We start from the raw sequence: 57671 nt of genomic DNA on the forward strand, positions 1-57671 counted from the left end.
GCCCGTAGCTGTGCCGCAGACCATTTGCGTGCGTCGCTCATTCGGCATCCTCCTGTCCTTTCAATTCCATGCTGTCCATCAATTCTGCATCCTCGTGGCTTTGCAGACGCCGATAGGAAAAGCCCGGCACGAGCGGGTCGAAGCCGCAGACGGCGATGTACGGGCAGAAGCGGCATGCCGTCCTGTCCTTGAGGCGGTACGGCAGGGCGCGCACCTCGCCCGAGAGGATCTGCCTTCCCGTATCCTTGAGAATGTAGGCGATGTAGTCGAGCAGGATGGCGAACTCCTCTTCCGTCTTGACGTAATCGAGCTTCCGTTTGTCGATCTCGCCCTTCTTCGTCAAGGCGACCTTCGTGAAGCTGAAGGTGCTGTCGAGTGCGCGTATGACGTCGGCGTCCGCGAGCACCCAGCCGGGCATCTTGAGCTGCCCCTGCAGAAGCTTCTTCGCCTCTGCCTCATCGATGCGATGGGGCGCTGTGACGAGCGGATTCTTCAAGAAGCAGTAGAGCATCGCTGCGGGCAGAAGTTCCTTTTCCTCGGTGTGCGCGAGGAGGTTTCTGGCGACGAGCAGATAGGTCAGAAGCTGCAGCCTCAGACCGTAGTACACCTCGACGAGGTTGATGTATGCCGCGCCCGTCTTGTAGTCGAGGATGAGGAAGTAGCGCCCCGCCTCGTCCATGTCAATGCGGTCGATCTGTCCGGTGATTTCGAGCGAAGAGCCGTCAGCGAGCGCATACGTCAGCGGCGGCAGGCTGCCCGCACCGCGTCCGAAGGAACGCTCGAAGGCGACGGGGCGGAACTCGCTGGCCGCATCGAGTTCGATGAGGCGCACGAGCGCCTTTTTCGCCGTCTCCTCGATGCGCACGAGGAGATTCTCGTACTGCTTCGAGCTCAAGAGGATTTCATTCTGCAGCCGCGGCGCAAGCAGGCCAAGGATCTCATGCAGGATCTCGCCGCACTCCTCTTCACCTACGTCGCGCCAGCGTCTGCCGTCCTTTTTCAGCCGCTCGCCAAATTCGCGCAGGGCCGCATGAAGCAGCACGCCGAGGTCGAGCGTGCGAAAGCCATGCTCGGGGCGCTCCGCCAGATGCAGGCCATAGCGTGCGAAGTGCTGGAAAGGACAGGCGCGAAATGACTCAAAGCGCGTGACGCTGCCGCGCAGACGGCGATTCTTCGTGTAGAGCGCCGCCGCCAGCTCCTTGGGCAGAAGCTCCGCCGCAGCATGCGAAAATATGCCCTGCAGCACTTTCTGCAGGACAATGCTCATCTTTTTCTCCCCCAACGCCCAGTTGTAGACGTCGCACCAAAAAGGCTCAAGCGTCCCCTTCTCGCGGTAGCTGCGCAGCGCCGCCGCCAGAGCCGTCACCGCCTGACGACCGCCCGCAAAGAGGCGGCGCTCCGCCCCCTCCAACGGAACGGTCTGCAAAGAGACGGCAGGCAGGACGGTGCGGATCTGCCCGAGCAGAGAGGCGGGCAGGAGAGCCTTTCCCTCCGTATCGGCGAGAGCATAGGAAACCCACAGATAGTCACGCGCTTCCGTGAATCCTTTGTAGAGCAGGAATCTCTCGTTGAAACTTCCCTCGACGGAGCCTTGCGGAAGCTCCAGCCCGGCCTCCTTCAAATGCAGCCGATCAGCATCGGAGAGCAACCCCTTCTCCTGGCTGCGGCGCGGCATGACGCCTTCGTTCGCGCCGAGAATGTAGATGGCACGTACATTTTCTACACTGTTCCGGTCGAAGTCGGCGACGGTAACATAGTCGAGTCCCGGCGGAATCAAGGAAATCTGCAGGGCGTCAAGCCCGTCGCCCAAGACGTCCTCAAATTCGCGCACCTTGATCGTCTCGTCGCCGCTCGTCTCTGCCATCTGTTCCAACAGGGAGATGACGTCGTCCCAGATTTGACGATGCTCGCGCGACTCAGCGAGGCGACCCGCCTTCTCAGCCTCGTCCGCCCACCGCTCCAACGTCTGCGGCACGTCGAGCGCGAGCAGCAGACGATAGAGCGCCTCAGCGTAGCCGCGCACCGTCGATGCCGCCTTCACCTGAGCCGCAAACTCTTGCAGGGGCTCTGCCACGGCGCGGCGGCAGGAATTGATCTGACGGAGGCGCTCCGCTTCCTTCTGCGTCGCGTCCTCTTCTTCCTCGTCCAGACTGCGGCGGCTATGCCAATGCCAATCCTCTTCCATCGTCCAGCGCGAGCCGCGAATGCCGAATTCCAGCACATAATTTTCAAGCAGGTCGATCTGACCGCGCGTCTTTTGGAAAAAGCCCGTCTTCAGTGCGCGGAACATGGCATCGTAGCGCCAGCCGCGCAGCACCTCGAAAGCCGAGCGCACGAGCTCGGCGAGCGGATGATGGACGCCCTCACGCTTGTTGTCGCGAAAGTACGGGATGCCGCAGTCCTCAAGCGTCAGAGCGAGCATGTCGCCGTAGGCAGCCTCGTCGCGCGTCAGGATGGCGATGTCGCGCCAGCGCAGCCCCTTCTCGCGGCACAGGCGCACGATGTCGGCAGCCGCCGCCTCCATTTCCAGCCGCCTCGTCGCCGCCTCGACGAGCGCGACGCCCGCCGCCCCTGCCTGCGGTACGAGAGGGAAGGAAAACGCCGTGCGCTCGATGGCGGCGAGCGCATCGCTTTGAAAGCGCCGCCTCTCCTCCAAGCTGCGCACGCGCACGGGAATCTGCATCTCCTGCGCCAACCGCCGCAGCTGCTGCAAGGTCTGCGCCTGCCGATAGAAGAGACTGCCCTCGCGCTGCATGGCCGCCTCGTCCGTCGGATCGAACGTCAGAGTGATATGCACATTCTTCGCCTTTTGGAAGAGCGCCGCCAGGATCTTTCTTTCCTGCGGATTGAAGAAAGAGAAGCCGTCAACCCATACCTCTGCCCCCTCCAAAAGGCGCGAGGAAGGAATCTTCTCGGCAAGCGCGTCGAGCATGTCGCCCGTATCGTTGTAGCGTCCCGCCATCTTCTCCCGATAACGGCTGTAGATGAGCGCGAGATCCGCGAGCTTTCGGCACAGATCATCGTCAGCGAGCGCAGATTTCGCCTGCAGCAGGGCGTCGCCGTCGATGCCGTAACTGCGCATCTCCTCCATGGCTCTTTCCAGCGTCTCTGTAAAGCCGCGCTGCTTCGCCGCACGCGCGAATGCCTGCAGGCTCTCTCCTTCTTCGGCGAGGATGCGTTTCAGCAGCAGCCGTCTGCCCACACTCGTGATGCGTGCGGCTGCCGCGCCACCCGTCTCCTGCAGCACATGACGCGCAAAGCGCTTGAAGCCGAACACGAGACCGCGCACGAATCCCTCGCCCGCACCCGCCATCATGGCGGCGAGGCGGCGCTCTGCGCGATACGTCGCATGTTCGGGCAGGAGAAGCACGAGGGCGCTGCCCATAGGCTCTGCCTTCATGCGCTCCGCCATGCTGGAGAGGCAGTCGTGCGTCTTTCCCGTTCCCGCACGCCCCAGGATGAACTCGATCATATCTTCTCCCTCGTTTCCCATTCGTGCCAAAGAAAAATGCCGCGCGGCATAAAAGATGCCTGCGGCATTTTTGTCATACAAACGGCTCAGCGCGTCAAGCCGAACGGCGTCGCGAGGCGCACGAACGCACGGCCGCAGCTGCACGGCTCGTCGAGCCGCATGACCGCCTGCCCCGTGCGATAGCGTATGAGCGGCATCGCCTCTGCGGCGAGCATCGTGACGACAAGCTCGCCCATGCGTCCGGACTCGTGAATGACTTTCGCGCCGCTGAACTCAATGAGCTCCGTGTAGCAGTAATCCTCCTGCACATGATGCCCCTGCCCCTTGCCGCACGGATAGAAAAGACCCGCCGTGCCCAACTCCGTCGAAGCGAAGAGGTCATGCACCTGCGTCTGCAGCCTGTCCGAGATATGGCGTCTCATCGGATTCGAAATCGCCTCGTTCAGACAGACGACCGTCTTTATGGGCAAGGTCGACGGCTCGATGTTTTTCATCTGCGCGTGCACGATGAGCTGCATGACGAGCGGCTGGCTCGCCAAGAGCGTATCCATACCCGTCAGGCGCACGAGTTCGACCGCCGACTGCATGTCCTCGCCGAGCAGCACGGTCGTCGCGCCGATCACCTCCGCCGCCATCTGCAAATCGAGCAGCTGTCCGTCCGACATGTCGCCGAGAATGCCGACGACAGAAGCGCGATGGACGCCCGTCGCTGCGAGAGCACGCGTCAACATGTCGACGTTTCTCGCGATGTCGCCGTTCGTATACATCTTGACGACAGCGCCCGTATGATTGCGGCAGCTGATGCGCAGGACACCGCTCAAAGGAAGCGTGAGGAAATCGAACGGCGATGTCGCGAGGATGTCGGGCAGAGAAGTGAACGGCAATTTCTCGATGTCTTCCAGCTTCTCAATCTGCGACGCGCAGCCGTTTGCAAACTTCGTGCGGTAAAAGGCGCTCTTCTCACTCGCCCAAGAAACCGCCTTCTTCAGGCGCACAAGCTGCAAATCCCGCAAATCATCACGGCTCATGCACTCGATCTTCTCGTTTGCAAACACCTGCCCCGCCCCCTTTCCTCAAAGATGTCGCCTCGCTCACGCCAGCGGTCTCTGATAAAAGAAAGGCTGGTAACTTGTGTAGCCGATCTTGCGGAAATTCAAAATTGCCTCCGTCGCGCCGACGAAGAGGATGCCTCCGGGCTTCAGTGCGCGGAAGAAGTTCGTGTAGAGGTCGAACTTCGCTTCCTCCGTGAAATAGATGACAACGTTGCGGCAGAGAATCAGATCGAAGCCCGTCTCAAAGGGATCCTTCAAAAGGTTGTGACGCTTGAACTCGATGAGCTTCTTGATGTCCTCATGCACGGCAAACGTACCGTCGCTTCCCTTCGTGAAATATTTGTTGAGGCGCGGACTCTCGACGCACTTGAGCTCGTTGTCCGTGTAGACGCCCCTCTTCGCCTTGGCAATGATCTCGACGTCGAGATCCGTCGCGAGGATGCGATGCTGCTTGCCCGGCGTCATCTCTTTCAAGATCATCGCCAGAGAATACGGCTCAGCGCCAATGGAGCAGCCCGCGCTCCAGATATTGAGCTTGGGCGAGCGCGTCAACAAATCGGGAATGACGTCCGTCTCAAGCTTCGAGAACTTCTCCGGCGTGCGGAAGAACTCCGAGACGTTGATCGTCAGATATTCGATGAAGGCGTCAAACTCCGTCTTGTCCTGCGTCGCCATATCGAAATACTTCGTATACGAATCGTAGCCCTTGCGCGTCACAAGACTGCCGATACGCCGCTTCATCTGCGGCTCCTTGTAGAGATCAAGGTCGATCTCCGTCTTCGCCTTGAGCTTCCGCTTAAATGCGCCCCAATCCTGATCGTCCAACATATTCCTTTTACCTCCTGCCGGCGGGGACATCGCGTACGCCGCCGCCTCTCATTTCGTTCTACGAAAAGTGCCAAGCCGCTTTTCAAAGCGAGATGACACACCTTACTCTTTTTAATTCTACACAAAGGGAAAGAATCCTGTTTTTCTCATGAACGCGCTAAAAGGCTGCTGCACTGAGCAGCAGCCCATGATGACCCTCAGCCTACTTGATCTCTATGCTGTTCTTTTTGATGTCCTCAACGCCGAGCTTCGGCAGGACAACCTTGAGGATGCCATTCTCCATCGAAGCCGCACTTTCCTCCCACTTGATGCCGTCGACGGCGAAGGAACGCTCGAAGCGACCCGTGCGGCGCTCGCGCATCAGATACTTCAAGTGGTTCTCGCGCTCAGGAACTTCCACGGCAATCGTCAGATACTTGTCGTCCTCGTAGGTCAGAGAGACGTCTTCCTTGAGGACGCCGGGCAGTTCCGCTTCAATCTCATAGTAATTTTCTTCATCGAGGATGTCGCAGCGAAAAGAAGCGAGCGCCCCCGTCACCTTGCCAATGGGATTGAGCGGCTGCTCCATGATGAAGTCCACCACGCGCTCCACCGTATCGCGCGTCTTCTCCGCATTGTTTCGGAAATTGAAAGGTATGCTGCGAATCATGACGTTTTCCTCCGATCAACACTCACGTCCTATTCTCATTTCTTATATTATACGGTGTTTTGCTAAAAAATTCAAGCGACGGACAAGGTGGTCGAGGAAAAATCAAGAGGTCAGCTTCATGTGGCGGCGCAGCAGATAGAGAAAGTACGGCGTACCGATAAATGCCGTCATGATGCCCACGCGGATCTCCATGCCTTGAAGCAGGATGCGCCCCAAGGAGTCGCAGACGACGAGGAATATGCCGCCGGCCAGGAGGCTTGCAGGCAGCAGCTTCCGATGGTCAGGGCCGATCAGGAGGCGCATCATGTGCGGCACGACGAGTCCGACGAAGCCGATGTTGCCGCTGATGCAGACGCCCGCCGCCGTCGTCAGCGACGCGAGCGCCAGAAACAGCAGGCGGAAGAAGGTCACGGGCATGCCTGCGGCACGCGCCTCGACCTCGCCGAATGCGAGGAGGTTCAGATGGCGTGAGAGGAGCAGCATGAGGAAGACGCCGCCGCTGATCGGCGCGATTCCCAGAAGGACATGATCCCAGCGGCGATAGTCGAGGCCGCCGATCGTCCAGAAAAGGTACTGCTGCATCTTCTGCTCGTTCATGACCGTGAGAATCGCTGCCGTGCACGCGCCGAGGAACATGCCGACGACGACGCCCGAGAGCAGGAGCGTCATGACAGGAATGCGCCCGTGGCGCATGGAAAGCGACACGGTAAGCCCCACGGCGAGCATGGAGCCCGTGAAGGCGAAAGCAGGCAGCGAAAAGACGCTGACAGCGGAGACGCCGAGCGCGATGGCGAGCACAGCTCCGACGGAAGCACCGCTCGATACGCCGATGATGCCGGGATCGGCGAGCGGGTTGCTGAAGATGCCCTGCAGCACTGCACCGGAGATGCCCAGCCCCGCCCCCACCATGAGGCCGACGAGCGTGCGCGGCAGACGGATGTGCCAGAGCACCGCCTGCTGCTCGGGCGTAACCGTGACATCGGAAAAGAATGGCAGACCCGCCGCATGGGAGAAAGCTGCGAGCACGCACTCCATTGAGATGTCGTACTGCCCTGAGCTCATCGACAGGACGACGGCGAAGATGACGAGACACGGCAGAAGAAGCCAAAGAAAGAAGTTTTTCTTCTCGCAGAATCTTTTCACGACGCTGCCTCCTCCCTTCCCAAGATGACCTGCAGGAGATGTGATTTCTTTCCTGCACCCTTCTCCGCCTCCGTGAAGACCTCCGCATGATTCGTCAGCGGATTCTCCACGACCTTGACAGGCGCACCGTAGGCGCGTGTCAGAAGCTCTGCCGTCAGCACCTCGCGCGGCAGGCCGTCGGCGAGGAGCGCACCGCGCCCGATGAGCAGGAGGCGCGAGCAGAAGCGTGCGGCGAGGGAAAGCTCATGCGCGACGAGCACGACGGTCTTGCCCGCTGCACAAAGCTCGCGGCAAAAACGGAAGATTTCCTCCTGATAGATGATGTCCAGTCCCGTTGCCGGCTCATCGAGAAAGAGCACGGGCGTCTGCTGCGCGAGTACCTTGGCGAGCAGCACGCGCTGGCGCTGTCCGCCCGACATGGCCTGAAGCGGCTTCTCCGCCAGTTCCGCGACGCCCGTGTACGCCATGCACGCCTCAGCGATGGCGATATCGTGCGCCTGCTCCTGCCGCCACCACGAGAGATACGGATAGCGTCCCGAGAGCACGACCTCGCGCGCCGAATAATCGAACGTCATCTCCAGATGCTGCTGCAGATAAGCGGCGCTTTTCGCAAACTCCTTCGCCGGCAAATCGCCGATTCTCTGTCCCATGACAGAGATCTCGCCCGCGAGCGGCGCCAAGATGCCGCGCATCGTCTTCAAAAGCGTGCTCTTGCCCGCGCCGTTCGGCCCGATGAGACCGACCATCTCGCCCGCTGCAATGCCGAACGAGACGTTCTCCAAGATCACCTGCCGCTCATAGCCCGCATAAAGGCCCTCAACCCGTATCATTTCCTGCAAATTCCACCGCTCCTTTGCTCGGAAAGCACGGATAAATCCACTTACCCTTCTTCACACATTCGGGCGGCTTTATTTATCCGTGCTTCCTTTATGACATCTATAACATCCATTGTCGTCGCAGAATGTGACCGTTCCAGAGCTGCTCCTCGATGAAGCGCGAGCCGCGCAGTCCCATGAACGGCGCATCCGTCAGCTGAATGCGGTCGAGCACAGGACTGGCGACAGGCAGGAACTGCGCTTGCTGCGGCGCGACCTGCGCCGCTTCGTTGCTGCTCGCGAACAGCAGCCCGTTCTTCATGGATGTGAGGAACTGCGCCAGCTCCGCCGTACACGTTTCAGAAAAAACCTCGTCGGCGATCCCAGTGGCATCTGCCGCTTCCGCTGCCTCCGCCGCCACAGCGAGGCAGCGCACGTCCGCCCACTCCGTGCGCAAGGCTCTTGCCAACCCCCAGGCCATGGAGGATGGCGCACGCACGAGCGCCTCGTCGAACCAAAGCTCGCCCCACATGCTCTTTATTTCGTTCAGGCGCAGAAAATCTTCCTTTTCCACACGCGAAAGTTCTTCCTGTACCTCCTTTTCGCGCGGCGCGGGCAAAGCGCCTGCGATCTCTTCGAGCCAATGCCGCGTGCCCGCCCTGCCGTAAGGCGGCAGCGGTGCGACAAAGGGCGTGCCGCTGCGCTCCGCGAGCATCTCTGCCGGAGCGAGTCCCAACTCCCTGTGCACGACGATGTTGAGCGCGGCGGCGGGCAGATGCTGCAGCTCCTCCGCCGTCTCGCCGCAGCCGAGGACGGCGTTCACCTCATAGCCCGCCAAATGCAAAAGGCGCACGAGTTCTCGCGCGTCGTTCGCCCCGTTGCAGTAGCTCGCCGTCATGCCGAGAAGGTTCACGCCATGCGGCTTCTCCTCCTTCTTCTCGGGCAGAAGCGCTTCGATTGCCGCACATGCAGCCTTGCTCCAGCCTGCGGCGAAGCTGCCCGCAAGGCCGCTGCTGTCGACGGCGACGACGGGCGCTGCAATGCCCGCCGACCGCGCGATGGCGGCTACATCGTCGCCGATCAGTCCTGCGGCGCAGCTGCTGACGATGGCCAAAAGGCGCGGCGGCTCAGCGATATAGGGCTGCAGGGCTTCCAGCAGATAGTCCTCCGCGCCGAAGACGATGGCATCGTTGTCGAGCTGCGTGCAGCCTGTGCGTCGCACGGCATCGCTCACGCCATGCTCGACGTGGCGCAGCGCGAAGTAATGACACCACATGGGGCCGTTGACGATGACGGCGGCGTCTTGCCAGGCGGCAAAAAATGCCATCGCGCCCGCGAGCGCACAGCTGTCCGTCCAAGCGCAGACATCATCGAAACGCCTTTCCTGCTCAGCCATAGATCAGACCTCCCCGGCTTTCGTGACGACAGACGATATGAACCATATCGCGCAGGAGCTTCTTTTCCATCGACCAGCCGACGGATGGCATGAGCGCGAGGAAGATCTGCCGCAGCCTTGCGTCGGTAAGCTCGTGCGTCGTCAGGACGAAATCCGCCGCTTTGAAAAGCGCCTCCGCCTCGCGGCTTCCCTCATGGGCGATCGGCGCATCCGTCAGACGCGCGACCTCTTCTTCCATGACCTCGCGCCGCCCGGGCAGGAACGAATCAAGGAGGACGACGCCCGCCAGTTCTACGCCCGCCTTCTTCAGAAGGCGCATGATGATCTTCGGCTGAAACCAGTCGAGGTCGCGCCCGATGGCGAATGTCACGCGCCTTTCTGCGAGAGTCGGCCGCACCTCGTCCACGGCGCGTTGAAACGCCGCTTCTTCCGCGCGAATCGCTTCTTCCGCTTCCCTTTCCCTGCCGCAAAGCCTGCCGACCGCACGCAGCCACTCCTTCGTTTCCTCCGAGCCGACCGCATAGACATCGGCAAGGTACGGCGTGCCGAAACGCTCATGAATGTGCCGCGCCAAGTCGACGAGAAGCGCCTGCTTCTCGTCGCTTCGCCGCCCGAGCACGATGAGAAGCTCCGCTGCCGGCACGACATCCATCTCAGACAGGGCGAGATACGACGGAAACTGCCCCTCGACGCGCAGGGAAAGAAACCCGAGCAAGCGGCACAATTCCTTCACGTACTCGCCGTGGACGCCGCCGCAGTCGCCGAGCAGCACGACGCTTCCCGCACGGCGCTCTGCCGGCTTCATGAAGCGATCGACGAGCACGCGTGCAGCGTCAAGGTAGCCTGCATAATACTCGCCGTCAAGAAAGCCGTGCGCCGAGACGGCGCTGACGGGCAGGCCAAGCTCTTGCTCCATCTCCTCAGCCACGGCGCACGTATCGTCGCCGATGACGCCGCTCACACAGGAATTGGCGATAAATATCGCTTGCGGCTGATATTTTTCTGCGGCGAAGCGTATGCACTCGCGCAGACGACCCTCGCCGCCAAAAATCGCCTCTGCGTCCGACAACGAGCTTGTCAGAAGCGGCACAGGCGAGAGGCGCACCTTCGTTCCCGCCGCACGAAGGCGATGGAAACTTCCCACATCCATGCCATGGGCGATGTGAGCGCACGGACGCGGGCTGTGGAAGATGACGAGAGCGCCGCGCACGAAGGAAAGCGCACGCCAGACGCCCGGCATGCTGCAGCTGCAATTCGTGCGGCGCATCACCACACGTTTCGCTTCAGTTCCCATAGCTTTCCACCAGATCTTCCAACTCTTCAAACGCCATCGGCTTGGGGATGACTAGGTTTTTATTTCCCTCAATCGCCGCCGCAAGTTCTTCGTAAACCTTCGCCTGTGCGGAATCCGGCGCGTAGGCGATGAGCGTCTGCCGATGGATCTCCGCCTCGTGTACGGCGGCAGAGCGCGGGATGTAGGCGATGAGCTTTGTGCCGAGGCGTGCGGCAAAGGCTTCCAAAAGCTCCTTCTCGCGTGCGACATCGCGCCCGTTGCCGATGATGCCGCCGAGCTTCACGACGCCTCGCGCAGCGAAGCGGCGCACGCCCTTGGCGATGTTGTTCGCCGCGTAGAGCGACATGAGCTCCCCCGAGGAAACGATGTAGATTTCCTCGGCATAGCCCTCTCGTATCGGCACGGCGAAACCACCGCAGACGACGTCGCCGAGTACATCGTAGATGGCGACATCGACATCGTCAAACGCATGGAGCACCTTGAGCCTTTCGAGCGCCACGATGATGCCGCGCCCCGCGCATCCGACGCCCGGCTCGGGGCCGCCCGCCTCAATGCAGCGCACACCGCCGTATCCCTCATGCGCGATTTCTGCAAGAGAGAGCGCCGCGCCCTTCTTGCTGCGCTCTGCATCGAGCACGGTGAGCGGCGCAATGCGCCCCAGGAGAAGCCGCGTCGAATCGTTCTTCGGGTCGCAGCCGATCTGACAGACCTTCTTTCCCCCGCGCGAAAACGCCGCCGATACATTGGCGGCAGTCGTCGATTTGCCGATGCCGCCCTTGCCGTAAAACGCAATCTTTTTCAATCTCAAAGCCGCCTTTCTTTACATCTTTACTCCACCGCCGAGAGAAATTCCTGCCGCGATTGGCGAAAAGCGTCACCGTAAAGAATCCATGCCGTTTCCTGCACGCCGAAGACGATGTTCTGTGAAAGATTGTAGACGTAACGCGCCCACGGATGGCCGATCTGCTTTTCCCGCACGGCTGTCATCTGCTGAAGAGACGGATCTTCCATGTACTGCCTGCCGTAATTCTCTTCACGCGTTTCTGCGTCTTCGTAACTCGGAAGGAAGATGTAGTCGGGATTCGCCGCGACGAGCTGCTCCTTCGTCATCTCCTGTCCCATGCGGTTTCCTGCGGCGGCCTTTGCGTTGATCGACGCCGTATGGCTGCAAAGCTCGTCGAAGGTACAGCCGGCGCCGCCGTAGTTGGGCATGATGGAGATAAGCGCGATGCTCTTGTGCTTCTTTTCCTCGGGAACATCCTTCATCTTCTCTTCGATCTCCGCGAGTTTTTCCTCCATCTTCGCGATCAGTCGTTCGCCGCGCTCCTTCTCATCGACGGCTGCTGCAAAGAGGCGGATGTTGGCATGGATGTCCTCCATCGTCGCCGCCGCACGGCAGACGACGACCGGCACGCCAAGCTCGCGCATGGCATCAGCGTTCTCGCGGGGAAGCCACGGCGTGACGATGATGAGGTCGGGCGAGAGCGCGGCGACCTGCTCGACAGACGGACTGCGCGTGATGACCGTGGGAATTTTCCCGCGCACCCACGGCACATTCGTATGCTTCTCGTCCGCGAGCGAGTCGTTGACTGCCGCCATGCGCTCCGGCTCGACAAGACCGAGCATCATTTCATCCGTGCCCGCGCTGATCGTCAAGATGCGCCGGGGCTTATGCGGAATCTCGACGACAGTTCCCTCCGCATCGGTCACACGGTACGCGCTCGACGCCTCCTCCTTTTCGCCCATGCAGCCCGTCAGAAAGAGCGCAAAAAGGAGCGTGGCGCATGTGACGACTGCGGCAAATCGCGGATACTTCTTTGCCTTATACAATTTGTTCCGCCCTCTCTTCCAAATCGCCCTCGATGGAGAGGAACAGCTCACGCAATTCCTCTTTCGTCTCCTCACGCGCTTTCCACAAGCCGCGCTGCTCTGCTTCTAAGAGCGTTTCCGCCATGCGGTGCAGCGCCCAGGGGTTGACCTCCTGCAGCCACTCCTGCATCGACGCATCGAGCACATACTTGCGCGCATATCCTTCGTACATCCAATCCTCCATGACGGCGCTCGTCGCATCCCATTGATAGCTGTGCGCGAGATAATTCGCAAGGTCGGACGCTCCCTTGTAGCCATGCTCTTTCATGCCCTCGATGAATTTCGGATTCATCGCCTCGCCGCGGAACAGCCGCTCGGCTTCTGCGGCGACGGTGCGCACGACGATGCGCTGACGGTCGCTTGTATCGCCGCTGTAGGAACGCGGCGCCTTGCCCGTGAGCGCACGCACGGTGGCGATCATGCCGCCGTGGTAGGCGTTATAATCGTCCGAGCTGAACATGTGCGTCTCGCGCGTGTCCTCGTTCTTGACCGTGACATCAAGCTCCTTCATGCGCCGCTGGAAAAGCTCGGGATCGTAGCCGCGCGCCATGCCGTCCGCACCGTAAGCCGTGCCCGAAAAGCGCGTGTAGACAGCCGCAAGATCGTCGAGCGTCTGCCATGCCTTCGACTCCAAAAGGTCGCCGACGCCCGCGCCGTAAGCGCCCGGCGGGTCGCCGAAGATACGGCACGAGGCGCGTTCCCAAGCGAGAGTATGCTCTTCGCCCTGCTCTTCGAGCCATGCCGTGTCCGCGAGGATGTGCTTGCGCACGAAATTTTCATCTTCGTTCTCATCCTGCGCTGCTGCAAGCTTCACAGCCTCGTCGACCCAGCGGATGGCGTTCGGCACGGCATCGCGGAAGAGACCGCTGATGCGCGCCGTCACGTCGATGCGCGGCCGCTTGAGCTTGGTGAGCGGGATGACCTCAAGCCCGACGACGCGCTGCGACGGCCTCTGCCAGACAGGGCGCACGCCCATGAGGTAGAACAGCTCGGCTATGCACTGTCCATGACTGCGCATGTTTGAGCCTGCCCAGAAGACGATGCCGACCGCCTCCGGGTAGCGTCCCTCCTCGCCGATATACTGCTCGACGAGCGCATCGCCCAGTTCCTTGCCGTACTCCCACGCCGCGGGCGTCGGCAGACAGCGCGGATCGAGTCCGTAGAAGTTGCGTCCCGTCGGCAGGACGTCTGCGCCGTTCGTCGTCGGCGCTCCCGCCGGCCCCGGCTCGATATAGCCGCCCGAAAGGGCGCGGAGCGTGCCCGTCAACTCCTCCTCCGTGCGCAGGAGGCGCGGCACGATCTTCTCCGTAACTTCGCCGAGCGCCGCCAGAAGTCCTTCCCTGCCCGCTGCACTGTACGAGGCGAATGGTTCCAAAGCCAACGCTTCTCTCGCCGCCTGCGGCATGTAGGCGCGCGCGGCGAGGCGCACGAGAAGCAGGCGCATGAGGTCTTCCACCGCATCGAGCTTTCTGCCGTACGTCATGCCGTCCTCCGTCATGCGTTCGCTGTGCTCCAAAAGCTCTTCGTAATCGTAGCCCTCTTCCTTGGCGATGAGACGCAGAAGCGACGGCTCGCCGCCATGCTCGACGCGCACGAGCGCGAGCACAAGATCCAAGAGTTTTTCAGCTTCCGGAACTTGCCCGAGGATATGAAGTCCCGTGCGGATCTGCATGTTCTTGATGTCCGTCACATAATTGTGCAAAGCAGCGACATAGGCGTCGAAGTCCTCGCCTTCCTCGATGGAATCCTCGAAATGGCAGAGCGCCGCCTTCTCGCGCACGATTTCTTGTACCACTGCCAGATTGTCAGGCTGAGCCGCACGGAAATGAACGTACTCGTCGAGCGCCTGCTCAAGCTCCTGCAGCTCGTCGAAAGCGCCCGCGAGCTGCATCGGCGGCGAAAGATGGCTGATGAGGCACGCTGCGCCGCGCCTTTTTGCCTGTATGCCCTCGCCGACAATCGTGATCCAGTAGGGATATACGTCGGGCAGATCACCGAGCGAGACGTCGGGATAGCATTCGTTCGAGAGCGCCGTGCTCTTGCCCGGCAGCCACTCCAACGAGCCGTGCGTGCCGACGTGGACGACGGCGTCCGCCTGCCACAGATCGCGCAGCCAGTGATAAAAGCCGATGTAGTGATGCGTGGGCGCGGCGTCGGGCGAATGCAGCAGCTTGCCCGGATCCTCGCCGAAGCCGCGCGGCGGCTGCACCGTGAGAAAGATATTGCCGTTGAGCGTGCCGGGCACGAGCAGCGTGCCGTCGTAGTTGAACACCTCGCCCGGCGCTTCGCCCCAATCCTTCCTCAGATGTTCCTTGACCTTTTGCGGCAGCGCCTTGAAGAATCTTTCATACTGCGCCGCCGTAAGCTGTCCGTCGGCATTCTTTACCCGCTCTTCACTCATGAAGCGGCGGTCATTCGTCGCGTGATTCGTAAGAATATCCATGAGCTCTTGGCTGCTCTCCGGCACGAAATCGACGCGATAGCACGCCTCACGCATCCTCGCGAGGAGGCGGCGCACGCTCTCTGGCGAGTCAAGCCCCGCCGCACTGCCGATATTCGCATTCGTCGGCGGATAGTTGTGAAAGACGATGGCTATCTTCTTCTCCTCGTTCGCCTTATGGCGCAGATTCGCCCACTTCTTCGCCTTTCGCGCCAGACGCTCCATACGCTCCTCAAGCGGCGCATAGCGAGGCGTTCCCGTCTCATCGAGCACCTTCGCCGCAATCGGCACGGCATGAAGGACGCCGTCGAACTCCGGCATACAGACGCTGAAGGACACCTCCATCGGGTCGAGACCCGCAGGCGACCTTTCCCATTCTTCCTTGGGCGCAAGCACCGTATACGCCTCAAGAAGCGGCACGCCGAGCGCATAGAGGTCTTCTATGCGCGTACCGCCCGCCTTGATGGAAAACTTCATCGTCGTGATGATGGCGTCGACGACGGTCTCCCCTTCGCAGCAAAAGTATCGCTTCATGGCGTCGAAGAGCGTCGGCGACTCCACGCGCTCGTCGCGATACGAATTGGAAAAGACTGCGACGGCATTGAGCCCCTGCGCCTCTATCGCACGAATCAATGCCGTGTGATAGGTGAAGTCCCCTGCAATCCACTCCGAACGATAGAAGATGACGCCGATCGTCCTCCGGTCGTCACGACAATGCGCGGCACGATATCCCTCAATGTCCTGACAATCGCCGTGCCAATCGGGGTGGTATATGCCGTGCCAAGGCAGTATGCGCGGCGGTTCCGGCGCACAGGAAAACCCCATTTTCCGCGCAAGATACAGCAGGAAGTTTTTCATATTCTCCTCGCCGTCGCAGCGGAAATACTGCCAGGCGAGAGCGATTTCCTCTGCCGAGAAGCCATAGCTGACCTTGTCATGCTCGGCATTGTCCACAAGAATCAAATGCGGCGCACGACTCTTCTGCAAACTGCGCGACGCCTGCTGCAGGAAGGGATTGTCCAGCCCGGTGCCCATCCACAAGAACAGTGTGACATCGGCCTTCTCCTGCGCCTCGCGCCACGAATCCATGCCATCCGCCAGGCGGACAGCCATCGCCAGCGAGGGAACTGCCGACACGCACGCTTCCTGCACGCGATGGACGAGCGCAAAGACGCGCTGAATATTCGTATAGACTGCGATCTTCATTTTGCTGCACCTCTCGTGTTCACTGCTTCATGCATCATCTGCATCCGTTTCCTCCGAAACTGCCCGAGCCGCACGCTCGACGACGGCACGCACGAGAAGCATCGCAAGGGACTCCATATAGCCTTCCTGCATGAGCATGCCCTCCTGCGTCTTCAGACGAAGCGCTGTTGCCATCTCTTTCAGCAGCTTTTCGGCTGCTTCCCAAGTCTCCCCTTTTTCCAGCAGTCCCCAGAGATGCTCATCATAAAGATGGATGAAGAGCACGCCCAAGGGGAAGAGCGCCGGCACAGCAATCATTTTTTCCAAAGCTGCGATGAATTGCGCCTTAATTAAGGCATCGTCGCCCACCTCTTCCTTATATCGCTGCCACAGCGCTTCTTCCGTGACGCCGAAGCGGCGCAGGCGGCGCAGCAAGTCGTGCTGCTGCGCGGGCGTAAGACCCGACTGCTTCTTGAGCGCTTCCTTGACCGCCGCCATGACGGCAAGTCCGATGAGCTCGCCGAGCTTGGAATGTTTGCCCGCGCCCTCGAAGAAGAGCGGCGACTCGCTGTTGGCGACGACGATGGTCTGATCCGTGCCCGAACCCGTGGCGAGTCCTGTGGAATAGCGGCTCGGCGCCATGAGTTCCTGCAGCGCCGCCGTCTTCGCCTCCGTGCAGGTCACGAGAGCACGCGCAAGGATGCCGGGCGGCAGATCGGCGTCGATGACGAGCATGATGTTGATCGTGCCGCATTTCTTCTCCGCCGTCTTGTAGTAGGATGCAGGATCGCCGACACGCCCGCCGTTCGTTTCCACGCCGCCCGTTACGATCGCCGTCACGGTCAGTTCCTTGTAGCTTCGCGACACGATGGAAGCGTTTTCCATGTGCGCCGCCGTACCCATGCCCGAGGTCAATTCCGGTGCAAGACCGAGCCGCTCCGCAACGATCTTCATGCTCTCGACGTACGTCGGTGCAAAGGACTCGCAGGGCATTCCCGATCCCTGCGTCATATCGCGGTTGAACACCGCCTCGAAATCCTCATGGTAGCCGCCATTGTAAAGCGAAGTGCTCAGCACCTTGCGTGGCCCGCTGAAAACCAAAACGATGCTCTTGTCATAGCGATAAGCGATGTCGCCCGTCGTCAGTCTTGCCAATTCCATCTGCTCTTGCCCCTCCATCACGCACCATCACTCTTGCATATCGCGAAAACGCCGCACGACCTCCAATACGCCTTCGGCACAAAGGCGCTCCAGCGTGGCGTAGCCGGCATTCATGCGCTGCGCGATCTCAGGCGCCAGCCCCACCTTCGGAAAGCTCTTCTCCGTATCGAGCACGATGCAGTGCGCGTCTCTTCGCGCGATCTCCTCCGCTGCGCGCAGCGCCTCCTCCTTCGCCTTCCCCGCCGCAGAAACATTCGTCCTGCCGTCTGTCACGAGCACGAGCACCGTTTCCGCGCCTTCCTTGCGACTGAGCTCATCCATCATCTTGAGCGCGGCGGCAAGTCCTTCTGCGAGCGGCGTTTTGCCGCCCGTCGGCAAAGAGCGCAGTTCCTTTTCCGCCAGCTCCACGCTCCGTGTCATCGGCAAGAGCGTCTCGGCGCTCGTGCGGCGAAAGGCGATCAGTCCCACGCGATCACGCTTTTGGTATGCTTCACGCAGGAGGGCGAGCACCGCGCCCTTCACCATCTTCATGCGCTCCTTCGCGCCCATAGAGCCGCTCGCATCGACGAGGAAGAGGATGTTCGCGGCGGCACGACGCGCCCGAATCCAGACGCGCAAATCCTCGGCGCGTATGACGACGGCCTGCTCGCCATGCCGCTGGCGCTGATAGGGCGCCGCCGCGCGAAGCGTAGCGGCAAAGGCGAGGTCGATGCACCGTCCGCGGCGCGGCAGCGATGTGCGCCAAGGACGTCCCGCCGGCACGTCAAGCTGCACGATTGCTCGTCTGCCACTCTTTCCCTTCCTCCCGCACACCGTCTCGCGCAGGAGAGAAAGCCGCGCCATAACCGCTTCTATGGAGTGCGTCTCATCTCTATCTTCGCCGCCCGAATCGCCATCCGCAGACGACGTTTGCTCCTCGCCGGTCTGCGCCGCTTCTTCCTGCGCTTCTCCTGTATCGGCTTGCTGCTCTTTCGATTCTCCGCCCATCGCATCTCTCGTCAAAGCATCGTCCGGACGCTCCTCCTGCAGCGCATCATCCGCCTCATCTTCCGACTCTTCCTGCGGCTCAGCTTGCTGTTCCTGTGGTTGTTCCTGTTTCTGCGGTTCTTTCTGCTGTCCGCTTCTCTCTTCGCGCTGTTCCTTGTTTCGGCTCATGCGATGCGCGAGCACGAAGAGAGCCGCCTCCTCGATGTCCTGCGGCATCACATAGATGCGCCCGGCGAGCGCCGCCAAAGCGCGTGCCGCTTCCACGAGATAGATTTCGGCGCGATTTCCCACGCAAAGGGCGCGTGCGGCGTACTGTGCAGCGAGATGCAGGATGGCATGGGAAACTTCCACAGCAGGAAGCATCTCCCGCGCTCGTGCCGCCTTCTGCTGCAGCTCGGCTTCCTGCTGCGCATACGCGCGGCAGAAAGCTTTTGGCGCACGCTCAAAAGCGAGCACGCGCCGCGCGATCTCAGTACGCTGCTCCGTCTCTTCCACATCATCCATCGCCGCGAACATGCCGAAGCTGTCGAGCAGCACGGGCGAGAGCACGCCTTCTGCGGGATCCATCGTCCCGACAGGCAGACAGCTTATCTCCTCGACCGCCGATACGCCGTCGCGCTCCAAGGAAAACATCCCCGCCGACGCGCTCTCTAAGACAGACTTCAAGACCTCCTCGCGCAGGAGATTCACCTCGTCCATGTAAATGAGCGTATGCGCCGCGCGATGCAGAAGACCATGGCGCAGACGACGCTCGCCGTCCCGCAGTGCCGCATCCACATCGAGACTGCCGAAGACCATGTCGTCCGTCGCGCCGAGCGGCAGTTCGACGAGACTCCCTGTCGGCGTGAACGGCGCTGCCGCACGCACGAGGACAGATTTCGCCGTGCCGCGGTTGCCTGAAATGAGCAAGCCGCCCGTGCGCGGATTCACGAGCGCGAGAAGAAGCGCCCTCTTCGCCTGCTCCTGACCGACGACAGCGGTAAACGGATAGCGCGGATATTCCATGCCCATCTCCTCAAGCCAGTACATCATCCACGGCAGACCAGTCGACCTCGCCCTCCTCGAAGGGGCGGCGGCGCAGGCGATGCGCGAGCACGAGGCGGCTGACGGCCTTCATATCTTCCTTTGCGACCTCCGTGCGCCCCGAGAAGGCGGCATTCGCCATCGCCGCCTTGATGAGCGTGATGTCGGCGCGATGCCCGTCAACGCCGAGCGCGAGCGAGATGTGCGCCGCCTTTTCCAGCATTCTATCTGCCACGGCGACGCTTTTGAGGAGAGCACGCGCCCTTTCGATCCTCTCGCGCAATGCTTCCTGCTGCTCCCTGTAGGAAGCGGCAAAACCCTCCGCATCCTGCTCATAAGCGATGCGCCTCTTCACCACCTTGATGCGATCCTTCGCCTCGCGCTCACCCGTCACCGTCACCGAAAGGGCGAAGCGGTCGAGCAGCTGCGGGCGTATGTCGCCCTCCTCAGGATTCATCGTGCCCACGAGCACGAAGCGTGCAGGATGCGCATAGGAAATGCCCTCGCGCTCCACCGTATTGACGCCCATCGCCGCTGAGTCGAGCAGGATATCAACGATGTGATCGTCAAGCAAATTGATTTCATCGACATAGAGAATGCTGCGGTTCGCCTCCGCGAGGATGCCCGCCTCAAACTCTTTCCTGCCATGCCGGATCGCCGCCTCTATATCGAGCGTGCCCACGACGCGATCCTCCGTCGCACTGACGGGAAGCTCCACAACGCGCATGGGGACGCTCTCCTCCTTCATTTGTGCGCCCGCGGCAGCCTTCCTGCGGCAATCGTCGCAGAAAAACTCCGGCGCCGCAGGGTCACAGCGGCATGCACAGCCCGCCACCGCCCGCATGGCGGGCAGCAGTCCGGCAGCGGCGCGGACGGCGGTCGACTTCGCCGTCCCCTTCTCGCCCTTAATCAGCACGCCGCCCAAGGACGGCATGACGATATTGAGCAAAAGCGCCTTCTTCATCTCTTCCTGCCCCACGATGGCAGAAAAGGGATACGTCTTTTTCATCATGCAGGTTTTCCCTTTCTCCGAATTTTGGAATCTATCTGGAAGACCTTACTCCGCACGGTATCCTCCTTTTCCAAAAACTGCCGATACTGCAGCCCTCTTCAACGCACATTCCGCCGCGCACGGCTCTTCTTGTTCCATTCCCAGCCAGCGTGCGAAGCAGCCGCCTCCGCAGGCGGCAAAATCGGGGCATCGCCGGCAAAAATCCATGCTCCGCTGCATCTTGGCAGATACTTCCTGCTGACGACGCAAATTCACGCCCTGTATAACAGCGCCTAGGAAGAAGCGCTCATCGCCGACGAAAGAGGAGCAAGCGTAGATGCCGCCATCGGCGTCGACGTGGACGCCTTCGCCGTTCATCGCATAGCAGTGGGAAAAGTCGCTCCCGCCGCGCCCTGCGATGTCTCTCGCCTGCTCCTCCTGCGATATGGCGAGGCGGCGTCCTGTCAAGCGATAAAGCGCATCGCGCCGAGCGAAAACTTCGCGCATCGCCGCCGCCATATCGCTTTCTCGCGGCAAAGCAGCGTTCATGCCGCGTCCCTGCGCACGCAGGAGGTCGAAACCGACGCGATGCACGTTGCCGAAGTAATACGCCATATCGACGACATCGGTCAGGCTGCGGACATTCTCCGCCGTCACGACGCACGTCAATCCGATGCCGATGCCGCGCCGCGCAAGGCGCTCGATGCCCGCCGCCACATCAGCGGCGGAACCTCTACCGTCCAAATATTGCCTTTGGCGATCATGCAGCGCAGGTCTGCCGTCGAGGCTCACACCGACACCAATGTTAAAGACGCACAGAACTTCCGCCGCCTCTTCCGTCAGCAGCGTGCCATTCGTCTGAACAGCCATGCGCGCCTCGATGCGATGATCGCGCACATAGGCGGCGATACGCGCAAGGAGCGGCAATGCGAGCAATGGCTCGCCGCCCGAAAACTGCAGGAGGAACGGCGCGCCGCCAGAGGCAGCCAGATCGACAGCCCGCCGCGCCGTTTCCCATGCCATCGTGCGTCTCGCCTGACCGCTTGCATAGCAATAGCGACAGGCGAGGTTGCAGTCTCCCGTCAGGCTCAGCACCAGCATCTTCAGCCCCATCGCCCGCCCCTTTCCGGCACGCTTGCACATCAAGCATCAATTTCCTGCACTCGCGCCGCCTTCATCGGCAAAACGCTCGGGATAGACGGTCTTTGCCAGCACATAGACGGCTTCGACGGCATTTTGCGAGGCGCTGTAGCGGTATGTATCGGGCACGCAGTAGAGACGGTTCTCGCGCACCGCCTTTACATGCTTGAACAACGGGTCATTGCGCAGCTTCTCACGGAATTCTTCCGTCTTTTCCCCCTCGGCGCTCCATGACGGCAGTAGGAACACGTCGGGGTCGAGCGCGACGACCTGCTCCATGGAGATGCTGTTGTCCTTCGTGAGACCCGCCATCGCTGCGCCGTTTCTGAGCGCGGCATGGCGGCACATATCGTCGAAGAGGTCGTCGCGCCGCCCGAAGACGCCGCTGAAAGCGAAAGCGACGACAATCGGCCTCTCGTCTTCGGGAATGTCCGCCGTGCGCCGCGTCACATCCGCCAAGCGCTCATGCAGCCTTCCAGTCAAGGCCGCCGCTTCCTCTTCCCTGCCGATCACCTTGCCGATGGACTCGATGCGTGGAAAAACCGCCTCGATGCTCTTGGGCGTTTTGGAAACAAAGACCGTCAGGCCCAGATCGCGCATACTCGCCACGAGTTCCTTCGGCACGCTGTCCGTCGTGAGCACAAGGTCGGGATGCTGTGCGAGCACGCGCTCGGGACTCTTGTCGTGCAGCTTGACAGGTACGGCTTTCGCCGCCTCTGCCATGCACGAAAGCCCCGCATCGTCCACATAAGAGGAAAGCGCCGCAATCTGTTCAGGCGGCGCGAGCGCGAGCAAAATTTCATCCGTACCGAGATTGAGCGACACGATGCGCTGCGGCTTCTCGTGCAGCACGATCTCCGTCCCCATATCATCGACGCCGCGGAAAAACTCTTCCTCTTCCTCTTCTGTCGCCGTTCCTCCTCGCGCACAGGCGCAGAGGAGGAAACTCGCGGCAAAAAGAAGCAGCAGAGCACCGCCGCGTCGCACGATGTCAGAACGTATGCGCATAGGTCAAGCGGAAGTTCAGCGGCAGATCGAGATTGCCGTAGCGATTCGAGTAGTTTTCCCTATCCAAAAGGTTGTAGACGCCGAGCGTCACGGTATCGTTCTTTCCCGCCGTATAGATGAGATTCATATTGAGCTGCAGCTTGTCGGGCACATCCTGCGCTGTTCCAGACGACGGCTTGTAATACTCACGATCGCCGAGGTACTTGAGATTCAGATTACCTTGCCATTTATCCTTCTTGTAGTCGACACGAACAAGACCTTCGATGCGTCCCGCATCCTGCACCCATTCCCGTTTCTTACTGGCGGGATCCTGCACTTGGGGATTGGAATAACCTGCGCCAACAGTGACGCTCCACGTATCGTTAAAGCGCTTCATATATTCAGCTTCAAATCCCGTATTGCGGAAATTTCCTTTATTGGTTGCGTAGTATTCGTGCGTTACTGCATTCTGTGCCCAACCGAGTTTGTTTTTCATATCCATATGATAGACAGCCGCTTTCCATGTATCGTTGCCATGGCGATGTTTGATACCCGTTTCATACGTCCAACCATTCTCCGGCTTAAGACCTTGCGGATTCATATTCTTGTAACGAAACATGTCATCCACCGTCGGCATCTGAAACGCCTTACCGACATTGATGTACCAAGCCGTATCCTTGTCAAGCTTGTAGTCTGTCTGGAACTGCGGCATAAAAACGCTTTGATCCTTTTCGGGATCGTTGATCCACTCGCCGCGCAGACCGAGAGTGAAGTTGAAGCGCGGCGTGAACTGTTTGCTGTAGGAAGCGTAAAGCGCATTGCCCGTGCGCGTTGCATTCTTCTTTTTCTCGGTAAGATCCACAGCCTCGCGCTTATAGGAATATCCCAAGATCAAGGAATCGGCTCCCATCTGCCAAGTCTTCTGCACATCGAAAATTTCGCCGTCCAGCACAGCATTGGAGTCGACCTTTGCATGCTTGACATAATCATAGCCGTCAACCTTGCGATAGTTATAGCCAAGGACTGCATGGATGCCGTTTTCCTTGCCCTGATAAACGAGATTCGCCGTATGCCGATAATCTTCGAAGCGATAGTCATATTTTGTCGCCGTCTTCACAAGATGATTTCCGGCCTTTTTGTACTTGATGCCGCCGCGCGTAATATTGCCTTCCGTATAGTTGTAGTTCAAGGACAGCTCATCCGTGAGCGCAACGCTTGCCCCCAAGCGATTCTTCTGTCCCTTGCCAACCCACCAATCGATCCAGGAAACCTTATCCAGTCCGAACGCATTGGAATGGGGGATGTCCTTCGACCACTCCCTGCTCACATCGAGCATGAAGCGGTCACCTTGGAAAAATACTTCTGCCTTCTTGAAGTAGTTCCCCGCCGTCACACTCGCCTTGACAGCTTCCTCACCCGCCTTTGGTTTCTTCAAGATGATGTTGATGACGCCTCCCATAGCCTCGCTACCATAGAGCGTCGATGCTGCACCCTTGACGATCTCGATGCGCTCGACCATGGCGGCGGGTATATTTTCCGTACTCGGATAATTCTTGAGATTCATCGGCACGCCGTTGACCATGACGAGCGTGCCCCTGTCATAGCCACGCAGTGTAATGCGTCCGGCACTGAAGCCGAAATCCTGTCCTGTCTCGCCGTAGGACGTGCTCGTCGAGCCGATCTGCTGGTCGATCGCCTCAAATACGTTGCGATAGCCTGCCTTTTCGATGTCCTTCGCCGTGATGATTGTCGTCGTCGCGGGCGTATCAAGATCGCTCTTCCGCCTGCGCTGCGCCGTCACGAGCGTATCGGGCAAATCATGACCGCCGCTTTCTGCAGTTTCCGCACTTTGTTCCTGCACCTGCGTCGTTTTCGCTGCCGCCTTTCCTGCCGCCGCATTTTCCGCCGCATACGCCTCGCCCGCAAAGCTCATGCCCGCAACTGCCGCGAACACCGCCCATGTCAGATGTTTCTTGCCTTTCATCTACATCACCCTTTCCCAAAATAAAGCGCCCCTCCTGCAAAGCAGAAAAGGCGCATAAGGGCGGTGCAAAAAATTCCCGGCAGTTTCGCCGGGAGGATTATGTTCGTGCAGCCGAAGAAACGCCAAACGGCGCTTCCTTAATCCCCTTCCCATCACTCGCAGGTCAAATGGCGATTGTCCATCAGGCAGTTCTCCTGGCTCCAGCTCATCACTCCCCTGCGCCTTCCCAAGGCATTCGCCTCAGTGACATTCCTTGCAAGGTTGCTCGCTGCTACAGTGGCGGGACCGCTCCGGCTTCTACCGAATTCCCTATTAAGTCTTGCGACACCTGATCCAACGATATGAAATTCCTATAAAAGAATAGCATTGATTTATTCCTATGTCAAGCATAGGAATTCGATAGGAATCATTCTCCTTGTAGAAATTCCCTATTCAACATAGTGGCTGAAACTGCCGATGACGAGCGTCGGAAACTCCTTCTTGAGCCGTTCCAAAAACTCCCTAGCGCCGATCGCCTCGCCCTGCGCTTCGGGCATGATTTCGAGGAAGGCGTCGGGGTCGACATTGAGGTTGCGCACCTGCACCATATTGACGGGCAGTTCGCGAAAGAAGCTGCACCACGCTTCGAGTTCTTCGGCGCGGTCGTTGAAGCCCGGGAAGAAGAGCATATTGAGCGACACATATACGCCGTGCGAAAGCGCGTAGCGGATCGACTCCTTGACGTCGGCGAGCGTGTAATTGCTGCGGTAGTACGCCGCATAGCTCTCCTCGATGGCGCTGATGATGCTCACACGCATGGAGTCAAGACCGGCGTCGACGATCTTTCGGATGCCCTCGGTATAGCCGGCATTCGTGTTGATATTGATCTGCCCGCGCTTCGTCTCAGCGCGAATCAGGCGCTCGGCTGCCGCAATCGCATCCGCCGCAAGCGACGGCTCGCCCTCGCATCCCTGTCCGAAGCTCACGATGGCGTCGAGCGCAGTCGAAAGGTGGTAGATGCCGACCTGCGCGATCTCCTCGGGCGTCGGGCGGAACGCGATGCGGCTCTGCGGCGAAGGACAGCACTCGGCGGGCTGCAGGGAGATGCAGCCGAAGCAGTTCGCGTTGCAGACAGGCGACGTCGGTATGCCCGCTTCCCAGCGACGGTAAAAGAGATTCTGCGCCGTGCAGCAGTGCCACTTCAAGGAGCAGCCCGCCACCTGCTCGACGATGCGGTTGCCCGGCAGATCCTTCTCGACGCGGCGCACAAGTTTCTTTAGCTCTCGCGTGTTGTAGTATACGGGATCCCACTTCGTATTCTCATCCGTATAGAGAGCCGCCGCATAGAGATCATCCTTATAGAGCACGACCGCTGTGTAGCCGTAGAGAGCGAGCCTTTCAGCCCCTTCCTCTCGCTGAAAGGCAGGCAAAAAAAGCCGCGTATAGCCCGCAGGCAGGATGGCTGCGACGGCGCGTCCCGCCAGAGGCAGCATCTCGCCCGCCGCCGTCATTCCCATCGCCGCGCGATCGGGCAGGAACATCAAGTCCGCCGACTCGGGCAGAGGAATGAGGTCGGCAGGCGCAAGCGGCACGAGTGTATCACCCGAGCGTCCCAATCCCGCGATACCCGGCGCATCGAAGATCGCCCCATCCTCATCGGCATAGAGCGCACGTATTTCCGCCTTCATGCTTCGCCCTCCTGCCTCTCGGCTTGCGGTACAGCGCTGCCTTTCTCCGCGCTTTTCCTCTCATGCGCTTCCTGCTTTGCCGCCTTCTTCTTGCGCGGGTTGTAGCGGTTCATCGCCATATCGATGCCATCCGTCACGATGCACTCGACGGCAGGCAACAAATAAGAAATCGCCTCTTGAATCTTCGGTGCGTCATCCGCGGGAAACGGTGCAAGCACATGCCTGACTACCGTCCAGCCGGGCAAAGGACGCCCAATGCCAATGCGTACGCGCGAGAAATCCTCCGAGCCGATGTGCGCGAGAAGCGACTTGATACCGTTATGACCGCCCGCACTTCCCTTGCGCCGCAGACGGATCGTGCCTGCCGCGATGTCCATGTCGTCGTGCGCGACGATCAAATCCTCAGGCGCGAGCTTGTACCAATCGAGCAGAGGGCCTACCGCGCGTCCGCTTTCATTCATATAGGTCAAAGGCTTGACGAGCAGCACCTTCTGTGCGCCGATGCGCCCTTCGGCTGTAAGCGCATTGAACTTCTCACGCCAAGCATCGACACCAAGTCTTTCAGCCAAGGCGTCGACAAGCATAAAGCCGACATTGTGCTTCGTACGTGCATACTCCGCCCCGGGATTTCCGAGACCGGCAATGATCTTCATCGTATTCCTCCGAACGTTTCTAAACACTCGCCGCAAAACGCTGCGGCAAGTCCGCTATCACGATTCTACCGCACGAAATGCGCCTTGTCAAAATAAAGCCTTTGCACCTACGCGAAAAACAGGTAGAATGAAATGAGATTCTTCACCATACAAGGAGGCAAAACCATGAACCATCTGGAAGAGGCAAAACTTCTACGACAGGAGCCGGGCGGCCGTCACTACAACTGCGCGCAGTCGCTCCTCGTTCCCTTCGCCGCCGAAATCGGCATGGAAAAGGAAGCAGCCGACGCTCTCGGCGTGTTCTTCGGCGCGGGCATGATGCACGGCTCCGCCTGCGGCACATTGACCGCCGCGCTGATGATCCTCGGCAAAGCGGGCAAGAACAAGGAACCGGCGAAGAAGCTTGTTGACGACTTCCTCGCCGCCCACGGCACGACGGACTGCCGATGTCTTCTCGCCGCCGCAGAAGAAAAAGGCATTGCACGCAAAGAAAACTGTGACGGACTTGTTTTTGACATGTGCCAAAAGCTTGCGGCACTTCTGACTGAAATAAAGTGACCCTATGCCGCTCATCCGTATCACAGCGCAGCACCATGACCAGAGGAGACTTCGATGGCAAAAAGACCGCAGGAAAACATCTTGAAAAACATAGAAACTCTCGACGAGATCGCCGAGCCTCTCTTGCGCTGGTTTCATAGCGAAAAACGCGCACTGCCGTGGCGTGAGAAGCCTACACCGTACCGCGTGTGGGTGTCCGAGATCATGCTGCAGCAGACGCGCGTCGAGGCGGTCAAACCGTACTTCGAACGCTTCGTCGCCGCGCTGCCCGACGTACGCGCTCTCGCCCGAGCCGACGAAGACACACTGATGAAGCTCTGGGAAGGTCTCGGCTACTACAGCCGCGCGCGCCACCTGCAATCTGCCGCGCGTCTCATCTGCAGCGACCATGGCGGCAAGATTCCCGCGCGCTTCGACGACCTGCTCACTTTGCCCGGCATCGGCCGCTACACAGCAGGCGCCGTCGCCTCCATCGCCTTCGGCGAGCGCCGTCCTGCCGTCGACGGCAATGTACTGCGTGTCATCATGCGCCTCCTCGCCTGCCCGGCCGACATCTTGAAGGAGAGCACGAAACGCGCTGTCGAGGAAGCACTGATCGCGCGTCTGCCCGAAAATGCCGGCGACTTCAACCAATCCTTAATGGAGCTCGGCGCCCTCGTCTGTCTGCCGCGCGGCGCCGCACGCTGTCCCTCCTGTCCGCTTGAACGCCTATGTCTCGCCAAGGAAGCCAATCTGCAGGCGGAATTGCCCCAAAAAACGCCGCCCAAAAGGCGGCGTACGGAAAAACTTACGATCTTCCTGCTGTCGAAAAACGGTAAAATCGCCCTCAAAAAGCGTCCCTCACAAGGACTTCTCGCGGGGCTTTGGGGCTTTCCTGCCATGGAAGGCCACCTCAAAAAGAACGAGGCGGCGAAGACGCTGCGAGCCATCGGACTTATCCCCGCAAAACTCCACGCGCTCCCCGCCGCACAGCACATCTTCTCCCATATCACATGGCAAATGGTCGGCTGGCACGTCGAACTGGCGGAAACGTCGAGCGATGAACCATCCGCTGCGACGAAATCCTCGCCTGCTTCAACCGAAGCCGTCGAGGCCAATGCACGCCCTGCCTCCCTGTGCCTCCACGAAGCCACCGCTCCCTACGATGCTCAGACAAAAACGCCACCGTTTCTCTGGGCGACGGCACAGGAAATCGCCGACATTTACAGCGTGCCTGCCGCCTACCGCAGCTACTTTCCTTATCTTCAAGCACCGGACGGGGCGTCGTCCTGATTATTTCGGCAAAACATCCTGCTTTCGCGGCTCTACAATATTTACCAGCAGCTGATTCAGCCGGCTGCACAGCTCCGCCTCATTCCGTACAAGACAGTCCGCCACAGAAAGGACGCTCTGCGCCGGCTCATGCGTCAATCCCGAGGCGATGGCAATGTCCGCGGCACGCATCGCCTCCACATCGTTATGACCATCGCCAATGAAGACGACGCGATGCCCTGCGGCACGATATTTTTCAACGACGGTTTCTTTCTTTATGATATTCATAAGCTCTACTACTCGGTTGTTCTCTATCTTTCCCTCGGAGCAGTAGGCTTCGCAGCCAATTCGTGCGACGAGTTTCGCGACCCAGCACGAAAGATTTCCCGTAGCGATAGCGCAATGCGCACGATTCTTCCGAATGAACTTCACGATCGGCTCATGAAGTTCCACCCCCTCCAAAAGTGCATCAATCTCATCGATCGGCAGCTTCCCAAGAAGGAAGACGCGCCGAATGAATGATTCGACAAAAGGGACATGCCCCATGACTGTCTGCCGCGTAAGTTTTTCAATCTCTTCTTCCATCGAAAAATGTTTGGCAATAACAGGAAGCGTCTCTTCCTTCGTAATCGTTCCGTCGAGGTCGAAAATAAACTTTGTCATGACTCCGTCTCCCGCCCCTTTCTCATATTGCCTTTCCATGTTAAGCTATCGCGCACGGAAAAGCAAGGGAATATGTATCAGCGCTATGTCATAGAAAGTCTTTAGCAAAAACGATTCCCACGCAAAGGCAGCCGTCGAACACAGCAGAGAATGTATGCCTAAACGTTTACAGATATATGTCTCCATGGTATAATAAGCCTATATATTGATCGCAGGAAGAAAACGGCTGCAGGAGGGATTTCGGCATGTTTGACGAGAGCGACAAGGTCAGCGCCTATGTAAAGCAAAAGAACATCGGCATGAAGATCGATTACAGCGGCAAAGCAAGGCAAGTGCTCAAGAACCGTGCGCCGCAGGACGCCGGCACTGCAGACGACGAGCCGCAGGCAGAAGAGCTCGATGGCGCGAGCCGCGCCATGCGCCGCATCATCCAGCAGAAGCTCTTGAACGGCGACGAACTCATGGCGGACGAGATGCGCTTTTTGAAACGCTCTGATACGGGACTTTACACCAAGGCGCGAGCCGCGCAGGACGCGCGCGAGGCGCTCGTAGAAAAACTCGAAGCCGCGACCTCAAAGGAGGAGGCGAGCGAAGCCTTCCTCATCGCAAGCGGCCTCGTGAATGAAGCTGGGAACGCCGCACGTCAAAAGGAAGCGGCAGAGGAAGTGTCCGCGCGCACTCCTGCCGCCGAGACGAGGACGTTGGAAAAGACTTCCCCTGCTCGCGATTCATTCGGTGCGCCGAAACCGCGCACGCGCTGGAAGCTCGATGCAGCGAGCGCGTCGGGCACGACCACTGCAAAAACCTCAACGACGACGAAAACCACCGCAAAGCAGCAGCCTGTGCATTCTGCATCTGCCGCCCCCGCTACAGTACGCGAAAAGCGTACGGGCAGCGCTCCGCCGCCCAAGACGAGTTCCGCCTTCGTGCAGCAGCCCGAGGACACGACGGGTATCGAATTCATCATGGCGCGCGCCCTGCAAGCAGCATGGGCGAAATTCACGCAAACGGCGAAATATCGGGAACTCACGAGTACAACAGAGCGCTCCGTCGAAAACCTCGACCCTGCCAGCATGACGGTAGCCACGCGCTTCTTCAGCGCATCACGCGCCTACCGTAACCTGCCGAAGCCTCGCAAGGGTGTACCGATGCAGTCGTTCGACAGCGAAACTTGATAGAGGAAAAGCCGCCCCGCGCACGGGGCGGCTTTTCCTCTGTCAACGGCACAGCGAGATCACGGCATCTTCCAACAATTCCGCGCCGCCCTGCCCCGTCTTGAGCAGATAGTCGGCGTCGATGAGCGAGAGCATCGCCCGCTTCAAAACAGGCTCGGAGAACTTCATGCTCGCGCGTCCCAGCTTCTCCGCGATGAAGGGATTAAGCTTCATCGAAGGGCCCAAAGCCTTGCCGCGCACGCCTTGCGCCAGAAGGAGCTTTGCCTGCCACAACTGGCGCACATGGCGCACCATCAGGGCAAGCAGCACGGGCGCATACACGCCATCCGCCGTCTGGCGGCACAGGAGTGTCAGAGCCTTCTTCACGTCCTTCTCGCTCACCGCGTCCATCATCGCAAACGACGATACCTCGGGCAGCCCGGAGAATACAGCGGCAAGCTCCGCCCTGCCGATGCGCTTCTCCGCGGTATAGAGCGCGAGCTTTTCAAACTCCTTGTCGAGATACGAGAGCGAGACTTCATGCATCATGGAGACGGCGCCCATGAAGTACGCATGCGCCTCGCGGTCAAACTCCCTGTGAATCTCGGCGAGCTTTCCCGCGAGCCAGTCGCCGATCTCCCACGGGCGCACGGCATCGGCATCGAGCACCGCGCCCGCCGCCTCAATCGCCTTGTACGCCTTGCGCCGCTTGTCCGCCTTGCCCGCGCAGAGGAAGATCACATAGGCGTAGTCGGGCATGTCGGCAAGAAGATGCAACAGGCGCTCTTCCTTCTTGTCCGCGCCGCTCTTCTTCCCTTTCGCTGCCTTCGCCTCCTCGCCGTCCGCTGCTGGGCGCTTCTTCTCGCGAAAAAGGGGGCTGTCCTGCACGAGCACGACATGCTTGGGCACGAAGAACGGCACCGTTTCCAAGAGGCCGATCAGCGCGTCGGCATCCATGTCGGGCACGGCTTCTTCCAATGCGTCCCGCAGACCTTCGCCCGCAGGAAAGAGGCGCTCTAAGATCGCCGCCTTCGCCTTTTCGATATAGTAATGCTCCTCGCCCGCGAGCAGGTAGACATGCTTCGGCTCTCCCTTGCGGAGCGCCGCCATGAACGGCCCGTACTTCAACGCCTCACCCCATCCGTCAAAACAGAAGCTATGGCAACAAAAGAGCCATAGCTTCTGCACGCTTCCTATAAAAATCTGCTAAAAATCTGCGCCCTTACATCACGTTCTGCGGCTTGCCCGCAAGGTACGCCTGCACATTCTTGAAGGCGATGACGGCACGCTTTTCCATCGCCTCCTGCGTCGCAAATCCGACGTGCGGCGCGAGGATGACGTTCGGCGCATGAAGCAGCGGATGATCGCCCGCGATCGGCGGCTCGCCCTCGAAGACGTCGATGCCCGCACCCGCGATGCGGCCTTCCTTGAGGGCGTCTGCCAGAGCCTTGCTGTCGACGACGGGGCCGCGCGCCGTGTTGATGAGAATCGCCGTCTTCTTCATCTTGGCAATCTCTTTCTCTCCGATCAGACCCTTCGTCTCCGCCGTCAGCGGCACATGCAGCGAAACGATGTCCGAGACTTCCATCAGCTCGTCGAGACTCACATACTTCGCCCCGTCGATCTTCGCCTCCTTGCGGTTGTAGTAGTACACCTCACAGCCGAACGCCTGCGCGAGCGCGATCGTGCGCCTGCCGATGGCGCCTGCACCGACGACGCCGAACTTCTTGCCCGAAAGCTCGATGCCGAGAAGTCCGGCGCGCGTCTTGCCCGCACGCACCGCCTCATCTGCAGCAAGCATTTTGCGGTAGAGTCCGATTGCCAGGCCGATGGCAAGCTCGCTGACCGCCTCATTGGCGTAGCCCGAGCAGTTGGAAACGACGATGTCATGCGCCTTGCAGTAGTCCATGGCCACATGGTCGACGCCCGTGAAGGCGACGCTCAGGAACTTGACGTCCGAAAGCTCCTGCAGGACGTTTTCCTTGAACGGCATGTTCGCGAGCATGACAAGCTCTGCCCCCTTGGCACGCGCCGCCTTTTCCGCGTCGTCCTGCGGCGGCGTATTGCAGTAGACCATTTCAAGTTCTTGAGGCAGATACTCCTTTTTCAGCGCCTCCGCCTGCGCCTCCGAGATCCCCAGCGGCTCCGTGATTACGAGTTTCATGCGAATCCTCCCTTTCTTGACTGCCAAGAATGTTTGGATGCCTCCCCTTACCCCGCATCCGATATTGCGCTTCCATTATAGCATATCGGTCTGTCAAATTCATCCCATCGGCGTGAGCAAGCGCGCATAAACTTTCCGCTTCCCGGCTTCACGACATCATTTCATCTGCCTTCCCAGCTTCCTAAAAACCTACGCTTCCGCTTCTGCTCCCTTTTCTTTTGCCCCCAGAAATGCTATAGTCAGAGACGAAACGAAAGACAAGGAGCAATACCATGAATCCATCGAAAAAAGGCGTCTCGCTCGTGGCGCTCGGCGCGCTGCTCTGGGGCGGCTCGGGCGTTGCCGCGCAATTCCTGCTGCAGCAAAAAGGATTTTCCACCGAATGGCTCGTCATGATGCGCATGACGCTCGCAGGCATACTGCTTCTGCTGCTCGATGCGGCAAGAAACCGCAAGAGCATCTTCTCCGTTTGGCGAAACCGCACGGCGGCGAAGCGGCTTCTCTTCTTCAGCCTGTTCGGCATGCTCGGCGTGCAGTACACGTATTTTTCTTCCATCGAGCACGGCAACGCGGCAGCGGCGAGCGTCCTGCAGTACCTGATGCCGATCATCGTCGTCCTCTGGCTCGCCCTGAAGAGCCGCAGCCTGCCGTCGCTGCGCGAGAGCGGCTGCGTGCTGCTCGCCTTCGTCGGCACGTTCCTCATCTTGACGCGCGGCAGTCTCTCGACTCTCGCCATCCCGCCCATCGCTCTCTTCTGGGGAGTCGCTTCCGCTTTCTGCGCTGCCATCTACACCATACAGCCCAAATGGCTGCTGGACAATTTCCGCTCGCCTCTCGTCATCGGCTGGGCGATGCTCCTCGGCGGTTTCCTGCTCATGCCCTTTCGCGCACCATGGAACTTCGCCGGCGTCTTGGACGCCGCCTCCGTCGCCGTATTCATCTATGTCGTCCTCTTCGGTACGGTCATCGCCTTTTGGTCATATCTCGAAAGCCTCAAATACATCCAGCCGAGCACCATCGGCATCCTGAGTTCCATCGAGCCTTTGTCCGCCGTACTCCTCTCCACCGCGCTGCTCGCCGTCCCCTTCGGCCTCACCGAATCGGTCGGCGTCGTGCTGATCCTGTTCTCCATCGCGCTTCTCAACAAGCGCTGACGCAGTATCTTGCAGCATGACTTTCTGCAAAACTTTCCTCTCACGCTATACATTTCCAAATAAATCATGTATGATGAAAGAGGTCAACAAACGACGATTTCAAGGAGGAGAAATCTATGGGCAATATCGACACCACCTGTGTGAATGCGATCCGTGCACTTTCGGCGGACGCCGTGCAGAAGGCGAACTCCGGCCATCCGGGCCTGCCGCTCGGCGCAGCCCCGATCGCTTACGAACTCTGGGCGCACCACATGAAGCACAACGGCAAGAATCCAAACTGGGCGAACCGCGACCGCTTCATCCTCTCCGCCGGGCACGGCTCCGCCATGCTCTATTCCCTGCTGCACCTCTTCGGCTACGGGCTGACGCTCGACGACCTCAAGAATTTCCGCCAGGACGGATCCTTGACGCCCGGCCATCCCGAGTACCGTCATACGAAGGGCGTGGAAGCCACGACAGGGCCTCTGGGCGCAGGCATGGGCATGGCGGTCGGCATGGCGATTGCTGAAGCGCATCTCGCCGCCATCTTCAACAAGCCGGATTTCCCCATCGTCGATCACTACACATTCGCTCTCGGCGGCGACGGCTGCATGATGGAGGGCATCTCCTCCGAAGTCTTCTCGCTCGCGGGCACGCTCGCGCTCGACAAGCTCATCGTGCTCTACGACAGCAACAACATCTCCATCGAGGGCGGCACCGACCTCGCCTTTACCGAAGACGTGGAAAAGCGCATGGCGTCCTTCGGCTTCCAGACGCTCACGGTCGAGGACGGTACGGATCTCGCCGCCATCGGCAAGGCGATCGAAGAGGCAAAGGCAGACAAGAAGCGGCCGTCCTTCATCACGATCAAAACGAAGATCGGCTTCGGCTGCCCTGCCAAGGAAGGCAAGGCGAGCGCCCACGGCGAACCGCTCGGCGAAGAAAACCTGCGCGCGCTCAAGGAAAACCTCGGCTGGGAAAATCCTGCCGAGAGCTTCTGCGTTCCTGCCGCCGTCTACGAACATTACGAGAAGCTCGCCGCTGAGGGAGCGGCTCTTGAGGCGAAGTGGAACGAGCTTTTTGATGCCTACTGCGCGAAGTACCCCGAGGAGAAGGCTCGCTGGGATGCGTTCCACGCGCCTGTCGATGCTGCGGCGCTGCTCAAGAGCGAGGATTTCTGGGCGTACGAGGACAAGCCCGCCGCGACGCGCGCCTTGTCAGGCAAGATGATCCAGCGTCTCAAGGAAATCGTGCCGCAGCTCATCGGCGGCAGCGCAGATCTCGGGCCGTCGAACAAGACCGTGATGGACGGCGCAGGCGATTTCAGCCGCACGGATCGTGCGGGACGCAACCTGCACTTCGGCGTGCGCGAACTCGGCATGGCGGCGATCGCCAACGGCCTCGCGCTGCACGGCGGCGTCCTGCCTTACATCGCGACCTTCTTCGTATTCAGCGATTACACGAAGCCCATGCTGCGCCTCGCCGCACTCATGGGGCTGCCCGTCGTCTACGTGCTCACGCACGACAGCATCGGCGTCGGCGAAGACGGTCCGACACACGAGCCGATCGAGCAGCTTGCCATGCTGCGCTCGACGCCCAACGTCAACGTCTTCCGCCCTGCCGACGCGACGGAGACGGCCGCCGCTTGGTACAGCGCCGTAACAAGCAAGGATGCGCCGACCGTCCTCGCGCTCACGCGCCAGAATCTGCCGCAGCTTGCAGGAAGCTCCAAGGAAGCCCTGAAGGGCGGCTACATCATTTCCGAAGCGAAGGGGGCGCCGCAGGGCATCCTCATCGCCACCGGCTCTGAGGTATCGCTCGCCATCGAAGCGCAGGAAGAACTCGCCAAAGACGGCATCGCCGTGCGCGTCGTCTCCCTGCCGTCCATTGACGTCTTCGAACAGCAATCCGCTGAATACAAGGAAAGCGTCCTGCCGAAATCCATCCGCGCCCGCGTCGCCGTCGAAGCGGCCGCCGGCTTCGGCTGGGAACGCTACACGGGACTCGACGGTGCGACCGTCACGATGCACGGCTTCGGCGCTTCCGCCCCCGCCGGCGTCCTCTTCAAGAAGTTCGGCTTCACGAAGGAAAACGTCGTCGCGACGATGAAGAAGGTTCTGGAAAAATAATCGCACACAAGAAAAAGGAGCTGCCCCGAGCAGCTCCTTTTTGCGTGCGTGCATCAACGAGCAAGGCTCACTTGCCCACGAAATCCCATGCCTTCTTGACCTTTGCGGCAAGCCCCTCGATCTTCTTCGTGGCGACGCCGCAGACGGCGATGCGCACACCGCGCTTCAAGGGAACGGCGAAAACGAGATCGTCATGCAGCTTGTCCGCCACAGCTTGCGGATCTTCCGAAGGCACGGCGAGGAAGAATCCCGCCTTGTATGGCAGAGCCTTGAGTCCGCAGTCCTGCGCCTCCTTCATGAAGAGCGCACCGCGCGAGCGCACGATCTGATAGAGCGCATCGCGCTCCTTCTCGTACGCGGCGAGAAGCGCCGCATCCTGCTGAATCGTTGCCAGGAGCGCCATAGCGCCGCGATTGATGTTCGACCATGTCGCACGGCTCGAAAACTTGTTGACGTCCGAAAATTCCTCAATGACGGCGCGGCTTGCGGAAAGACCGACGATTGCTCCCGTGCGCTGTCCGTAGAACGTATACCCCTTGGACATGCTGAAAGCGAACATGACGAATACATTCTCGGGAAGATGCGCGAACTTCTCCATGAAGCCGCGCGTCTCATCCTTCGTGCCGCTGTACTCGATGTAGGCGATGTCAACGAGAACGCTCATGCGCTTGCCCTTCTTCGCATGAGCCTTTACGGTCGCAAGAACCGCATCCCAATCCTCATCGGAAAGCGTATAGCCCGTCGGATTGTGCGCAGGCGTATTGAGGATGATGAGGAGAGAATCCTGTTTTTCGAGAAGCGCCTCCACCTTCGCCGTGAAAGCGGCGGCATTGAAGGAATGCGCCTCGTCGAAGAGCTGGAACGTCTCCAAGCGCCGCCCGATGTTCTGACAGAGCGCGTTGTAAGGACCCCAGAACCAATCGGCGGTGAGCACAGCGTCGCCGATCTCCGAGTAGTTTTCGATCGCATGGTGGACGGCGCCCGTGCCGCCTGCCGTCGCGACGGCCTCGACATAGCCCTCCGGCCGATGATTGCCGAAGACGATGTCCTTCACGCTCTCAAGATATGCAGGCAGACCCGCGACGGGTGCATAGGCGATGATCTCGGGAATCGGCAGCTCGCGCAGCACCTTCTCGACCGTCGGTATGCAGGCGAGCTTTTCATCCTCGCCAAAGATCGCACCCAATGTGGCGTTCGTGATCTTCTCTGCTCCATGCTCCTTCGCCGCCGCCGTCGCCGCGCCGCTCGCGGCGAAAATCACGTCGTTCAGAACCTTGTTTTCCGTATGCGATGCTGCCATCTTCGTGCTCATTTTATATGAAGCCTCCCACTTACCTTGTTTCCTGCGGAAGCACCGGATGTATCGGCGCTCCCTTATTTCTTCATCGAGTCCCGCTCAGCCGCGCGGAAAGAACTCGTCGTGGATCGCATTCGCCGCTTCCTTGAGCTTGTCCTTCGTGATCAGGCAAGAAATGCTGATTTCCGACGTGCTGATGATGTCGATGTTGACGTTTGCCTTCTGCAGGGCGCCGAACATGCGCGCTGCGATGCCGGGGTTGCCGAGCATGCCGACGCCGACGATGGAAACCTTCGCGACGTTCTCCTCGACGAGAACCGACACGGCATTGAGCTTCTTCTTGACATCCTCGACGATCTCACGCGCCGTTTCGAGATCGTCGACGGCGACGGTGAAGACCATGTCCGTCACGTTATGCTCGATGTTTCGCACGCTCTGCACGATCATGTCCACGCTCACATTGGCATCAGCGAGCGCAGAAAAGAGGGAATGTGCGACGCCCGGCTGGTTCGGCACACCCATGACGGCGAGTTTTGCCACCTTGTCGTCGTGTGCCAGCCCCCTGATTTCAAAATCCTTCTCTTCCATTGTATAAGCCTCCCTGATCATCGTGCCGGTTTTCTCGGTAAACGTCGAGCGTACATGGATGGGAATGCCGAAGTGCTTGCCCATTTCCACGGAGCGCGGCTGCATGACGCCCGCGCCAAGGCGCGCCATCTCCAGCATCTCGTCGTAAGTAATCTCCTGCATCTTGCGTGCACCTTGGACGAGGCGCGGGTCGGCAGAGTAAATGCCGTCCACATCCGTGAAGATCTCGCAGCTGTCCGCAGCGAGAGCGCCCGCAAGAGCCACAGCCGAGGTATCTGAGCCGCCGCGTCCGAGCGTCACGGGATCACCGAAGGAGTCAGCGCCCTGGAATCCTGCAACGACGACGATATTTCCCTCATTGAGCGCTTCCTCGACGCGCTTCGGCTCAATGCCTACGATGCGCCCCTTCGTATGCACGGAGTTCGTGCCCATGCCGACCATCGCGCCCGTCAAGGAGATCGCCTTATGCCCCATCGAGCAGAACGCCATCGCCAAGAGCGCGATGGAAACTTGCTCGCCCGTCGTCAACAGCATGTCCATCTCACGCGCATAATGGTACGGATTCTTGTCTATGCCGCGCGCCAGCTCAATGAGATCATCGGTCGTGTCTCCCATGGCGGAGACGACGACGACGACCTTGTCCTCGGGCTTCATGCCATCGAGGACACGCCGCGCCACCGCTTTGATTTTTTCCGTAGTGGCAACCGAGCTGCCGCCAAACTTCTTTACGATCAGAGCCATAACTTCCTCCTAGATTGCCCGTCGACAAGAAAAATGTCACGAGCAAAAATGTCCTTTGAGAATGGTCATTCGTTACAAAATCTCAAGAAATGAGCTTGACCGCCTTATATTATACAAGAATTTCATGTCCACGTCTAGCGAGAAACAAAAAAATACAAAATGCAAATGGACAACCCTGCTTCTCCATGCTATATTGCTGGAAAAGGAAGTGATTGCATGGGAAAGACGCGGCTTATCGTGCCGGAAGGACTGACTTGTATGGCGCTTCGGGAGTTTCTGCAAAAGGAGTGCGGCTTCTCCACGACGCTCTGGAAGAAACTGCGGCGTTCGGGCACGTTCTCGCTGAACGGACGCCCCGCCAACGCCGCACAGACCCGCATCCAAAGCGGCGATGAACTTTGCTGGCATCTGGCAGAAGAGAGCCGCATCGCGCCCGAAAACATTCCGCTCGACATTCTCTATGAGGACGCGGCGCTTCTCATCGTCAACAAGCCTGCAGGCATGCTCGTTCATCCGACGGGTGGTGAGTACAGTCATACGCTCGCCAACGCCGTGCTCTTTCACTACGAAGCGCACGGTGAAAAGCACGCCTTTCATCCCGTGCACCGCCTCGACCGCCAGACGAGCGGACTCGTGCTCATCGCCAAGGAGTCGCACGTGCAGCACCTCTTGTCCGCACATAATGCAATCGAGCGCATCTACCTCGCCGTCATCGAAGGCAAACTGCCCGAGCCTTGCGGCACGATCGCCGCGCCCATCGCGCGCCGCCCTGGCAGCATCATTGAGCGCATAGTCTCACCTGAGGGAAAATGCGCCGTCACACACTATACAACTCTTGCAGAGCATGGCGGACTTTCGCTTCTCGCGCTTCGCCTGGCGACGGGACGCACGCATCAGATCCGCGTCCACCTCGCGCACCTCGCCCATCCGCTCCTCGGCGATGACCTCTACGGCGGCAGAACGGATCGCATCGCCCGTCAAGCGCTGCACGCCCATCGCCTGCGCCTTCGTCACCCGTCGAGTGGCGAAGAAATCACTGTACATGCACCTCTGCCTGCAGATATGTCCGTCTTTTTCCCCGAAATCTACGGTAATTTTTCTCTTTTCACGAAAGATTCATGACGCTTTCATTAAATTATGATATAATAGAGCGGTAAACGAGTATCATCTATTCATAGGAGGTTGAGATCATGCCACTCATCGGAACAAAAGAAATGTTCAAGAAAGCCCACGAGGGCGGCTACGCCATCGGCGCTTTCAACGTCAACAACATGGAGATTGTTCAGGGCATCACCGAAGCGGCGGCGGCTGTGAAGTCTCCCATCATCCTGCAGGCTTCCGCCGGTGCGCGAAAGTATGCGAAGCCCGCCTACCTCAAACACCTCGTGCAGGCTGCGCTCGAATGCGAGGATCTGCCCATCGCCCTGCATCTCGACCACGGCCCGGATTTCGAGACGTGCAAGTCCTGTATCGACGACGGCTTCACCTCCGTCATGATCGACGGCTCGCACCTGAGCTTCAAGGAGAACATCGAACTTACGAAGCGCGTCGTCGAGTATGCCCATGCGCATGGCGTCGTCGTTGAGGGTGAGCTTGGACAGCTCGCGGGCATTGAGGACGATGTGAAAGTTGCCGCTGAAGATGCGCACTACACGCGTCCCGAAGAGGTCGAGGAATTCGTCTCGAGCACGGGTGTCGACTCCCTCGCGATCGCCATCGGCACGAGCCACGGCGCCTTCAAGTTCAAGCCCGAGCAGTGCACGAAGAATGCCCAGGGCGTGCTCGTGCCGCCCGAACTGCGCTTCGACATCCTCGCGGAAATCGAAAAGCGCCTGCCGGGCTTCCCCATCGTACTGCACGGCGCCTCGTCCGTCATTCCCAAGTACGTCAAGATCATCAACGACAACGGCGGCAACCTCGCCGATGCCGTAGGCATTCCCGAGGATCAGCTGAGGAAGGCGGCGAAGTCGGCGGTCTGCAAGATCAACATCGACTCCGACCTGCGCCTCGCCATGACGGCGGGCATCCGCGAGCACTTCAAGCAGCATCCCGAGCACTTCGATCCGCGCCAGTACATCGCGCCGGGACGCGACTACATCCGCGAACTCGTCGAGCACAAGATCAAGGAAGTCCTCGGCTCCGACGGCAAGGCCGCAGAGGTCATGGCGCTCTTGAAGTAAGCTCAGACGCTTTACAAACTGTGCGCCGCCTCAATAAACGTTCTTTCAAAATCGTGCAGAAAGCTGCTTTCTGCACGATTTTTATATTTTGATATTTATTTTCAATTTCGTTTACTTTCTGCACGCGTAGAGGTATAATAGAAATGGAAACGATTTAAGGAGGTATGCAAAATGAATCAAGAGCAGCTCAATCGCATGACCAGCGGCAAGGGTTTCATCGCCGCCCTCGACCAGAGCGGCGGTTCGACACCGAAAGCGCTGAAGGCTTACGGCGTCGATGAGAGCGCCTATTCCAACGACGAGGAGATGTTCACGCGCGTTCATGAGATGCGCACGCGCATCATCAAAAGCCCCTCGTTCACAAAGGAGCAGATTCTCGCGGCCATCCTCTTCGAAAACACGATGGATCGCAAGATCGACGGCCTCTATACGGCAGACTACCTGTGGGAGAAGAAAGGCATCGTGCCGATTTTGAAGGTTGACAAGGGACTCGCCGCCGAGAAGGACGGCGTACAGCTCATGAAGCCCATCGACGGACTCTCCGCCCTCCTCGACCGCGCTGTAGAGCGCCATATCTTTGGCACGAAGATGCGCTCCGTCATCAAGGAGGCGAACAAAGAGGGCATCAAGGCTGTCATCGAGCAGCAGTTCGCCGTCGGCAAAGAGATCATCGCCAAGGGACTCGTCCCCATCTTGGAGCCGGAAGTCGACATCCATTGCGCCAAGAAGGAAGAAGCGGAAGCCATCATGCTCGAAGAAATCAAGGCGAACGTGGCGAAGCTTCCCGCCGGCGACAAAATCATGCTCAAAGTCACGATTCCGACGAAAGAAAATCTCTATGAAGAACTCATGAAGGATTCGCACGTCGTGCGCATCGTCGCTTTGAGCGGCGGCTACCCGCAGGATGAGGCCAATGAGAAACTTGCCAAGAATCGCGGCCTCATCGCCAGCTTCTCACGCGCCCTCGCCCAGGATCTTCGCGCAAGCCAGAGCGACGCCGAGTTCGACAAGGTTTTGAAGACCGCCGTCGACGGCATATATAAGGCCTCCATCACCTGAGAAAGCCCAGAGCATTCTTTCCAAAAATCTGCAAAGAAAAGGCAGGACAGCACATGACACGCTGTCCTGCCTTTTTCTTTGCAGGATTTTCCAATCTTGACAGAGAAAATCCCCTGCTATATGATAGGGTACTAGAGGGTATCGCATACGAACCTTCTCGTGACCCCCTATATCATACAAACCAAGGACGTGTTCTCAATGCATACTTCAAAGAAAAAAATTCTTGCCATCATACTTTCGCTCTTCGTCTTGCTCCTCGCTGCAGCGTACCTATGCTCAACCAGCTTCCAAGGCGGCGTTCCCGTTCTCAACTATCACCAGATCAACGACCGTGACCACAATGCCCTGACGTTGAGTACGCCCGAGTTCGAAGCGCAGATGCAGTATCTCGCCGAAAACGGCTACCATCCCATCACGCCGAACGAACTTGCCGATCACCTCGAAAACGGCGCCCCTCTGCCCGAAAAGCCCATCCTCCTCACCTTCGACGACGGCTATATCGACAATTACAAGAACGCCTACCCTATCCTGCAAAAATACGGGCTTAAAGGTTCCATCTTCATCATCACGGACTATCTGAACGTCTATCCGAACTATCTCACATGGGAAATCTGCCAAGAAATGCAGGACTCAGGCATCATCGACATCGAGTGCCACACGATGACCCATGTCGCGCTCAGCGAGCTTTCCTCTGCTGAAGAGTTGCAGCACGAAGCCGTCGACTCCAAGAAAGCGATTGAATCGCACCTCAATAAAAAGGTCACTTCCATCGCCTACCCCTGCGGCGCTTACAATGACGAAGTGCAGCGTGTCGTAAGGGAAGCCGGCTACCGCACGGCGTTCACCGTCAACTACGGGCTCGACCATCCCGGCGACGACCAATATGCGCTCAACCGCATACCAATCTTTGGCTCCAACTCCCACTCCTTCCTGCGCTTCAAGCTGCGCCTCCTCTTCACTCCAATCTTCTCCCGCCTGCAAAACGTGCGCGCGGAACTTCTGAGCGGTGGTCACGATACCTGTGCACGCTTCATTCCTACACCCTGACACCATACAAAAAACGCCCCCGTTCCGGGGGTGTTTTTCATCAGTGAATACAATATCGCAAACAGTAGACAGAGCAAGTCGTAAAATGATACAATCCTTGTAGCCTAAAAATAACGATTCAACGGAGGCACTTCTCATGCACCAATACTTGTTTTTCATCGGCGACTTTCCCGTGCGCGCTTACGGGCTGATCCTGAGCCTCAGCATCATCCTGGCGACGGGCGTCGCCTACTTCCTCGCCAAACAGGATGGACGCTACCACAGGCACATCGTCGACATGGGAATTTACTGCGGCATTGCAGGGCTCTTAGGCGCACGGCTCTGGGACGTCTTCTTCTTCGATTGGGATTACTACCAGAACCACCTGACGGAGCTTTTGAACGTCTGGCAGGGCGGCATGGCGATCCAGGGCGGCGTGCTGCTTGGCGCCGTCGTTGGCATCCTCTACACACGCCGTCACGGCATCGACACGTGGGCGCTCGCCGACATCGTAGCGCCCGCCATCATCCTCGGACAAGCGATTGGCCGCTCGGCCAATCTTCTGAACGGTGACGCCTTCGGCGCACCGACCGGCTCCTCTTTCGGCATACTCTATCCCGAGACGACGCTCGCTTTCCACACCTACGGCAATCAGCCCCTGTGGCCGGCGGAAATCTGGGAATGCCAGCTTGACATCTTCATCTTCGCGCTTCTCCTCATCTTTCGCGCGACGAATCATGCGAAGGGACAGGCGTTCGCTCTCTACGTCATGCTCTACTCCGCCGCACGCTTCTTCCTCGAATACCTGCGCGGCGACTACAACGAACTCGTCCTTGGACTGTTCAAATCCGCACAGATGACGAGTCTCGTCGCCTTTGCCATCGCACTCGCGTTCTTCCTCTGGCTCGGCTTCAAAACGCGTACGGCAGAACCGCCGAAGAAGAAAAATCGCAAGCGTGCCGCCCACACATGAGCGTCCCACCTCAGTGAAACGGAGTCCATACCATGCAAAAGACAAACCATACGCTTCACATCGGCTGTCATCTCTCGTCTGCCGGCGGCTATCTCGCCATGGGAAAGGCCGCAGTGAACCTCGATGCCGACGTCTTCGCCTTCTTCACACGCAACCCGCGCGGCGGCAGGGCGAAACCGCTCGACATGGACGACGTACGCGCCTTCTGCAAATATCGCGAAGAGCACGGCATCGGCACGCTCGTCGCCCATGCACCCTATACAATGAACGCCTGCGCCGCCAAGGATACTCTACGCGCCTTCGCACGCGAGGCGATGGTAGATGACCTCGCACGTCTCGAGCATATCCCGAACACGCTCTACAATTTTCACCCCGGCAGTCATGTACAGCAAGGCGCAGAAAAAGGCATCGAGCTTATCGCAGACCTTTTGAACGACGTCCTCGATCCGGCGCAAAAGACGATCGTGCTCCTGGAGACCATGGCGGGCAAGGGAACGGAGGTCGGGCGCAGCTTCGAGGAAATCGCCGCCATCATCGAGCGCGTAGATTGCAAGAAACGGCTCGGCGTCTGTCTCGATACCTGTCACGTCTGGGATGCAGGATATGACATCGCAAACGATCTCGACGGCGTACTTGAAGAATTCGACCGTGTAATCGGCCTCTCCCGCCTTCATGCCGTCCATCTCAACGACAGCCTCAACGTCCGCGCCGCCCACAAGGATCGCCATGCACGCATCGGCGAAGGAGAAATCGGACTCGAAGCCCTGACGCGCGTCATTCGTCACCCGAAGATTCGCCATCTGCCTTTCATCTTGGAAACACCGAACGACGATGCAGGATATGCAAGAGAGATTGCCCTGCTCAGGGAGCGCTCTGAATAAGCGCCCCTTGCACAAGTTCCGCTAGATAATGCGCCGTCGGCGCGAGAGCAGCGGAGTCTACGCGGAAACTCGGATTGTGGATGGCAGCAGATAGTCCCGTTCCAACCAACACGAAACAGCCCGGCACGTTTTCCTGATAGAAGGCGAAGTCCTCGCCGCCCAAAGATTTCGGAGCAGACACAATCTGCAAATCGCACTCCTCTGCCACCCTCTTGGAAAACGATGTCCAAAAAACATCGTTCGCCGTCGCCGGCGGTCCTTCGTACCAATCCGTCACTACCTCAGCACCATGCGCCTGTGCCAGACCTTCAGCCAAAGCGCAGACGCGCTTACGAATCAAGGCGCGTTCTTCTCCATCCATGCTGCGCGTCGTTCCTTCGACGAGCGCTTCTTCGGGGATGACGTTCCACGTATTCCCCGCGGCGACATGCGTGACGCTCACCAGCCCTGCCGAAAACGGATGAAGGTTGCGCGCGACGACGGTCTGCACCGCTTGGATGAATCCCGCTGCCAACGGAATCGGATCAATGCCGCGCTGCGGATGCGCGGCATGTGTCCCCTTGCCGATGAAGCGTAACACGAAGCGGTCGACTGCCGCCGTGACAGCACCTTCCGATATGCCGACCGTGCCAACCGTCAAAAGGGGAGACGCGTGAAGTCCGAAAATTGCCTGTACATCGCGCAGGGCTCCCGCCTCCATGAGTACCTTAGCCCCGCCCGGCGCCTCCTCTGCTGGCTGGAAGAACAGGCGTACGCGCCCCTTCAGCTCCATCTCGCGCTCTTTGAGCAGAAGCGCCGCACCGAGAACGGATGCTGTATGAAAATCATGCCCGCAGGCGTGCATGCGTCCCTCATTCTCCGAGCGGTACGGCAAATCCGTCTGCTCTTCGATGGGCAGGGCGTCGATATCGGCACGCAAGGCAACGACAGGCTCACCCTCTCCCACTTCCGCAACAATTCCTGTCGAAAGCGGCAATTTGAGAATGCGTATGCCCGCACGTTCCAAGGAGGCGCGGATACGCTTCGTCGTTTCCACTTCTTCATAAGAAAGCTCCGGATGGCGGTGAAACCACTGAAATTCTTCCTCGATATATACTTCGATGTTTTCGATAGCTGACATAATGTTTTGCCTCTCTAATTCATATATGTTTAGTATATTATATATTGCCTGCACCATTTTGTCAACAAAGCTTCTCGTCCCACTGTATCATCTAAAGACATCAAAAAAATCCACACACAGCACAGCCCTACAGTTTCTGCAGCAAAATAATCTGCACATGCAGCAAATTTTTGGGGCATGAATAAAAAAACGGCACCCGTCAAGGACAGATGCCGTTTTTTATTCATGCCTGCAGATCATCGACATGCACCAGGCGCGTGCAAATGCGCCGCGCTAATGCCTCGTTGTGCGTGATGGCAATGAGGATCATATCATGTCTTTCGACTTCCTGTAAGATGACCGACCAGATCTGCGCCTGTGTGATGGGATCAAGGCTTGCCGTGATCTCGTCGGCGATGAGCACGCGCGTCTTGGGACTGAGCGCGCGCAGAATCGACAGCCGCTGCAGCTGACCGCCCGAGAGTTCGTTCGGCCAGCGCAGAAGCCAGTCAGGCTCGGCGCCGATCGCCCTGAGGAGTTCATCCGGCACATCCCACGCTTCGCGCAGGGAATCCTTCACCTTCCAGCGCGGATCCATCGCCTTTTCCGGGTGCTGATAGATGAGCTGGATGGGATTGTAGCCGCCCTTCGGCAAGGCTGCACCGTCCAATGCAATAGCCCCTTCCTGCAGCGGCAGATAGCCTGCAAGGAGCAGCGCGAGCGTGCTCTTGCCGCGCCCGCTTGATCCTAAAAGAGCGAGCCGTTCCCCGTCTGCAATATGCAAAGATATATTCTGCAGAACGGGAGCGTTCATCCCATAGCGATAGGAGAGATTCTTCACATCGAGCATCTCATGCACCTCCCGCTTCCGTCATCTGCCGCACCTCTTGCGCCGAATAGACCTTGAAACTGTTCTGCGGCAGGGCATGATAAAGCGCCTGTGTATAGGGATGCTGCAGCTCTCTGCCGTCGCCGCAAAATGCAGCGGCCGGAACCCTGTCCACGGTTCGGCCTTCATAGAAAACGGCAACCGTGTCGGCAACTTCGACGGCGAGATCGATGTCGTGCGTGATGAGCAGAATGCCCTTTCCCGCATCGGCAAGCTCGCGCAGAAGCTGCAATGCCTCGACGGCGCTCTTGATATCCATGCCGGGCGTCGGTTCATCCGCGATGATGAGAGCGGCGTCCGTGATGACCGCCGTAGAAAAGAGGACGCGCCGCGCCATGCCGCCCGAAAGCTGAAACGGATACAGGCGCTGAACCTTTTCCTCCAAATGCAGACGCCGGAAGGTCGCCGCCATATCGACAGGCGAACCGTAGAGCCCGCATACCTCTTTGCCGACGCGCATGAGCGGGTCGAGGTATGTCACAGACTGCGGGATCAACGCCAGCTCCCGTCCGCGCAGCTCTTCCTGACGCGCCGCATCAAGCACGGTCCCGCGATAGATCATCTCGCCACTCGTCACGGCGTTGTACGGAAGGATGCCGAGCAGGGCATGCGCCAAAAGGCTCTTGCCCGAACCGCTTGCGCCGACGACGGCAAGGATTTCTCCTGCGCCTAGGCACAGATTGACATCGTACATCCCTGCCACCAGTGTATGCTTCAGTGCGCTCTGATACATGCGAAACGACACGGACAGATTCTTTACTTCGAGAAGTTCTTGTCCCATAAAGCCTCCTATTCCTGTCCGGACTGTGGGTCGAGAAGATCGCGCAGCGCTTCGCCGAGACGATCAAAAATCAGCACGACGAGCAGCAGCAAGAAGCCCGGGAAAAATGCCAGCCACCACATGCCGAGCGCCAGATAGCGCATGGACTCCGCCAGGATGATGCCGATCGCCGGCATATCGAGCGGCAGGCCGTAGCCGAGGAAGCTGATGGCTGCCTCATGCATGATCGCATGCGGAAAGAGCAAAACAAGCCCGATGATGTACTGCGGCGCAACGTGCGGCACAAAATGCCTCCGCGCGATGGAAAACCACGAGCAGCCATACTGACGTGCCGCCAGAACATAGGGCTGCGAGCGCAGCTGCATGACTTCCGCACGGATGACACGCGTCAAACGCGGCCAATGCGTGACGATGACGCCGATGGATACGCCGAGGATTCCGCCGCCCATCATCACCGAAATCATGAGGATGAGGAGGATGTGCGGAATTCCCATGCAGAGATCGACGAGCCAAAGAACGAAGCGATCCACCTTGCCGCCGAATGCCGCCGACAACGTTCCGAGGATGAGCGCGATGCAGGAGCTGAAAAACGCGGCGGCAAAACCGATCTGCAGACTGATCGACATGCCCTTGACGGAGCGCAGAAACATGTCGCGCCCCATGTTGTCCGTACCGAACGGATGAAGGACGGACGGCGCAAGATTTTTCTGTCCGAAGTCGACCGCATAGGAACTCTCATCCATCGTCGTACCCCAGAGGAGCAGTCCCAAAATGAACAGGGTCGCAAACACGGCAAAGATGAGCCGGCGCTGACGGACACTTAGACCGCTTTGCGCGAGGGGAAGCGCCTTGTTCATGACATCCCCCTCCCCTCGCGCAGCTGCGGATCCACAATCCCATATAGAATGTTGGCGATGAGATTGCCGACAAAGATAAAGATTGCACTGAAGACCGCAATGCCAAGCAGCAGTGCAAGATCGCCGCGCAGCCCCGCCAGCGTGACCGTACTGCCCAGTCCCGGGTAGGAGAACACCGTCTCCGCGAGAATGGCGCCGCCGAACAGCTCATTGAAGGACGCGAACTGCAAGGTGATCGCAGGCAGCAGGATGTTACGCAAACCATGCCGCCGCACGCGCTGCCAAAGATTCTCGCCGCGCGCCTCGGCAAAGAGCATGTAGTTCGTCCCCATCACCTCGATCATCTTTTCACGCGTCTGCAGCGTGATGGAAGAAATCCCCGTGACGCTGAGCGTCAGCGCCGGCAGGATCAGATGATGGATCTGCTCCGCCAGCGTGACTTCCTCGTTCAGCTTCCCTATGGGCGCGGCAAGCGCCAGCGGGAACCACTGCAGCTTGACCGCGAAGACCATGAGGAACAAAAGGCCGAGCCAGAACACCGGCACGGAGACGCACAGCAGGGAAAACCCCTGGATCGCCTTGTCCAGGCGGCTGCCGCGGTACATTCCCGCGAGAACGCCGAGCACGAAGCCGACCGCACCGGAGAGCGTCCACGCCGTCATCATGAGAAGCAGCGTCAGACGGAATTTCTCCCCGATGACTTCCAGTACGGGCGCACGATAGATGAACGACGTGCCGAAATCACCGTGCAGAATATTCCCCGCCCAAAGCAGAAAGCGCTCCAGCGGCGGCTTGTCAAAGCCCCAATAGGCGGCGACGAGCGCATGCTGCTCCGCCGATGCCGCCTTATTGATGAAGTACGCGTCGATGGGGTCGATGGGCGAATTGGCGAGCAGGATAAAACTGATGACGCTCACCGCAGCCAGGAGGAGCACAAGCCGAAAAAGATTGCCTCCCAGAAAGTATACGATTCTCTTATCCATTTACTTCCACTGCCATTCGTCAAGAGTTACAAGGATTCCCATGCCTTGCCCGCGCTCACCTGCCCGCATTTTCCCGAGGTCGAGCCGCTCGTTGACGAAATACGGCACCTGAACCGTCGCAATCCAGATATAGGGCAGGTCGGCCTTCGGTCCCGTCACGCCGTCCCACTGCGCCGCCTTGAACTCACGCAGCGCTTCCTCGTCCGAGGTTGCAGCGAGCGCCCGGTCAATATGCGCATCGACCGTCGGGTTGCGGTAGATTGCAGGATTGTTGATGACATTCACGCCGATCTGCGAGGAGTGGAAATAATTGTAGATCGTTTGCGGCGTATAGTCGCCGCCCGCCCATACCGTCGGGATGTTGCGCGCTATCTTACGGGCTTCCGACCATGGCGTCGACTTTGCGATGATGTTGATGCCGAGCTTCTTCGCATCCTGTGCAAGCGCCACCGCTGTATTGTAGCGCTGCAGGTCATTGGAACGGCCATTGATGACGAATTCCGCCTTCTGACCGTTCTTCTCGCGAATGCCGTCGCCGTCCGTATCCACCCAGCCCGCAGCCTCAAGGATCTTCACTGCTTCGTCCACGCGGTTGTCCGATTCCTGCAAATCGTTATTCGCCCAAGAAAGAGCTTCCGCAAAATTCATCGTCGGCTTTCCGAAGCCGCCGAGCGCATTCTCGATGATCGTCTTGCGGTCGATGCCGATGTTCAGTGCCTGGCGGATGGCAGGATCGCTCGTCACATTGTTGCCGACCAGCATGCCGTTTTCGTCATGCTCCGGCTCCTGCGGCATATTGACGCAGAAGCTGTCGATGGTGTCCATCAGCACCAATTTCATATTCGGCACGCTTGCCGCCGCAAATTCGGGCGGTGCAAAGACGAGATCGACCTGTCCGGACTGCGCTGCTGCAAGCACAGCATCATCGCCCAGATTCAGCGCCGTCACCTTTTTCAGCTTCGGCTTTTCTCCGTAATAATATTCGTTCGGCTCCATCACAAGCTGCTGTTCCTTTTGGAACGAGACGACCTTCCAGGGACCGCTGCCGACCGGCGCCGTCGCATACCCTTCTTTATAGGCGTGCTTCGGCACAATGCCGAGGGATGCCGCCGTTTCGAGGAAAACAGACCACGGGCGTGACAGCTTGAACTCCACCTGCGTCGGGGACAGGGCGCGCACCGACTCCATCGCGGTCAGATCCACGGCGCTGGCCGCCTTCTTCGCCGTTTCGTAGGTAAAGACGACATCCTCTGCCGTCAGCGGCTGACCGTCAGAGAATTTCGCATCATCCCGGATCGTAAAGGTATATTTCAGCCCGTCCTCTGAACGCTCAACGTTTGTAGCCAGCTCCTTGATGAGCTGATTCTTTTCATCATGTCCCATCAATGCGCTGTGGAACGGATCCGGTCCCCAGAGCCCCCATCCCATCGTCGGATCGAAACCCTCGCCTACCATATACTTGCCGACCGAGATCACGATTTCACCCTTCTCTGCGCGCTCGTTTTTCGCCTGATCCGTGCCTCCGCAGCCGACGGTGAGAATCATCATCGCCGCCAGCAGAAACATACAAAACTTCTTCACTTTCATGCCTCCTCGCATCCATAACACTGAATACTCATAATATCTCTTCCTGTAATGCTCCATCATTCTACGCCTTCCATCCACCTCCTTCCATCGCTTTCGCTCAGACATATAAAAAGCCTCTTTGCTAAAGAGCAAAAAGGCGCACGAAACACAAGCCACGCCTTCCTGTCTCTCGCAGGAATAATAACAGCGCTCCGAGCGGGCAGTTCTTCTGGCTCTGCATCCTCATCTTCCTCGCCTTCCCAGTTTCCCAGTGGCATCATGAGGTCGACTCTGCATTACAGCTGCGGGACAGCACAGGTTTTTCACCTGCTTCTCTATTGAGCGCAACGCGCACCCGATCGGCAAAATATGAAGTTGTTTTCGGATTCAGCCTACCATAGAACGAACAATGTGTCAATGGGCGTTGAGGAGCTGAAATGCCCATTGCTTACAGCTTTTTGCGTTCCTTCGCCTTCTGCAAGAGCAGCGCCGCCTCTTCAAATGCGTCGGGCAGGTACGCTTCCTCCCATTCGCGCCCGCGCTTCTCCCATGCCTTGATCGCCGTCCACTCCGTCAGAGACTTGCCCGCCGCATCCTTGACAGGCTCGCCAAACACATGCGGATGGCGGCGCACCATCTTTTCTGCAGCGGCTCTCGCTGCATCCTCCAACGTGAACAGTCCCTCTTCTTCGGCAAGCTGCGCATGAAAGATCACTTGCAGCAGAAGGTCTCCAAGCTCCTCACGCAGGTTTTCCGCCCTTCCCGTCTCCTTCAGGATATTGATGCCGCAGAGCACCTCGACTGCTTCCTCTATGCAGCCTGGCTTGATGCTCTCATGCGTCTGCTTCCGATCCCATGGGCAGCCATGTTCGGAGCGCAGCGTACGCACAATATCCTGCAATCGCTCAACGTATGTCATAAGTCCTCCTCGTATCTATCAAAATCCGTCTCTCTCCTCATGAGCAAAACCCCGCCGCACCATATGTGCAGCGGGGCAAAAGCGATCCCTCAAAGCCGATCGGCAAGCTTCTCTACACCCACACGCTCGGCATGACGCGGCGAGGGCGCAGCATCCTCGGCAGGATAGCCGACGGGGAAGATCGCCACAAGCTCATAATCCGCCATCTCGGGGAAAAACTCCTTGAGCTTCGGCGCATCGAAATGCGCTACCCACGTCGTCCCAAGTCCCAAGTCTTCAATCGCCAGCATCATATGTGTCGCCGCAATGCTCGCATCGACATCGGCGAAGTTTTTCTTGTCAAAGGGACGTACCCAAGCATCATCCGCCTTGCTGCCCACAACAAAGGCGACGGGTGCGCCGAAGATGAAGGATGTCGTCTGTGAAACCTTCTCCATCGCCTCAGCGCTCTCAAGAAGCCAGATATGAAGCGGCTGATTGTTGTGGGCGGTCGGCGCTAGATTCCCCGCCTCCAAAATCTTTTGCAGCTTCTCCTCCTCCACGGGCTGCGCCGAAAGCTTGCGGCAAGAATAGCGCTTTTTCGCCAAATCAAGAAACGACATAAAGAACTCCTCCTCTACGAAAAATGCACATCCATAATCTTTGATATATTCTAGCATAACTTCCCAAGAGGTCAAGGCGCAGACCGATCGGCTAATTTCCCCTCCGTCCTCCGCCAACCTCTTGCATTTCATGCCACGCCTTCGCCCTCGCGATAAAATCTGCGAGCACCTGCTCGGAGAGACGCGGTTCTTCCTTTTTTTGCTGCTCTGTTGGAACATCCTTGATTTTTTGATAAAGCGCCGTCTCGTGCGCAAAGCGTCCTTCGCGTCGCGCTTTCACCATCGCGAGGGACGTTTCCGCCGACTCCGCATATTGAGCGAAGAGCTGGAGCTGCGGCAGGCATTCGGCAAGAGTTTCCGGTGGAAGCTTCTCCTTCAACTGCTTGGCAGCACGCTTCAGGCGATGAAATTCCTTTGCGAGAGATTCCGCTTCCTTGTCGACCCTTTCCCCACGCTCCACCTTTTGCCAGAAAGCTTCCATCTGCTCTTTCAGCAAAGGCGCATCGAGTGCGCCCGTATGTGCCCAATCCTTTTCCATGCGGCGCGAATGAAGCGCGAAAAGTTCCATCGCTCCCGCCAAGCCGCCGTATTGCTCACGGATGGCGGTATGCCAAGCTCTTTCCGCATCATACGAGGCGGGCGAAGAGAGCCACTCTGCGCCCGTAGCCAAGGCGATGCGCGAAAGATAGGGTTTTTCCATCGGATTCATCAAGAAGACGGGCGCACGCTCCGCCACAGTTTCATCCAATCCCTGTATGGGGCCAAGCGCGAGTTTGCCCGGCAAGTAATCCGTCACTGGATAGTTCCACCAGATGCCGAGCGTCCGCCCATAAAGGCGCTCAGCCTCCGTCATATCTTCGGCGCTTATGCCTTCGGGCACGACGCCTTCTCCTGTGAACAGAACGACGATATCGTCATCGAGCTGTGCGGCAAATTCACGCGTGTAGGGCTTCGCCACGCCAGCAGTCTCCATATCTTGCAGAAAATATTCCGTCGGCACGACAAACAGTGGCTTTTCCGTGAGGTGACGTGCTAAAAGCTCCTCATTCAGGCGGTTCACGAAAAGTGCCTGCGCCCTGCCGTCCTTGTGCTCAATATCGTCGAAGAATATGGCGAAGCGCTCTACGCCCATCTCATGAACAGATTCCAGCTTTCGCAGCATAGTCTTTTCATCCGCCTCGCCCGCCCAACCCGAAAAGCGCTGGTCAAGTCCCGGCGATACAGCGAAGACCAACTCCACGCCCGAAGTCCGCGCCTCGGCGGCAAGGCGCTTCAGCGCGAGCATCTCCTGCGACGGATACGGCTCACGCCACTTCTCGCGATGGTACGGATCGTCCTTCGGCGCGTAGACGTAGAGATTCATGCCGTGTTCGCCCAAGAAGTGCAGCATCATGCGCCGCTCGGCCTCCGTCCACGGTCTGCCGTAGAAGCCCTCGACGACGCCGCTCTCCGGCCTTAGACCTTGTGCTATCCAAGTATTTGCGCCCTGCGTCGAAGCGGAAGCAGCATTCTCCGAAAAAACGGCGGCGCTGCAGAAAAGCGCCGCCAAGAGCAATGTCAGGAAGATTCTCATTTCACTTCAAGAGCCGCCTTCACGAAATCACGGAACAGCGGATGCGGATGGTTCGGACGCGATTTCAGCTCGGGATGGAACTGCGAGCCGACGAACCACGGATGGTTCTTGACCTCGACGATCTCGACAAGGCTGTCGTCGGGCAGCGTTCCCGCAACGGCAAGCCCCGCCCCCTCAAGCTCGGTACGAAAATCGTTGTTGAACTCGTAGCGGTGGCGATGGCGCTCGCTGATTTCTTCCTCCGCGTAAGCGGCAAGGCTCTTCGAGCCTTCCCGAAGCTTGCACGGGTAAGCCCCCAAGCGCATTGTCCCCCCCTTGTCCTCGACGTCCTTCTGCGAGAGCATGAGGTCGATGACGGGATGCTTCGTCTCGTGATTGAATTCCGTCGAATGAGCGTCTGTCATGCCGCAGACGTGACGCGCAAACTCGATGACGGCGCACTGCATGCCGAGGCACAGTCCGAGGAACGGAATCGCGTTCTCACGCGCGTACTGCACGGCGCGAATCTTGCCCTCGACGCCGCGGTCGCCGAAGCCGCCCGGCACGAGTATTCCCTTGCACCCTGCAAAGACCTCGCTGAGCTCGACGTCCGCCGCCTCGATCGCCTCCGAATTGACCCATGCGATCTTGACGTCCGTATCGTTCGCGATGCCCGCATGGTGCAGCGCCTCCGTCACCGACATGTAGGCGTCGGGCAGATCCACATACTTGCCGACGACGGCGACCTTGACTTTCTTCGCGGGATGCTTGATCTTGAAAACCATCTTCTCCCACTCTTCCATGTTCGCAGGGCTGTAATCCATGTGGAGCTTTTCGAGCACAATCTTGTCGAGGCCTTCCTTCGCCATCATCAGAGGAACCTCGTAAATCGTCGGCGCCGTGAGGTTTTCAATGACGGCGCTCTTGTCCACATCGCAGAAGAGAGCAAGCTTTTCCTTCATATCGCTCGAAATCTCTTTTTCCGCGCGGCAGACAAGGATGTCGGGCTGAATGCCGATGCCGCGAAGTTCCTTGACGCTGTGCTGCGTCGGCTTCGTCTTCAGTTCGCCTGCCGCCGCAATGTACGGCACGAGCGTCACATGGATGTAGAGCACATCGTAGCGTCCAACCTCTTTCTTGACTTGGCGGATCGCTTCGAGAAACGGCAGGCTCTCGATATCGCCTACCGTGCCGCCTATTTCCGTGATGACGACGTCGGCGCCGTCAGCGGCCGCAACATCATAGACGCGCTGCTTGATCTCATTCGTGATGTGCGGGATGACCTGCACCGTCTTGCCCAGATAGTCGCCACGCCGCTCCTTCGTCAGCACGTTGTTATAAACCTTGCCCGCCGTGATATTGGAGTTTTTCGTGAGGTTGATATCGATGAAGCGCTCATAGTGTCCGAGATCGAGATCCGTCTCCGCGCCATCGTCCGTAACGAACACCTCGCCGTGCTGGTATGGACTCATCGTGCCGGGGTCGATGTTGATATATGGATCGAACTTCTGGATCGTGACCTTGATGCCGCGATTCTTCAAGAGCCGCCCCAAGGAAGCAGCCGTGATGCCCTTGCCGAGGGACGAAACGACGCCGCCCGTAACGAAAATATACTTTGCCATTTTTTCCTCCTGCCCTGTTTCCGGCATATCCTGCGAAAAAGATCGACTTCACCTGCAGTCTCGGCCAAATGCTCTGCCAAGCTGCATCCACAAAAGCCTTATTCCTCCTGTATGCCCTCCAAGAGCTTTTCGCGGCGGCGCGACGTCTTGGGACTGGAAGAAGCGCCCGCGCGCGAGGCATGCGTGCGCTTCACCTCAGGCGGATTCCACTCCGTCAGTCCCCATTTCCCCTCTCCCTCATAATGAAAACGACTGTCCATGTTGATCAGCGTGTAGACCTCCGAAATCGCATGAGAAAGCGACTGCACAGGTTTTCGCTTCTTGTCGATGACCTCCATGACGAGATCCTTGTAGTACATCGCTTCGTTCTTTTCACTCAAAATGTCATGCGCCACATCCGTCTCCGAGCGCTTCGCGTAATCCGTATTTTCCAAAATCATGACCTCCTGCTTCCTGTCACATCTTCTCCGGCGCGGAAATGCCGAGAATCCCCAGAGCATGGCGCAGAACATTCCTCGCGACCGCCACAAGCGCCAAGCGTGCGCCCGAGAGCGCAGGCTCCACGCCTACGATGCGACACTTGTTGTAAAAGCTGTGGAACAGCCCCGCCGTATCGTAAGCGAAACGCGCGATGCGGTGCGGCGCACGTTCTCTCGCTGCACGCTCGATCTCTTCCGCATATTCCTCGATCTTCTTGATCAAGGCGATTTCCGTCTCATCGACGAGCCGCGAAAACTCGGGTGCGTCGCCCGTCTCGATTCCAGCGTCGGCCGCCTGGCGGAAGATGCTCGAAATGCGTGCGTGCGCATACTGGATATAGTAGACGGGATTCTCGTTGGAATGCGACTTCGCAAGGTCGAGATCGAAGTCGAGTTGACTGTCCAGTGAGCGCATGAGGAAGAAGTAGCGCGCTGCGTCCGTACCGACCTCCTCGATGAGCTCTTCGAGAGTCACGCTCTCGCCCGTGCGCTTCGACATCTTCACGAGTTCGCCGCCGCGATACAGGCTGACCATCTGCAGGAGGAGCACTTCCAACTGCTCGGGTGCATAGCCAAGTGCCGCGAGCGCCGCCTTGACGCGGCAGACATAGCCGTGATGGTCTGCCCCCCAGATGTTGATGAGATGGCCGAAGCCGCGCTCCAACTTGTTCCGATGGTAGGCGATATCCGCTGCAAGGTATGTCGGCACGCCGTTGTCACGTATGACGACGCGATCCTTGTCGTCACCGTAATCCGTCGAGCGCAGCCACAGGGCACCGTCCTTGTCGTAGACCTTTCCCTTCTCCTTGAGCGTCTGACAAGCGTCGCGCACGGCCTCGGGATGGAGCGTGCGCTCGCTGAACCATTCGTCGAACGTCACGTTGAACGCGGCGAGATCCTCCTTCAGCTGTGCAAGCTTTTCCTTCAAAGCGAATTCCTTGAAGGCGGCGAGGCGCTGTTCCTCGCTCAGCGAGAGATACTTCTCGCCATCCGCTTCCACGATGCGCTTCGCCGTGTCAACGATATCTGCGCCGTGGTAGCCGTTTTCGGGAAAGACCGTCTCCTTGCCCAGCAGTTCCAAGTAGCGCGCGTTGACCGATGCCGCGAGGTTGTCGATCTGATTGCCCGCGTCATTGATGTAGTATTCGCTGTGAACGGGATAGCCGGCCGCTCGCAGAAGATTGACGAGTGCGCTGCCGACCGCTGCGCCGCGTCCGTGCCCGACGTGCAGCAGGCCTGTCGGATTCGCGCTCACATATTCGACCATGATGCGCGCCGTATCTTTCTGCGGCAGATTGAAACACGCCTCGCCCCCTTCGTATAGATGACGAAGCAGATCATAGAGCACATTGCCCTTGAGATAGAAATTGATGAAGCCCGGCCCTGCGATCTCCGCATGATCGAGCCAGTCACCCTCGATGCGCGACACAAGCTCCTCGGCAATCTTCTTCGGATTCATGCGAAAGACGCGCGCCGACTGCATAGCGAAGTTCGTTGCAAAATCACCAAACTTTTTGTCCGGCGGCACTTCGAGCAGGATGTCGGCAAGTTCTCCTGCCGGAAACACGCCGTCGGCAATCGCCTTTTGCGCCGCCTGCCGAATGGCTGCGCTCAACTGTTCCTTGATGTCCAAAAAAATCCTCCTAATCTTCTCCGTGAAAAGGCGTCTCAGTTCAGCTTCTGCAGTTCCGACACATCCGCCTCAACCTCGATGTGCAGTTCGTTCGCCGACTGCCATTCGCCGTTGATGTGCATGTCGTAGGAGACATCGATCCGACCTGAAACGGAA

General features: G+C 58.9%; 49 protein-coding genes and 2 riboswitches (2 of these 51 cut by a window edge). Of the genes, 11 read left to right on the plus strand and 38 right to left on the minus strand.

The genetic code is table 11. The features are described from left to right. The 20 genes from addA to pth form a co-directional block, all read right to left on the minus strand. Nucleotides 1-41: the start of a helicase-exonuclease AddAB subunit AddA gene (addA, locus tag QZ177_RS02585; RefSeq protein WP_294175429.1), read on the minus strand. Its footprint begins 3715 nt before the window's first position; the window shows 41 of its 3756 coding nt (coding positions 1-41); the start codon lies at nucleotides 39-41; its stop codon lies off the left edge, out of view. Beyond that, nucleotides 38-3472, minus strand: a complete 3435-nt coding sequence (gene addB / locus QZ177_RS02590; protein WP_294175430.1) for a helicase-exonuclease AddAB subunit AddB — start codon at nucleotides 3470-3472, stop codon at nucleotides 38-40. The genes addA and addB overlap by 4 nt, the downstream gene beginning before the upstream one ends. 86 nt (nucleotides 3473-3558) lie before the next feature. After that, nucleotides 3559-4527 carry a phenylacetate--CoA ligase family protein gene (locus QZ177_RS02595; protein ID WP_294175431.1) on the minus strand — a complete coding sequence of 323 codons (969 nt, stop codon included), beginning with the start codon at nucleotides 4525-4527 and terminating at the stop codon, nucleotides 3559-3561. Between the two features lie 36 nt (nucleotides 4528-4563). Further along, on the minus strand, nucleotides 4564-5352 hold the full coding sequence (locus tag QZ177_RS02600; RefSeq protein ID WP_009646228.1) for a protein-glutamate O-methyltransferase CheR: 789 nt from the start codon (nucleotides 5350-5352) through the stop codon (nucleotides 4564-4566). A 202-nt stretch (nucleotides 5353-5554) separates the two neighbouring features. Then, on the minus strand, nucleotides 5555-6001 hold the full coding sequence (locus QZ177_RS02605; protein ID WP_006192295.1) for an Hsp20 family protein: 447 nt from the start codon (nucleotides 5999-6001) through the stop codon (nucleotides 5555-5557). Between the two features lie 102 nt (nucleotides 6002-6103). Continuing rightward, complete coding sequence (locus QZ177_RS02610; RefSeq protein WP_009646233.1) at nucleotides 6104-7144, minus strand: iron ABC transporter permease; 1041 nt, start codon at nucleotides 7142-7144, stop codon at nucleotides 6104-6106. Next, complete coding sequence (locus QZ177_RS02615; protein WP_294175493.1) at nucleotides 7141-7974, minus strand: ABC transporter ATP-binding protein; 834 nt, start codon at nucleotides 7972-7974, stop codon at nucleotides 7141-7143. The genes QZ177_RS02610 and QZ177_RS02615 overlap by 4 nt, the downstream gene beginning before the upstream one ends. A 106-nt stretch (nucleotides 7975-8080) precedes the next feature. After that, nucleotides 8081-9355: a nitrogenase component 1 gene (locus QZ177_RS02620; protein ID WP_294175432.1), complete on the minus strand. Its 1275-nt coding sequence runs from the start codon at nucleotides 9353-9355 to the stop codon at nucleotides 8081-8083. Further along, nucleotides 9348-10649, minus strand: coding sequence for a nitrogenase component 1 (locus QZ177_RS02625; protein ID WP_294175433.1), 1302 nt, complete (start codon nucleotides 10647-10649; stop codon nucleotides 9348-9350). Before QZ177_RS02625 ends, QZ177_RS02620 begins: the two co-directional genes overlap by 8 nt. Beyond that, nucleotides 10639-11451 (minus strand): nitrogenase iron protein NifH, encoded by an 813-nt coding sequence (locus tag QZ177_RS02630; RefSeq protein ID WP_294175434.1) that lies wholly within the window; start codon nucleotides 11449-11451, stop codon nucleotides 10639-10641. The genes QZ177_RS02625 and QZ177_RS02630 overlap by 11 nt, the downstream gene beginning before the upstream one ends. 26 nt (nucleotides 11452-11477) lie before the next feature. Beyond that, complete coding sequence (locus tag QZ177_RS02635) at nucleotides 11478-12479, minus strand: ABC transporter substrate-binding protein (protein WP_009646178.1); 1002 nt, start codon at nucleotides 12477-12479, stop codon at nucleotides 11478-11480. Continuing rightward, nucleotides 12472-16164, minus strand: coding sequence for a cobaltochelatase subunit CobN (gene cobN / locus QZ177_RS02640; RefSeq protein WP_294175435.1), 3693 nt, complete (start codon nucleotides 16162-16164; stop codon nucleotides 12472-12474). The genes QZ177_RS02635 and cobN overlap by 8 nt, the downstream gene beginning before the upstream one ends. Before the next feature lie 27 nt (nucleotides 16165-16191). Beyond that, nucleotides 16192-17322 (minus strand): adenosylcobinamide amidohydrolase, encoded by a 1131-nt coding sequence (locus QZ177_RS02645; protein WP_294175494.1) that lies wholly within the window; start codon nucleotides 17320-17322, stop codon nucleotides 16192-16194. Between the two features lie 9 nt (nucleotides 17323-17331). Next, complete coding sequence (locus tag QZ177_RS02650; RefSeq protein ID WP_294175495.1) at nucleotides 17332-19296, minus strand: VWA domain-containing protein; 1965 nt, start codon at nucleotides 19294-19296, stop codon at nucleotides 17332-17334. 10 nt (nucleotides 19297-19306) lie between these two features. After that, nucleotides 19307-20326, minus strand: coding sequence for an AAA family ATPase (locus QZ177_RS02655; protein ID WP_294175436.1), 1020 nt, complete (start codon nucleotides 20324-20326; stop codon nucleotides 19307-19309). Between the two features lie 45 nt (nucleotides 20327-20371). Beyond that, nucleotides 20372-21418 (minus strand): radical SAM protein, encoded by a 1047-nt coding sequence (locus QZ177_RS02660; RefSeq protein WP_294175496.1) that lies wholly within the window; start codon nucleotides 21416-21418, stop codon nucleotides 20372-20374. 36 nt (nucleotides 21419-21454) lie between these two features. Next, nucleotides 21455-22453: an ABC transporter substrate-binding protein gene (locus tag QZ177_RS02665; RefSeq protein WP_294175437.1), complete on the minus strand. Its 999-nt coding sequence runs from the start codon at nucleotides 22451-22453 to the stop codon at nucleotides 21455-21457. Then, nucleotides 22437-24416, minus strand: a complete 1980-nt coding sequence (locus QZ177_RS02670) for a TonB-dependent receptor (protein WP_294175438.1) — start codon at nucleotides 24414-24416, stop codon at nucleotides 22437-22439. The genes QZ177_RS02665 and QZ177_RS02670 overlap by 17 nt, the downstream gene beginning before the upstream one ends. Nucleotides 24417-24582: 166 nt before the next feature. Beyond that, a riboswitch (cobalamin riboswitch) is annotated at nucleotides 24583-24763 on the minus strand. Between the two features lie 81 nt (nucleotides 24764-24844). Next, nucleotides 24845-26083, minus strand: coding sequence for a radical SAM protein (locus tag QZ177_RS02675; RefSeq protein WP_294175439.1), 1239 nt, complete (start codon nucleotides 26081-26083; stop codon nucleotides 24845-24847). Then, complete coding sequence (pth, locus tag QZ177_RS02680) at nucleotides 26080-26736, minus strand: aminoacyl-tRNA hydrolase (protein WP_294175440.1); 657 nt, start codon at nucleotides 26734-26736, stop codon at nucleotides 26080-26082. Before pth ends, QZ177_RS02675 begins: the two co-directional genes overlap by 4 nt. Before the next feature lie 165 nt (nucleotides 26737-26901). Between pth and QZ177_RS02685 the strand changes: the two genes are divergently transcribed. Continuing rightward, the gene (locus QZ177_RS02685; RefSeq protein WP_294175441.1) at nucleotides 26902-27294 is read left to right on the plus strand and encodes a C-GCAxxG-C-C family protein; all 393 of its coding nucleotides are present in this window, start codon (nucleotides 26902-26904) and stop codon (nucleotides 27292-27294) included. A 54-nt stretch (nucleotides 27295-27348) separates the two neighbouring features. Continuing rightward, a complete protein-coding gene (gene mutY, locus QZ177_RS02690; RefSeq protein WP_294175442.1) occupies nucleotides 27349-28566 on the plus strand; it encodes an A/G-specific adenine glycosylase in 1218 nt (405 codons plus the stop codon). Here mutY and QZ177_RS02695 read toward each other — a convergent pair whose 3' ends face one another. Continuing rightward, nucleotides 28567-29208, minus strand: coding sequence for an HAD-IB family phosphatase (locus tag QZ177_RS02695; protein ID WP_265071675.1), 642 nt, complete (start codon nucleotides 29206-29208; stop codon nucleotides 28567-28569). 245 nt (nucleotides 29209-29453) lie between these two features. Here QZ177_RS02695 and QZ177_RS02700 point away from each other — a divergent pair, with 245 nt between their 5' ends. Further along, nucleotides 29454-30383, plus strand: a complete 930-nt coding sequence (locus tag QZ177_RS02700) for a hypothetical protein (protein ID WP_294175443.1) — start codon at nucleotides 29454-29456, stop codon at nucleotides 30381-30383. Between the two features lie 42 nt (nucleotides 30384-30425). Here QZ177_RS02700 and holA read toward each other — a convergent pair whose 3' ends face one another. Both holA and QZ177_RS02710 read right to left on the minus strand, forming a co-directional pair. Then, nucleotides 30426-31490 (minus strand): DNA polymerase III subunit delta, encoded by a 1065-nt coding sequence (gene holA, locus QZ177_RS02705; protein WP_294175444.1) that lies wholly within the window; start codon nucleotides 31488-31490, stop codon nucleotides 30426-30428. Nucleotides 31491-31584: 94 nt separating this feature from the next. Beyond that, nucleotides 31585-32526, minus strand: a complete 942-nt coding sequence (locus tag QZ177_RS02710) for a 2-hydroxyacid dehydrogenase (protein WP_294175445.1) — start codon at nucleotides 32524-32526, stop codon at nucleotides 31585-31587. Nucleotides 32527-32798: 272 nt separating this feature from the next. Here QZ177_RS02710 and QZ177_RS02715 point away from each other — a divergent pair, with 272 nt between their 5' ends. Together QZ177_RS02715 and tkt are read left to right on the plus strand one after the other, a co-directional pair. Then, entirely contained in the window at nucleotides 32799-33680 is an 882-nt protein-coding gene (locus tag QZ177_RS02715; RefSeq protein ID WP_294175446.1) for a DMT family transporter, read from the plus strand. A 116-nt stretch (nucleotides 33681-33796) separates the two neighbouring features. Further along, on the plus strand, nucleotides 33797-35788 hold the full coding sequence (gene tkt, locus QZ177_RS02720) for a transketolase (protein WP_294175447.1): 1992 nt from the start codon (nucleotides 33797-33799) through the stop codon (nucleotides 35786-35788). Between the two features lie 67 nt (nucleotides 35789-35855). On the opposite strand, the gene QZ177_RS02725 is transcribed toward tkt, so the two are convergent. Both QZ177_RS02725 and QZ177_RS02730 read right to left on the minus strand, forming a co-directional pair. Next, nucleotides 35856-37100, minus strand: coding sequence for an aminotransferase class I/II-fold pyridoxal phosphate-dependent enzyme (locus QZ177_RS02725; RefSeq protein WP_294175448.1), 1245 nt, complete (start codon nucleotides 37098-37100; stop codon nucleotides 35856-35858). Nucleotides 37101-37184: 84 nt separating this feature from the next. Beyond that, complete coding sequence (locus QZ177_RS02730) at nucleotides 37185-38414, minus strand: aspartate kinase (protein ID WP_294175449.1); 1230 nt, start codon at nucleotides 38412-38414, stop codon at nucleotides 37185-37187. 216 nt (nucleotides 38415-38630) lie between these two features. Here QZ177_RS02730 and QZ177_RS02735 point away from each other — a divergent pair, with 216 nt between their 5' ends. From QZ177_RS02735 to QZ177_RS02760, 6 genes are all read left to right on the plus strand, one after another. Continuing rightward, complete coding sequence (locus QZ177_RS02735; protein ID WP_294175450.1) at nucleotides 38631-39536, plus strand: RluA family pseudouridine synthase; 906 nt, start codon at nucleotides 38631-38633, stop codon at nucleotides 39534-39536. A gap of 68 nt (nucleotides 39537-39604) precedes the next feature. Continuing rightward, nucleotides 39605-40594, plus strand: coding sequence for a class II fructose-1,6-bisphosphate aldolase (fba, locus tag QZ177_RS02740; RefSeq protein WP_265071684.1), 990 nt, complete (start codon nucleotides 39605-39607; stop codon nucleotides 40592-40594). 171 nt (nucleotides 40595-40765) lie between these two features. Continuing rightward, complete coding sequence (locus QZ177_RS02745; RefSeq protein ID WP_294175451.1) at nucleotides 40766-41653, plus strand: fructose bisphosphate aldolase; 888 nt, start codon at nucleotides 40766-40768, stop codon at nucleotides 41651-41653. A 198-nt stretch (nucleotides 41654-41851) separates the two neighbouring features. Beyond that, nucleotides 41852-42700: a polysaccharide deacetylase family protein gene (locus QZ177_RS02750; RefSeq protein ID WP_294175452.1), complete on the plus strand. Its 849-nt coding sequence runs from the start codon at nucleotides 41852-41854 to the stop codon at nucleotides 42698-42700. A 136-nt stretch (nucleotides 42701-42836) separates the two neighbouring features. Then, nucleotides 42837-43652, plus strand: a complete 816-nt coding sequence (lgt, locus tag QZ177_RS02755) for a prolipoprotein diacylglyceryl transferase (RefSeq protein WP_294175453.1) — start codon at nucleotides 42837-42839, stop codon at nucleotides 43650-43652. 32 nt (nucleotides 43653-43684) lie between these two features. After that, nucleotides 43685-44533: a deoxyribonuclease IV gene (locus QZ177_RS02760; protein ID WP_294175454.1), complete on the plus strand. Its 849-nt coding sequence runs from the start codon at nucleotides 43685-43687 to the stop codon at nucleotides 44531-44533. Here QZ177_RS02760 and QZ177_RS02765 read toward each other — a convergent pair. The 13 genes from QZ177_RS02765 to QZ177_RS02825 all read right to left on the minus strand — a co-directional run. Further along, a complete protein-coding gene (locus QZ177_RS02765) occupies nucleotides 44514-45653 on the minus strand; it encodes an amidohydrolase (protein ID WP_294175455.1) in 1140 nt (379 codons plus the stop codon). The two genes, QZ177_RS02760 and QZ177_RS02765, sit on opposite strands and share 20 nt — an antisense overlap. 223 nt (nucleotides 45654-45876) lie before the next feature. After that, nucleotides 45877-46482 (minus strand): ATP-binding cassette domain-containing protein, encoded by a 606-nt coding sequence (locus QZ177_RS02770; protein ID WP_294175456.1) that lies wholly within the window; start codon nucleotides 46480-46482, stop codon nucleotides 45877-45879. A 1-nt stretch (nucleotide 46483) separates the two neighbouring features. Beyond that, nucleotides 46484-47302 carry an ATP-binding cassette domain-containing protein gene (locus QZ177_RS02775; protein WP_294175457.1) on the minus strand — a complete coding sequence of 273 codons (819 nt, stop codon included), beginning with the start codon at nucleotides 47300-47302 and terminating at the stop codon, nucleotides 46484-46486. 8 nt (nucleotides 47303-47310) lie between these two features. Beyond that, nucleotides 47311-48159 (minus strand): ABC transporter permease, encoded by an 849-nt coding sequence (locus QZ177_RS02780; protein WP_294175458.1) that lies wholly within the window; start codon nucleotides 48157-48159, stop codon nucleotides 47311-47313. Further along, complete coding sequence (locus QZ177_RS02785; protein ID WP_294175459.1) at nucleotides 48156-49142, minus strand: ABC transporter permease; 987 nt, start codon at nucleotides 49140-49142, stop codon at nucleotides 48156-48158. Before QZ177_RS02785 ends, QZ177_RS02780 begins: the two co-directional genes overlap by 4 nt. Then, on the minus strand, nucleotides 49143-50729 hold the full coding sequence (locus QZ177_RS02790; RefSeq protein ID WP_294175460.1) for an ABC transporter substrate-binding protein: 1587 nt from the start codon (nucleotides 50727-50729) through the stop codon (nucleotides 49143-49145). A 180-nt stretch (nucleotides 50730-50909) separates the two neighbouring features. Next, a riboswitch (cobalamin riboswitch) is annotated at nucleotides 50910-51082 on the minus strand. A gap of 74 nt (nucleotides 51083-51156) precedes the next feature. Next, nucleotides 51157-51627, minus strand: coding sequence for a MazG nucleotide pyrophosphohydrolase domain-containing protein (locus tag QZ177_RS02795; protein WP_294175461.1), 471 nt, complete (start codon nucleotides 51625-51627; stop codon nucleotides 51157-51159). Between the two features lie 89 nt (nucleotides 51628-51716). Then, entirely contained in the window at nucleotides 51717-52229 is a 513-nt protein-coding gene (locus QZ177_RS02800; RefSeq protein ID WP_265071691.1) for a nitroreductase family protein, read from the minus strand. Between the two features lie 91 nt (nucleotides 52230-52320). Further along, a complete protein-coding gene (locus tag QZ177_RS02805; protein WP_294175462.1) occupies nucleotides 52321-53802 on the minus strand; it encodes a protein O-GlcNAcase in 1482 nt (493 codons plus the stop codon). Continuing rightward, the gene (locus QZ177_RS02810; RefSeq protein WP_294175463.1) at nucleotides 53799-55403 is read right to left on the minus strand and encodes a CTP synthase; all 1605 of its coding nucleotides are present in this window, start codon (nucleotides 55401-55403) and stop codon (nucleotides 53799-53801) included. Before QZ177_RS02810 ends, QZ177_RS02805 begins: the two co-directional genes overlap by 4 nt. Nucleotides 55404-55501: 98 nt before the next feature. Next, nucleotides 55502-55843 (minus strand): DNA-directed RNA polymerase subunit delta, encoded by a 342-nt coding sequence (rpoE, locus tag QZ177_RS02815; RefSeq protein ID WP_265071694.1) that lies wholly within the window; start codon nucleotides 55841-55843, stop codon nucleotides 55502-55504. A gap of 16 nt (nucleotides 55844-55859) precedes the next feature. Continuing rightward, nucleotides 55860-57515, minus strand: a complete 1656-nt coding sequence (argS, locus tag QZ177_RS02820; RefSeq protein WP_265071695.1) for an arginine--tRNA ligase — start codon at nucleotides 57513-57515, stop codon at nucleotides 55860-55862. 35 nt (nucleotides 57516-57550) lie between these two features. Next, nucleotides 57551-57671 carry the 3' end of a DUF1934 domain-containing protein gene (locus QZ177_RS02825; RefSeq protein WP_265071696.1) on the minus strand. It continues 323 nt past the right edge of the window, so 121 of the gene's 444 nt are visible here — the last part of the coding sequence; the start codon falls outside the window, past its right edge — the gene reads right to left on this strand; its stop codon occupies nucleotides 57551-57553.

Origin of the sequence: uncultured Selenomonas sp., from assembly GCA_905372355.1 — a bacterium.
In the GTDB taxonomy this organism is placed as follows: Bacteria; Bacillota; Negativicutes; order Selenomonadales; family Selenomonadaceae; genus Selenomonas.

What these genes read in the sequence shown, in the direction of transcription:
- addB (WP_294175430.1), bottom strand. Translation starts at nt 3,472, where the DNA reads ATGATCGAGTTCATCCTGGGGCGTGCGGGAACGGGAAAGACGCACGAC.
- QZ177_RS02600 (WP_009646228.1), bottom strand. Translation starts at nt 5,352, where the DNA reads ATGTTGGACGATCAGGATTGGGGCGCATTTAAGCGGAAGCTCAAGGCG.
- QZ177_RS02605 (WP_006192295.1), bottom strand. Translation starts at nt 6,001, where the DNA reads ATGATTCGCAGCATACCTTTCAATTTCCGAAACAATGCGGAGAAGACG.
- QZ177_RS02615 (WP_294175493.1), bottom strand. Translation starts at nt 7,974, where the DNA reads ATGATACGGGTTGAGGGCCTTTATGCGGGCTATGAGCGGCAGGTGATC.
- QZ177_RS02620 (WP_294175432.1), bottom strand. Translation starts at nt 9,355, where the DNA reads ATGGCTGAGCAGGAAAGGCGTTTCGATGATGTCTGCGCTTGGACGGAC.
- QZ177_RS02625 (WP_294175433.1), bottom strand. Translation starts at nt 10,649, where the DNA reads ATGGGAACTGAAGCGAAACGTGTGGTGATGCGCCGCACGAATTGCAGC.
- cobN (WP_294175435.1), bottom strand. Translation starts at nt 16,164, where the DNA reads ATGAAGATCGCAGTCTATACGAATATTCAGCGCGTCTTTGCGCTCGTC.
- QZ177_RS02645 (WP_294175494.1), bottom strand. Translation starts at nt 17,322, where the DNA reads ATGGAGGGGCAAGAGCAGATGGAATTGGCAAGACTGACGACGGGCGAC.
- QZ177_RS02650 (WP_294175495.1), bottom strand. Translation starts at nt 19,296, where the DNA reads ATGGAATATCCGCGCTATCCGTTTACCGCTGTCGTCGGTCAGGAGCAG.
- QZ177_RS02655 (WP_294175436.1), bottom strand. Translation starts at nt 20,326, where the DNA reads ATGATGAAAAAGACGTATCCCTTTTCTGCCATCGTGGGGCAGGAAGAG.
- QZ177_RS02660 (WP_294175496.1), bottom strand. Translation starts at nt 21,418, where the DNA reads ATGGGGCTGAAGATGCTGGTGCTGAGCCTGACGGGAGACTGCAACCTC.
- QZ177_RS02665 (WP_294175437.1), bottom strand. Translation starts at nt 22,453, where the DNA reads ATGCGCATACGTTCTGACATCGTGCGACGCGGCGGTGCTCTGCTGCTT.
- QZ177_RS02670 (WP_294175438.1), bottom strand. Translation starts at nt 24,416, where the DNA reads ATGAAAGGCAAGAAACATCTGACATGGGCGGTGTTCGCGGCAGTTGCG.
- QZ177_RS02675 (WP_294175439.1), bottom strand. Translation starts at nt 26,083, where the DNA reads ATGAAGGCGGAAATACGTGCGCTCTATGCCGATGAGGATGGGGCGATC.
- pth (WP_294175440.1), bottom strand. Translation starts at nt 26,736, where the DNA reads ATGAAGATCATTGCCGGTCTCGGAAATCCCGGGGCGGAGTATGCACGT.
- QZ177_RS02685 (WP_294175441.1), top strand. Translation starts at nt 26,902, where the DNA reads ATGAACCATCTGGAAGAGGCAAAACTTCTACGACAGGAGCCGGGCGGC.
- mutY (WP_294175442.1), top strand. Translation starts at nt 27,349, where the DNA reads ATGGCAAAAAGACCGCAGGAAAACATCTTGAAAAACATAGAAACTCTC.
- QZ177_RS02695 (WP_265071675.1), bottom strand. Translation starts at nt 29,208, where the DNA reads ATGACAAAGTTTATTTTCGACCTCGACGGAACGATTACGAAGGAAGAG.
- QZ177_RS02700 (WP_294175443.1), top strand. Translation starts at nt 29,454, where the DNA reads ATGTTTGACGAGAGCGACAAGGTCAGCGCCTATGTAAAGCAAAAGAAC.
- QZ177_RS02710 (WP_294175445.1), bottom strand. Translation starts at nt 32,526, where the DNA reads ATGAAACTCGTAATCACGGAGCCGCTGGGGATCTCGGAGGCGCAGGCG.
- QZ177_RS02715 (WP_294175446.1), top strand. Translation starts at nt 32,799, where the DNA reads ATGAATCCATCGAAAAAAGGCGTCTCGCTCGTGGCGCTCGGCGCGCTG.
- tkt (WP_294175447.1), top strand. Translation starts at nt 33,797, where the DNA reads ATGGGCAATATCGACACCACCTGTGTGAATGCGATCCGTGCACTTTCG.
- QZ177_RS02725 (WP_294175448.1), bottom strand. Translation starts at nt 37,100, where the DNA reads ATGAGCACGAAGATGGCAGCATCGCATACGGAAAACAAGGTTCTGAAC.
- QZ177_RS02730 (WP_294175449.1), bottom strand. Translation starts at nt 38,414, where the DNA reads ATGGCTCTGATCGTAAAGAAGTTTGGCGGCAGCTCGGTTGCCACTACG.
- QZ177_RS02735 (WP_294175450.1), top strand. Translation starts at nt 38,631, where the DNA reads ATGGGAAAGACGCGGCTTATCGTGCCGGAAGGACTGACTTGTATGGCG.
- fba (WP_265071684.1), top strand. Translation starts at nt 39,605, where the DNA reads ATGCCACTCATCGGAACAAAAGAAATGTTCAAGAAAGCCCACGAGGGC.
- QZ177_RS02745 (WP_294175451.1), top strand. Translation starts at nt 40,766, where the DNA reads ATGAATCAAGAGCAGCTCAATCGCATGACCAGCGGCAAGGGTTTCATC.
- QZ177_RS02750 (WP_294175452.1), top strand. Translation starts at nt 41,852, where the DNA reads ATGCATACTTCAAAGAAAAAAATTCTTGCCATCATACTTTCGCTCTTC.
- lgt (WP_294175453.1), top strand. Translation starts at nt 42,837, where the DNA reads ATGCACCAATACTTGTTTTTCATCGGCGACTTTCCCGTGCGCGCTTAC.
- QZ177_RS02760 (WP_294175454.1), top strand. Translation starts at nt 43,685, where the DNA reads ATGCAAAAGACAAACCATACGCTTCACATCGGCTGTCATCTCTCGTCT.
- QZ177_RS02765 (WP_294175455.1), bottom strand. Translation starts at nt 45,653, where the DNA reads ATGTCAGCTATCGAAAACATCGAAGTATATATCGAGGAAGAATTTCAG.
- QZ177_RS02770 (WP_294175456.1), bottom strand. Translation starts at nt 46,482, where the DNA reads ATGCTCGATGTGAAGAATCTCTCCTATCGCTATGGGATGAACGCTCCC.
- QZ177_RS02775 (WP_294175457.1), bottom strand. Translation starts at nt 47,302, where the DNA reads ATGGGACAAGAACTTCTCGAAGTAAAGAATCTGTCCGTGTCGTTTCGC.
- QZ177_RS02780 (WP_294175458.1), bottom strand. Translation starts at nt 48,159, where the DNA reads ATGAACAAGGCGCTTCCCCTCGCGCAAAGCGGTCTAAGTGTCCGTCAG.
- QZ177_RS02785 (WP_294175459.1), bottom strand. Translation starts at nt 49,142, where the DNA reads ATGGATAAGAGAATCGTATACTTTCTGGGAGGCAATCTTTTTCGGCTT.
- QZ177_RS02790 (WP_294175460.1), bottom strand. Translation starts at nt 50,729, where the DNA reads ATGAAAGTGAAGAAGTTTTGTATGTTTCTGCTGGCGGCGATGATGATT.
- QZ177_RS02795 (WP_294175461.1), bottom strand. Translation starts at nt 51,627, where the DNA reads ATGACATACGTTGAGCGATTGCAGGATATTGTGCGTACGCTGCGCTCC.
- QZ177_RS02800 (WP_265071691.1), bottom strand. Translation starts at nt 52,229, where the DNA reads ATGTCGTTTCTTGATTTGGCGAAAAAGCGCTATTCTTGCCGCAAGCTT.
- QZ177_RS02805 (WP_294175462.1), bottom strand. Translation starts at nt 53,802, where the DNA reads ATGAGAATCTTCCTGACATTGCTCTTGGCGGCGCTTTTCTGCAGCGCC.
- QZ177_RS02810 (WP_294175463.1), bottom strand. Translation starts at nt 55,403, where the DNA reads ATGGCAAAGTATATTTTCGTTACGGGCGGCGTCGTTTCGTCCCTCGGC.
- rpoE (WP_265071694.1), bottom strand. Translation starts at nt 55,843, where the DNA reads ATGATTTTGGAAAATACGGATTACGCGAAGCGCTCGGAGACGGATGTG.